Consider the following 48,457-nt stretch of genomic DNA (forward strand, 5'->3'; position numbering starts at 1 on the left):
GGCTGCCGACCACCGCGTTGGCGGCGGCGCTGGCGGTCACCACCGTCGTGAAACTCGATGAGACCTTCACCCCCTGGAAAAAGTCCAGGCTGGACAACTTGGCGGCGGCCGTCTGGACGGCGCCGACCGAGCTTTGCAACTTGCCGTAAGCGGAGAGCTTGGTCGTGTAGCTGGCAGCCCTGGCGTTCAGCGCCAACAGCGGCTGCTTTTCCGCGGTGGCCAACTGGTCGAGCAGGCCGGTCAGATCGAGCTTGGAGCCTACGCCTAGGCTTGAAATTGATGCCATGAAAGTGATTCCTTAAATTCTGGGCTATATCTTCTGACTGACCAGCAAGCCCTGCAATTTGCCGAGCGCCCTGGAAATCCGCACCACCTCTTCGTTGGGCATCTGCCGGATCATTTCGCCGCTTTCCACGTCCACCACTTTGGTGATCATGGTGTTGGCTTCCTTGTCGAACTCAAAACGCACGCCGATAAACGCGATCTTCAGGCTCTCGTTGATCTCAGTCAGTGCTTCGCTCTCTTCGGCCGTCGAAGTTCCGGCGGCCTCCCGGGCACCGTCAAGCCCGACCGGGGCCTCACGCGCCGGAGCGGTATTTTTCTCTGCCGATGGTGCGGGCAACACGGGCGCAAGCTGCGGACTGGCCGACAGGCTGCCGATGGAAATCGTCATGGCTATACCTCCGAAGAATCGCTAAGGACTCCCGCCTGAAGGCTTCCAGGCGGGAGTGCTTAACGCAGGCGCCGGAAGCGCCTGAGTGAAATACCGAAAGCGCGCCCCCGGGGGAGCGCGCTTTTTCCCGTTTAACGCAGCAGCGACAACACGTTCTGGGTCGTCTGGTTGGCCTGGGCCAACACGGAGGTACCAGCTTGTTGCAGAATGTTCGCGCGCGTCATGTTGGACACTTCAACCGCGTAATCCGCATCTTCAATGCGCGAGCGCGAAGAAGACAGGTTGGTGATGGTGGTGCCCAGGTTGGCGATCGCGGAGTCAAAACGGTTTTGCACCGCACCCAGCGAACCGCGCAGGTTGTCCACCTTGGACAAAGCAGCGTCGATCGATGCCAGCGGGTCCGGGGTGAGTTCGTCGCCCAGGGTCACAACACCGGCCGAGTCGACAACCGCTTTGTAGTACACGTCGCTGCCATTCGCCTGGCCCTTGACCACGTAGTCGGCGCTGTTCGTCATCTTGTGCAGGGTTGCCGAGCTTCCGACCTTGGCCGTGTCCAGACCGGACAGGTCAGCCGTGACCGCGGGAACCGCGACCGGTGGAATTTCGTACTTGGTCAGCGAGCTGGACAGGGCGCCGGCCGGTGCGGTTGCGGTGGCAAAGTCGGCGCTGTCGTACGTGACTTCGCCCGTGGTGTCGTCAAAAGTAGCGGAAATGACGTTCGCACCGCCGTCTTTCGACACGAAGAACGCGCCGGCTTCGTCCACATAGATATCGATGCCGGCAGCGGCGTTGGTATCCGAGAACTGGAAGTTGTCGACGTTCACGGTTGCGCCGGTAGCGCCGCCTTCGCCTTCAACGGAGATTTCCTGGCCGGCGGTAGCCAGCGTAGCGCCAGCCGCCGAGACAGCGGAAGCGGTAGCCGTGCTGAACTCGAGCTTGCCGGTGGCGCTGTTGTAGCCGGTCACGTCATACAGCGTGGTGCCGCCGTCGTCGGACACGTACAGCACGTCGGCATCGGCGTTGTCGACATAGACCGTGTAGGAGCTGGTAGCCGCGCTGTCCACAGCCGTCAGGGCGATGGACGTGGTGGTGCCGCTGGAAGCGGGAACCACAGTGGTCGTGGCGCCGGAAGTGACTTTGGACAGGTCCAGGGTCTTGTTCGTGAGGTCCAGGTTGCCCAGGCCCAGCGTCTTGGCGCTGATTTCTTCCAGGTTGATGTCGATGGTCTGGCCGTCGTTGGCGCCGACCTGGATCGACAGCTTGCCGGCTTCTGCGGACAGAACCTTCACGCCGTTGAACTGGGTTTGTTGCGAGACGCGGTTGATTTCGTCCAGGCGCTGGGTAACTTCAGCCTGGATCGAGGCCAGGTCGCTGGTGGAGTTGCTGCCGTTGGCGGCTTGCACGGACAGTTCACGAACGCGCTGCAGATTGTTGTTGATTTCGGTCAATGCGCCTTCAGTCGTCTGGGCGATCGAGATGGCGTCGTTGGCATTGCGCTGGGCTTGCGTCAGACCCTTGATGTTGGCGGTGAAGCGGTTGGCAATTGCCTGGCCGGCGGCGTCGTCTTTGGCGCTGTTGATGCGCAGGCCGGAAGACAGGCGTTCGATAGCCGTATTCAGCGCACCTTGCGATTTGCTGAGGTTGTTCTGCGTGAGCAGCGAGAGTGAGTTGGTATTGATGACTTGGGCCATGAGGGACTCCTGAATTACATGAGGTTGTGGACTCCGGCTAACTTGCCGTCACGCTGGCCTTGCCTGCCTGGACAGTTTGCAAGCCACCGTTGTTCAGGTTATCGGCCGGGCCCGTTCAAACCTTTAGCGCGGTGCGGAAAATAAATCCCGCCGGCCGCGCCCATACCTCGTCAGGCCGGCATGTTCATGATTTCCTGGTAGGCGGAAACCACGCGGTTTCGCACCTGCAGGCCCATCTGGAAGCCGATGCCGGCCTTCTGGATGTCGACCATCACGTCGTTCAGCGCCACACCGGGTTTGCCGAGTTCAAAGGCCTCGGCCTGGCTGGAGGCGTTCTGCTGCGCATCGCTGATGCGGTCCAGCGACTTCTTCAGCTCGCCGGCGAAGCCCCCGGATGCGGCCTCGGGGCCGGCCGGTGCCGACATGCCGGAAGACTGCGCAAGCACGCGCATTTGCTGGAGCACGGATTCAATGGAAGTAATCGACATGGTGTTTTCCCGGCGCATGCGCGCCCCTTGCTTGATGAACGGATTGAGCGTACCAAGCGGGCCGTCAGGCGCATCAGGCCAAAAGACGGCAAAACCCCCGGCTATTCAGCCCATCAAGCGCCTTGCCGCGGCAAGGCGCGGGTCATCGGCGGTCGCCGTTCAAGCCCGCGCCAGCTTCCCGGCCAGCGGCGCCGACAATTGCAGGAACAAGGCGCTGCCCATCACAAAAGCGGCATCGATCCTGTTCTGGTGTTCGGCCATGAATTCATCGCCGGCCCGTTGCGGGCCGTCGCCGTAGGGCCAGATATAGTCGTCCACGACAATCCAGCCGCCCGCGGGCACAAAGCAGCTCCAGGCGGCGATGTCGGCCTTTGCCGCGGCATAGCTGTGGTTGCCGTCAATGTGCAGGATGGCGATACGGCCGTCATACCGCGTGGTGCCGAACGATGCCGTCGTGACATCCCCCCAGGACTGGTAGTGCCGCGCGCCGTCGGTGGAGGGCATGCGCAGGTAGTTGACGTGGTTGGCGTTGTAAGGCAGCAGGTTCATTTCAAAAATCGCCAGCGCCTCCTCGGCATCGACCTGCGCGGAGACCTTGTCCACCATGCTGGTTCCATCGTTCTGCACCAGGTGGGCGTTCGACCAGGGATCGACGCAGAGCAGCTTGCCGATGCCATAACAGCGCGCCAGCCTGGCCAGGATAAAGGCCGACTTTCCCCACCAGCTGCCGATCTCGACGATGTCGCCGGCCGGACTGCGGCGGGCGATTTCACACAGGACGCGGAATTTTTCGTGGTCGCACATGCCGGGGATGATGTCGGCGTGCCGGAACAGGGCCGCCATCTCCATCGCCGGCATCACGGGTTTGGCCGCCACATTCGAAGCCAGCTCCAGCGGGCTGTCAAGCCAGCCGCGGGCCTGGCCGAGCGCGGCGCGATAGCCGCTCAACTCCACACTGACCGGTGAGGCGTTGACCAGCGCAACGCCCGGGGCAAGCTCTTTCAGGCTGCGGTTCAGGTAATCCCAGATCACGGGGTTGGGCGAATAAATCCCCCCGATATCGGCTTGCGAAATGGCTTGTTTCAAGGCCTCGCCAAATTCGGGCTCCGTGACAAACGGGAGGAACAGCCACGCCGGATACTTTTCACGCGAAACATCATGAACGAGCGACGAGGCGCCGATCACGGATCGCCCGTCGCGCAGGCTGTTCTCCAGGTATTCCAGCGAACGCGGCATGCCGCCCGGAAAAATCAGGACGGATTTTCCGCCGCCGCTTTTTTGATCGACGTGATTCAAGGGGGGTGCCTCAACGGCGTATTCAGCGGGTTTCATTCAGGGTGCTTTTCTGGAGACGCCGCCCCGTTCACACATCAGGAAAATGCTCGCACACAAGTCCGGGTATTGCTGCCCCAGCTGGTAGCAGCCCTCCAGGTATTCCGGGGAGATGATGTCCGTCTGCAGCAACCGGTCCCACTGGAAATTGGCCAGGGCCTTGAAGAAGATTCCCGAACGATGGACCACCTTCAGCCCGGCGGCCACGGCATCCCGCTCCAGGGTATCCAGGGTGTAGGTGCAGCGGTGCCCGTGCTCGGCTTCGGCCGGTGTGACGGCGGTGTTGTGGGAGATCAGGCCCATCTTGACCGCGATCTGCCGGGAAGGCGCGTTGGCGTTGGGACACACCAGGAAAAACCGTCCGCCTTCCGACAGCCACTCGTCATTGATGCGCTTGAGCACCAGCACGGGATCGTCCAGGTGCTCCAGCACATGGGTCAGCACGATGTTGTCATAGCGCCTGGGCAGCTTCGCTTCCTCGAACAGCGCATGGACGAACTGCACCCTGCCGCCCAGGTCTTTCCGGGCTTCGCCGATGGCGACGTCCGACGCTTCCACACAGGTCACGTCATCGAAATACGGCAGAAATCTTTTGGTGAAATTTCCCTTGTAGCTTCCCAGTTCCAGCAGGCTTCCCTTGTTGAAGAAAGGCTCGAAGGACTTGAGCATGCAGGGATGCAGCACGTCGAAATCGAAGCTGTAGGCATATTTCTCGTTGCCCGAATTCTTCGCGTCGTCCAGCTCATGGTTGTAATTGCGTCCCGTAGCCATTTTTCATCTTTCCTTGTATCGCCAATCCGATGGCATTCACGATTCGTCCAGCACCGCCAGGCCGAATCCCGCGCGTCCAAATTCATTGCCGTTGTAGAGCATGTAAATCCGGCAGTCCAACTCGAAGGTGTGCGGATAACACTGCATCTGCGAGTCCCAGCCTTCGCCGGAAACATCGATCCCGGCCTTGCCGTCGTCCCGCTCCCAATTGACCAGGTCATGGGAACAGGCGTAGCCCAGCCTGTAGGCGCTGTCGCTGCGCTGCCGGAAGCCATGCGCTTGCCGGTAGCAGAAATACATGTGCCAAGCGCCGTCGCGCTGGAAAATCGTCGGCAGCGCCTGGCATTCATCCGCGTTCAATTTGTCGGCGATGATGAGCCGGCCTTCCCGCTGCCAGTTGATTCCGTCATCAGACGTGGCGTGCGCAATCTTGTAGACGCGGTCCGGCGGATCGGCCTCCGAGAATTTCTTCCATTTCGTGCCGTGGATGTACCACATGTGATACCGCCCCTCCAGCAAGGCAACGAAGGCGTCACCGATCAGGAAGGGCTCATGGAGCGAGGCCGAAAGCACCGGCCCCTTGCCGTGTTTCTGGAAGGTGAGGCCGTCGTCGTGGCTGATGGCCAGGCCGATGGACGCATCGGCGGAAACGGACACTTTCCGGTTCCACCCGGTCGTGTAGGCAAGCACCCTGTCCCCGTCCCTCACCACGTTGACCGGAAATATCCCGTGCTCGTCAAAGCAGCCCAGGCCGCCCAGCTCAATGACGGTGTGGTTCGAAACGCCGATGATGTCCTGCATGTTCCTGTCGAAATCGACAAAGGCGACGTGGCTCAAATATTTGCCGACGCTGTCCCTCTGCCGGGTCGAAAAATACACACGCACCCGGTCGGCCATGACCAGGGTCTGCGGAGACTGTGCAAACTCAAGGCAGTCGTTCGGCAAGGCATGGTTGGTCGGGTCGAAGACCTTCCCCAGTTTTGTCCACTTCATACGCCGCTCCAGCGCTGGGGACCGAGCAGCTTTGCCAGCCCCATCCCCGAGCGTCCCATTTCGTTGCCCTGGTAGAGCATGTAGGTCTCGCCGTCGAGCGTGAACACATGCGGATAGTTGACCATCTCCGAATCCCATCCACTTTCAGAAACGCGCATTCCCGCCATTTCGTCGCGCCGGCTCCAGTGGAGCATGTCGGGCGAACTCGCGTAGCCGATCCGGTAGCCGCCCTCTTTGCCCTTGTAGTTGTGGCTGTGGCGATAGGAAAAGAACATGTGGTACTGGCCGTCCCGAAACATCACGTCCGCGCAGGCCTGGCACTCATGTTCCCCCAGGGTGTCGGCGATCAAGTCCCGCCCCTGCTTGACCCAGTTGATGCCGTCGTCCGACGAGGCCATGCGAATCTTGTACACGGGTTCGGGCTTGCCTTCGCCTGCCAGCCACTCCTTCCCGGAGACATACCAGAGATGCCATTTCGCGCCGAATTTCCGGATGCGCGGGCTTCCCAAGAGAAAGGGTTCGTCCGGGCTGTAGGAAAGCACCGGCCCTTCGCCCAGCCGGACAAAGGATTCGCCGTCGTCATGGCTGACGGCCATCCCGATGGCGCCGTTGAATGGAACCGACTCGCAGCGCGTCCAGCCGGCGTAGTAGACCCTCACTTCATCGCCGTCGCGGATCACCGAGATCGGGTTGGTGCCAAATTCGTCGAAGGTTCCATACCCGCCCAAAGCCAGGACGGGCCGGCTGCACACCTTCAGGACCTGCAGCAGGTTTTTCCTGTCCAGGTCGATGTAGGACAGGTAACTCTGGAACTGGCCGTCCGGGGACGGCGCGGGCCGGGAACAGAAATACACCCTGACGTGCGTGTCATAGACCAGCACCGACGGAGATTGCGCAAACGCCTTCATCCAGCTTTCGCCCTGCAAATCCGCCGGACTGAACAGCTTTCCCAGTTTTTCCCACTTGAACATTTCCGCCACCCTAATGAAGCAGGCATTCAATGCCGTCGACATCGAACACCGGAATACCCAGCTTGTCTTTCACGGCGCGCCGGTCAAACCAGTAGTTGTCGATAAAAATCGCCCCGTCCGGATTGATCCGCGTCCACTTGTCCACGGAGTCCGGGATCTGGATGATTTCCTCGAAGAGATGCTCCGATATGCCGCAGCCGCGCAAGGTGTCCGCAAGGGTGTAGCGGTGTTTGGTCAGCAGCACCAGCGATACGCCCCGGTTGCGGCATTGGTACACAAAGGCCATGGCCAGCTCATGCACCTGGCGGCCGGTCACCAGGGTTTCGTCGAAGTCGATGTACACGCGGCTGAATGTGAGATCCGCCTTGAAGCGGTTGCGCAGGCATCGATCGAGCTGGACGGCGTAGCCATTCTGCAAAATATCGACCGGTGTCCCCATGGCGTTGAAAAGCGTCAGCAAGGCGAAGTTCACGCCGGCGTGCCGGTACAGGCCCATGGTGCTGGACTGGCGCGGGGCAAACTCCATGAGCTTGAACCGGCCCTGGCCATCCTTCTTCACCTGGAAAAACCAGGATCCGTTCAATGACACCGTGTCATTGATGCTCTGCGCGATATGCCGTATCTCCTCCGTCACCTCCACCGTGGTCGAACGGAAGGAGATGCCCATCTGGATCCGTTCCCGCGTCCTGGGGCCTATGAATCGCAGTGCGCCATGAAGATCGGTAAAACAATCCACGCTGAGCTCTTCGCCCGGCAGGAATTCCGTCGCCAGCAGCTCCGGGTCCTTGGCCAGGTAAAACGCCAGGTCTTCCGCCGATTCGGCCACATACGTACCCTTCCCGCCCTGGCCGGCGTCCGGCTTCAGGAACACGGGGAAGGCCGGCTCATCGCGTGGACAGTCAAAAACCTCCGGGCAGAAATCAAACTTCCCGAATGCTTCGTAGGTCTGTCTTTTCGACCGGGCGATACGGTTTGTATCAGCGCATGAGGTCAGCACCTTGGCGTCGATTTCATGCTGATGCTCCGCCAGAAAGCAGGCGATGGTGTCGTGCGTCGGATAGACGAATTCGATTTTCAGCTTGCGCAGCAAACCGTTGAAGCGCGCGATGAAGCCGGGCTGGTCCACGTAGAAGTCGTCTTCCGTGTAGTGGTCTTCGTCATAGATGAAAGAGGCGTGGTCGCTCTTGCCTGAAGCGCCGAACAGCTCCACATGGTGGCTGTATTTCAGGGATGAGTGGATTTCCAGCCCTATCTCGGAGCCGGCCGGAAAAATCAGCACGCGGCGTTTTGCATTCATGGCGATCAATGACCGGGCAATGCCAGCTCCGCCAGGATGCCGCAGGACAGCTCCGGATAATCGATCCCCGCCAGGCAAAGCGCCTGGATCACTTTCTCGTCCAGCTTGAGCGACATCATCTGGCTGGTGGTGAACGGCTTGAGGTAGATGCCCTCCAGGCGCCGGACCTCATAACCGGCCTCCCGGATATCCTGCTGCAGCGACTCCACGGTGTAGTAACGCTTGTGCCCCAGCAACAGGTCGTGCTCCGACAGCAGCTGCATGTCCGGCAGCAGCCCGGCCAGGTGGCCCAGCTTGCGGTTCAGCACTTCGGCATTGGGAACGGTGAGGAACATCCGCCCGCCGGGAGCCAGAAAACGCCGGAAGTGCTTCATGATCGCCACCGGGTCATCGACATGCTCCAGGATGTAGCCGAAGACGACCACGTCGAAGCGCTCCGGTGTATCGAATGTCTCAAAATACGACTCGGCGATTTCGACTTTCGAGCGCGGGAATTTCCGGCGGAAATTTTCAATCACGGCGGGCGATGCGTCCACCACCACATGGCGTTTGAAGTGCTGTTCAAAAACGCCCGTGGTGATTCCATGCCCAAGCCCCAGCTCAAGCAGGGAACCCGCGCCTCCTGAAAATTGCACGATTCTTTTCGGATACCACTCGAGCTGGATGGTGTTGTCGAAGTCGTAGATGCTCAGGCCTTGATAGGCTTGCACATGGTTGTCGAGGGTGTTTTCCATCATTTCTCCGTCACTTCATCTCTGGGAATATTTTCAATACAGTCAAAATTGCCCGTGACGGCCGCCCGCGTTTCTTTCGCGGAGTTGAACATCATCACGTCGACGATGGACAGCCAGGGCAGGAAGGGGTCGCCAAACTGGGGGTACTCAAACGCCCGCGATTTGAGGTATTTCAGCTGGACGCCCCTCTCCTCAAAACGCGCGTTGGAATACAGCGCCATTCCACCGATCGCATTGACATAAGTGCTCGCGCCGGCCGCTTTACACAGGGCCAGCACCTTGTCCTGGTTCTTCAGGCCATGGTCGATGGCGAGGTCCGAAGACTTCCTGATCTCCGTGGCAATGCCCAGGTGCGCGCAGGTCCTGGCGATGGAGTGGTGCAGGAAGCCGAACAGGTTGTCGTCTTCGTGCCGCACGATCTGCTCGAGCAGCGGGTAGGTCTGCGCGAAATACGGCGCCTTGCGGTACGCACCCTGGAACTGGGCCAGCAGTTTGCCGCGGCTGAAATCGGGCGCCAGCGTTCTTTCACGCACGTCCAGAAAATCCGAATCGCTTTTCAGCGGCAAGGAGAACATCACGTCCCGGCCGTTTTGCAGCAGGCGGTTGCGGTTGATCCAGCCCTTTTTTGTGTACTTGATGTTGTCGTAGACGACGAACAGGTCCACCGCCGCGATCAGCTGGAAGTAGCCGATGTAGGGGAAAAAGTAGGGCTGCATGACCGCCAGCCTGCTCATGCCGCAGGCCGACCCGCAATGATGCGCAGGACAAAATCGACCTGCTCCGGCGCAAGCGTCGGATAGATCGGCAGGCATATCACCTCGCTCGCGGCCTTGGTCGCCACCGGAAGATTCGACTGCGCCGCCGACGGCAGGCCCCGGTACATGGGGAACTCGGTGATCAGCGGGTGGAAGTAGCGCCGCGCATACACGCCGCAGTCGCGCAGTTTCAGCACCAGCGCATCGCGGCTGAGCGGGTAGTCGGGCCGTACCAGGATGGGGAAATAGGCGTAGTTGGGAACCTGCTCGCCCGCGTCCGGCAGGCAATGGATACCGGCCACCGCCTGCAGGCCCGCGCGATAGCGCGCATCGATGTCCTTGCGTTGTTGCCGCGCGCCGTCGATGCCCTTGAGCTGCAGCAGGCCGAAGGCGGCATTGATTTCGCTCATCTTGCCGTTGATGCCGGACGCCACGACGGTGACTTCATCCACGATGCCGAAATTCTTCAGGTTGTCGATGCGCTGTTTGGTCTTGAGATCGTGGCAGATGATCGCGCCGCCCTCAAAAGTGTTGAATACCTTGGTCGCGTGGAAACTCAGCACGGACAGGTCGCCGTGGTTGAGCACGCTGACGCCGCCCGACTGCACGCCGAAGGCATGCGCCGCGTCATAGATCACCTTCAGGTTATGGTCGTCGGCGATTTTCTGGATACGCGCCACGTCGCACGGGTGGCCATAACAATGCACCGGCATGATCGCGGTGGTTTGCGGGGTGATCGCGGCCTCTATCCTGGCCGGGTCCAGGTTCAGCGTGACCGGGTCGATATCGGCGAACACCGGCCGTATCCCGTTCCACAGCAGGGAATGGCTGGTGGCGACGAAGGAATACGGCGTGGTGATCACTTCACCCGAGATGCGCAAGGCCTGCAGGGCGGTGATCAGGGCCAGTGTGGCGTTGGTAAACAGGCAGATGTGCTTGACGCCCAGGTACTCGCACAAGGCGCTTTCCAGTTGCTGGTGAAACGGGCCGTTGTTGGTCAGCCACCTGTTTTCCCAGATCTTCTCCAGATAGGGGATGAACTCCGCCAGCGGCGGCAGGTAGGGCCGCGTCACATAGATGGGCGGTATTTCGTGGGGTGCGGTCATGGTTTCACCTCTGCGTCAGGTCATGCCTGGGTCACGTCGAAGGATTCAGGCGGCAAATCCAGGCACCAGCGCCGCCACATGGCGCGCAAGGCGCGCTCCAGGCCGGCGGCAATCAGGGCCGGCTGGCCCGGCACCGACTGCGCAAACCGTTCGCGCAGCCCGGCGCGCAAGCCCGCCAGCATCGGGAGGTCGGCCGCCAGCGACAAGCCCTCCCGCACGAACTCCGCCGGGGCCTGCGCCACAAATTCGTTCAGGCCGACATGGCCGAGCACCCCGGCGCCGCTGCGTCCCGCCACCGTGCTCCCGGCCAGCGTCAGCGTCGGCACGCCCATCCACAGCGCATGCAGGGTGGTCGTTCCCCCGTTGTAGGGAAAGGTATCCAGGCACATGTCCACCTGGTGGTGCAGCGCCAGGTAGTCCGTCATGCTGGTGCGCGGATGAAAGTCGAGGCGCTCGCGCGCGATGCCTTCCTCGGCAAACCAGGCTATGAGCGCGTCGTACTGGCCGTCCGGCGGCATCGCGCCCAGCACCATGCGCGAGGTCGGCATGGCACGCAGCACTTGCGACCACAGCGCGATCACGGCGCGGCTGATTTTGCTCGGGCGGTTGAAGCTGCCAAACGTCAGGTAGCCCTTGCCGAGCGCCGGCAGTTCGTTCACCGCAGGCGCGCCCGCGGTCGGCAGAAACGGCGCATTGGCCGGCAAATGCACCAGCTTTTCCGTGAACTGATCGTCGAACTGCCCGGGCGGCAGCAAAAAGCGGTCGCTCAGGTAGTAGTCCATGCTGCTCATCCCGGTGGTGCCGGGATAGCCCATCCAGCTGACCTGCACCGGCGCGGGCTTGCGGGCAAAGCTCAGCAGGCGATGCCTGGCGGTGTGGCCCGACAGGTCGATCAGGATGTCTATGCCGTCGGCGCGGATTTTTTCCGCCAGGGCGGCGTCGCTGAGGCCGGTCACCGGATTCCAGCGCTTGACATGGCTGCGCAGGCGCTGCGAAACGCCATCGTGCGTGGTGTGATTGGAGTAGGCGTGCAGCGACAAACCGGCGCTGGCGGCCAGGTTCGCCCATACCGGCTCGATAAAGGAGGCCACCGCATGGTGGTACAGATCGCCGGAGACAAAGCCGACCTGCAGGCGGCGCTCCGGCTCGCGCGAGTTGCCGTGCTGCAGCCGCTGCGCCCGCAAGGGCGCTTCAAAATGCGCGCCGAAACGGCGGTGCTCGGCAAACAGCACCGCCGCATCCACGGCGTCGTTCTGGCTCATGGAAAACAGCAGGCCGCTGTACAGCGAGACATCGTCGGGCCTGATTTCCAGCGCCCGCCTGAAACTCTCCTCCGCCTCGATCAGCCGGTTTTGTTCGCCCAGCAAGATGCCCAGGTTGTTGTGCCCGCTGAAATACGCCGGGTTGATCTCCAGCGCCCGGCGATAGCTTGCCTCGGCATCCGCAGGCCGCCCCAGTTTGGCGAGGACGATGCCCAGTTCGTTGTGGGCATCGATGAATTCCGGCTTGATCTCCAGGGCCTGCCGGCAGTGGATTTCGGCTTCAGCGTTCTTTTCCTGTCCCTTGAGTATGCCGGCCAGGACAAGATGCGCCTGCGCGTAGGCCGGCGCGAGTTCCAGTGCCCGCAAAAGGCATGGCTCCGCTTGCGCCGGGCGTCCCAGGGCGGCGATGACCATGCCCAGGTTGAAGTGGGCCGCGACGAATTCCGGCCTGGCCTTCAGCGCCTGCCGGAAGTGATCTTCCGCTTCAACAAGCCGGTCCTGCTTCTTGCAGAGGGCGCCCAGCTCGTTGTGCGCATCGGCGTGTTCCGGCGTGATCTCCAGCACCCGCTGAAAGCTCACCTCGGCCTCCGCCGGCTGATCCAGGGCTTTCAGGACCGCGCCCAGGTTGAGATGCGCTTCGGCATCGTTGGGCAACAGGTCCACGGCTTTGCGCATGGGCAGCACCGCATCCTGGGGGCCCCGCTGCACCTGAAGCATGGCGCCCAGCATTTTCCAGCCGAACCCATACGAAGGAAAGCGCTGGGTCAGCGAACGCGCCAGCGCCTCCGCTTCGGCAAAACGCTTTTGTTTGTAGCGGCTCACCAGTTTTTCGACCTCCGGGCGAGCAGGCAGCGCTTTCCTCAGAGGGTTTCCCGACGAGGCGGGCCGGGTTTTGACGGCTTTTGCGCCTTCGCGCGCGGCAGCTTGCTGCGGCGGCACCACGCGAGCGCGTTCTTGCAGTCGTTCTTCCAGCCGCTCCGTCTGCGCGTCCACAGCCGCGCCCTGCAAGCCGTGCTCCCGGCCCAGCGCCAGCAGGTGCCGCGCCGTCTCGATCTCATCGGCCTGGATCAGCGCATCGGTATAAGCCAGCCAATAACGCTCCTGCTCCGGACGGCCTTGCAGCGCCACGGCAAAGTGAGGCAAGCCCTCTTTCGCCAGGTTCATCCCCGCAGCCATCCGGCCCAGCTGGAAGTTCGCCTCCGGGTGCTCCGGCTGGACGTCCAGGATTCCCCGATAGAGGGTTTCGGCATTTTCGACCTGGCCGCACTGGTGGTACTTCAGGGCCAGCTCAAGGGATTTCTCCAGGGCCTGCTCGAGGGCGCCCCGCACCGGCTCCGGCATCGGGGCGGCAGCTTGTTGCGGTGCGAGCGAGACAGTCATGGTGCGCGGGGAAAGTATCGGAAAAGGCGGTCAGGCAATGGATTCAGAGGCGGCGGTGCGGGGCGGCGTATGGTGGCCAAGGGCCCGTCAGGCCGGCATGTTCATGATTTCCTGGTAGGCGGAAACCACGCGGTTGCGCACCTGCAGGCCCATCTGGAAACCGATGTTGGCCTTCTGCATGTCGACCATCACATCGTTCAATGCCACGCCGGGCTTGCCGAGCTCAAAGGCCTCGGCCTGGCTGGAGGCGTTCTGCTGCGCATCGCTGATGCGGTCCAGCGACTTCTTCAGCTCGCCGGCGAAGCCGCCGGAGGCGGCCTCGGGGCCGGCCGGCGCCGACATGCCGGAAGACTGCGCAAGCACGCGCATTTGCTGGAGCACGGATTCAATGGAAGAGATCGACATGGTGGTTTCCCGGCGCATGGGCGCCCGTTGCTAGATGAACGGGTTGAAGCGTACCAAGCGGGCCGTCAGGCGCATCAGGCCAAAAGACGGCAAAACCCACGGCTATTCGGCGGATCGGGAAGCGGGGCGGGCTCTGACAATTATTCACGGGGACAGGCCCAGGCACCCTCCCCTGTCCACATGCCAGTCGACCCCTTCGCCTTTGAGCCTTTGAATAAGACCTGTTGTATGCCAACTGTTGTTTCAGTCCCCACGCCGGGCTTCGCATGCCGGCTCCCCCACCTCCACCACGCCGCTGCCGCAGATTCCTTCGGCACCATGGCGGTAGCCGGGTGAGCGCGTGAGCACCGCCGCACTGGGCGCCGAGGCGGCCCTGCCCAAGATGCCGCCCTGGCTGGAGCAGTTGCGCGCCAACCCGCGCCTGCCGCTGATGATAGGCGCGTCCGCCGCGGTCGCCGCCATCGCGGCGCTGTGGCTGTGGAGCCGCGCGCCCGACTACGGCGTCCTCTACAGCAACCTGTCCGACCGCGACGGCGGCGCCATCATCGCGTCGCTGCAGCAGATGAACATCCCCTACAAGTTCACCGAAGGCGGCGGCGCGCTGCTGGTCGCGTCCAACAAGGTTCCCGAGGCGCGGCTGCGGCTGGCCGCCCAGGGCCTGCCCAAGGGCGGCACCGTCGGCTTCGAGCTGATGGACGCCCAGAAGTTCGGCACCAGCCAGTTCGCCGAGCAGGTCAACTACCAGCGCGCGCTCGAAGGCGAACTCGCGCGCTCCATCAATTCCATTTCCGCCGTCGAATCGGCGCGCGTGCACCTGGCGCTGCCCAAGCCCTCGCTCTTCGTGCGCGACCAGAAAAAGCCCAGCGCCTCCGTGGTGCTGAGCCTGCACCGCGGCCGCAGCATCGACGAAGGCCAGGTCAGCGCCATCGTGCACCTGATCTCCAGCAGCGTGCCCGAGCTTTCGGCCAAAAGCATCACCGTGGTCGACCAGGCCGGAAACCTGCTGTCGGCGGCCAACGCCGGCACGCGCGGCCTGGACGTCACCCAGCTCAAGTACACCCAGGAAATAGAGCAGGGCTACATCCGCCGGATCGAAGCCATCCTGCAGCCCATACTCGGCGCCGGCAACGTGCACGCCCAGGTCGCGGCCGACATTGATTTTTCAGTCGTCGAAAACACCGACGAGAAATACCGCCCCAACCAGGAACCCGGCAGCGCGGCCATCCGCAGCCAGCAGTCCAGCGAGTCCGGCCAGTCCGGCGGGCCCGCCAGCGGCGTGCCCGGCGCGCTGACCAACCAGCCGCCGCCCGACCCGGTGGCGCCCATCACCACGCCGGCACCCGCAGCCGCGCGGCCAGGCGCACCCGGCGCGACCGCCCCGGGCCAGCTCAAGATGAGCGCCGAGCTCGGCTCCGCCGGCGCCTCGCCGCGCAGCGCGTCGGCCACCGGCAACTCGCGCAAGGACGTCACCACCAACTACGAAGTGGACCGTTCCATACGCCACACGCAGCAGGGCGCGGGCGGCATCAAGCGCCTGTCGGTCGCCGTGGTCGTCAACTACCGCGGCAGCGCGGGCGCCGCCGGCAAGCGCGCGGCCCTGACGGCCGCCGAACTCGAGCAGATCCGCAACCTGGCGCGCCAGGCCATGGGCTTCAGCGCCGAGCGCGGCGACTCGCTCAACGTGGTCAACAGCCTCTTCGCCTCGGACGCCGAAACGCCCGAACTGCCGGTGTGGCGCCAGCCGGAAAACATCGAGATCGCCAAGTCTTCCGGCAAGTACCTGCTGCTGGGCCTGCTCGCCCTCTACCTGTGGCTGGCCGTGCTGCGGCCGCTGCTGCGCAAACACCTGCAGCCCGCCTCGGCCGTGGAAGCGGGCGGCGCGGGAGCCAGCGCCGAAGCGGCCGAACAGGTGCCGCCGGCCCGCACCCAGGCCGAACGCGACCAAAGACACCAGGCCAACATCCAGTATGCGCAGGAACTGGCGGCCAAAGAGCCTGCCATGGTGGCCATGCTGATCAAACACTGGACGGAAAAAAATGCTGGATGAAGGCACCCGCAAAAGCGCGATTTTGTTGATGTCGCTCGGTGAAGCCGGCGCCGGCAACGTGCTGCAACACCTTCCGCAGAACATCGTGCATGCGCTCGGCAGGGCCATGGCCGCGCTGACGCAGGTCAAGCGCGACGAGGTCGACGGCGTGCTGGAGGAATTCCGCCATGAGACCGAGCAGTACTCGGCCAACCACGTGGATTCCGGCGCCTACCTGCGCGCCGTGCTCAACAAGGCGCTGGGCAACACCCGCGCGGCCGACCTGCTCGAAAGCATCTTCCTGCCCGACAGCGAAACCACCGGCATGGAGCGCCTGAACCAGCTCGAGGCGACCGAAGTCGTCGAGCTGATCCGCGACGAACACCCGCAGATCATCGCCACCCTACTGGTGCACCTGGACCGCAACAAGGCCGCCGACGTGCTCGAGCAATTGCCCGAGCGCGTGCGCCACGACGCCGTGCTGCGCGTGGCCACCTTCGGCGGCGTGCAGCCGGCCGCCCTCAAGGAACTGACTGAGGTGCTGACCGACATGCTGTCGGGCGAAGGCGTCAAGCGCAGCCGCCTGGGCGGCATACGCGCGGCCGCCGAGATCGTCAACATGATGGGCAGCGCGCAGGAAGAAAGCGTCATCAAGCACGTGCGCGAACACGACGAAACGCTGGCGCAGAAGATGATCGACGAGATGTTCCTGTTCGAGAACCTGCTGGACCTCGAAGACCGCAGCGTGCAGCTGCTGCTCAAGGAAGTGGAGTCCGAGTCGCTCATCATCGCGCTCAAGGGCGCGCCGGTGGAGCTGCGCGAGAAGTTCCTCAAGAACATGTCGCAGCGCGCCGCCGAGATGCTGCGCGAGGACATCGAGATGCGCGGCCCGGTGCGCGTCTCGCAGGTCGAGACCGAACAGAAGGGCATCCTGCAGATCGTGCGCCGCCTGGCGGACGCCGGCGAGATCGTGCTCGGCGGCCAGGGGAACGACTCTTATGTATAGCAAGCCCGTACTCACGCCGCGCACCGGCGCGGACAGGCCGGCATCCGCGCCGGGTCCGGCCGGTTCGCCGCCCTACCCGCGCCGCGCCAACGGAACGAAGGAAGCGCTCACCGCCTGGGAGCGCTGGGAGATGACGGCCATCGCCGAGGATGCCGGCCCCCTCGCGCTTGCGCCCGAACCCAAGCCGGCGCCCGTGGTGGCGCCGCTCAAGCCCGAGGTGCTGATCAACGACGTCGAGCTGGCCCAGCTGCGCCTGCAGGCGCTGCAGGCCGGCGAGGCCGAAGGTTTCCGCCAGGGTTATGCGCAGGGGCACACGCGGGGCCGCGACGACGCCATGGCCGAAGTCCACGCCGAAGCCGAACAGCTGCGCGCGCTGGCGCTGGCGCTGCCGGAGGCGCTGCGCGGCGCCGAACACGAAATTTCCGAAAGCCTGCTGGCCCTGGCGCTGGACATCGCGCGCCAGGTGCTGGGCCAGGCCCTGGCGCTGGACGCCGGCGCCATCCTGCCCGTGGTGCGCGAACTGCTGCAGGCCGAGCCGGCCCTCAGCGGCGCGCCGCAGCTGGTGCTGCACCCCGACGATGCGGCGCTGGTGCGCCAGCACCTGGCCGAAGACCTGCAGGCCGCCGGCTGGCGCATCCGCACCGACGCCGCCTGCCAGCGCGGCGGCTGCCGTGTGCTGGCCGCCAACGGCGAGCAGGACGCGAGCCTGCCCAGCCGCTGGGAACGCGTCACCGCGGCGCTGGTGAAAACCGCCATGCACACCCCGGCCCCCTTCAATCCCCTCGCGCCGCTGACGCCGCTGACGCCACTGACGCCTGTTGAGCCGGCGGCAAGCCATGTCTGAACTGCCCGGCGCCACCGCCGTCCCCGCCCCACCCGCCGCCGCGCCGCTGCGCGCCTGGCGCGGCGTGCTGGACGACGCGCGCTCCTCGGTGGCCCAGAGCGTGCCGGTGCGCAGCTACGGCCGGCTCACGCGCGCCGTCGGCCTGGTGCTCGAAGCCGTCGGGCTGCGCCTGCCGGTCGGCAGCGACTGCCTGATTGAACTGCCGCCCGGCTACCCGCAAAAAACCGCCGAGGCCGAAGTCGTCGGCTTCGCCGGCGACCGCATTTTCCTGATGCCGCAAAGCGAGGTCGACGGCCTGCTGCCCGGCGCGCGCGTCTATGCGCTCGACTCACCTGCCGGCCACGCCGGCGGCCTGGGCCCGCGCACCAAGCGCCTGCCGGTGGGCGCCGGCATGCTGGGCCGCGTGGTCGACGCCGCCGGCCGCCCGCTGGACGGCCGCGGCCCGCTGGATTTTTCGCGCGAAGTGCCGCTGGCCGCCGCGCCCATCAACCCGCTGACGCGCGCCCCCATCGACAGCGTGCTGGACGTCGGCGTGCGCGCCATCAATGCGCTGCTGACCGTCGGTCGCGGCCAGCGCATGGGCCTGTTCGCCGGCTCCGGCGTCGGCAAGAGCGTGCTGCTGGGCATGATGGCGCGCTACACCAGCGCCGACGTCATCGTCGTCGGCCTGATCGGCGAGCGCGGCCGCGAGGTCAAGGACTTCATCGAAAACACCCTGGGCGAGGAAGGCATGGCGCGCGCCGTGCTGGTCGCCGCGCCCGCCGACACCTCGCCGCTGCTGCGCCTGCAGGGCGCGGCCTACGCCACCTGTCTGGCCGAATACTTTCGCGACGAAGGCAAGAACGTGCTGCTGATCATGGACTCGCTGACGCGCTATGCGATGGCGCAGCGCGAGATCGCGCTGGCCGTGGGCGAGCCGCCCGCCACCAAAGGCTACCCGCCCTCGGTGTTCGCCAAGCTGCCGGCGCTGGTCGAGCGCGCGGGCAACGGCGCGCGCGACGCCGAAGGGCGCGGCGGCTCCATCACCGCCTTTTACACCGTGCTGACCGAAGGCGACGACCAGCAGGACCCGATCGCCGACTCGGCGCGCGCCATCCTGGACGGCCACGTGGTGCTGTCGCGCAGCCTGGCCGAGTCCGGCCACTACCCGGCCATCGACATCGAGGCCTCCATCAGCCGCGCCATGACCGCCCTCATCACGCCCGAACAGTTCCAGGCCGTGCGCGGCTTCAAGCAGGCCCTCTCGCGCTACCAGCGCAACCGCGACCTGATCAGCGTGGGCGCCTACGCGCCCGGCCACGACGCGCAGCTGGACCACGCCATCGCCCTGTACCCGCGCATAGAAGCCTTTTTACAGCAGGCCATGGAAGAGCGCGTCAGCCACGGCGCCGCCACCGAACAGCTGAACGCCATCTTCCAGGCCTGAGCCGTAACCCGATTTTTCCAACCGCCACACCAACCCCAGGAATCCCGTCATGCCCAACAAGCTTCCGCTCGCCACGCTGATTGAACTGGCCCAGAACAAGACCGACGAGGCTACGCGCCGCCTCGGCCAGCTGCAGACCGCGCGCACCAGCGCGGCCGACAAACTGGAAATGCTGCTGCAGTACCGCCAGGAATACCTGGACCAGCTGCAGGTGCAGATGGGCGCCGGCGTGCCCTCGGCGCAGCTGCGCAACTACCGCAACTTCATCGCCACGCTGGACGCCGCCATCGAGCAGCAGCGCGCCGTGACGGCGCAGGCCGACACGCGGCTGGCGACCGGCCGCGGCGACTGGCAGAGCAGCCAGCGCCGCCTCAATTCCTTCGACACCCTGGCCGGCCGCGTGCGCCAGCAGGAAATGCTGGTGCTGCACAAGCGCGAGCAGCGCGACAACGACGAGCGCAGCGCGCGGCAGTTTTACATGCGCGCCAGCGTGCTGGGCAATTAAGTTCATCGAGAAAAAGCCATGTCACTCCTCCCTCCGTCCCTCTCCGCCCCAGCCCCGGCGCCAAGCGGCACAACGTCTTCGGCATCTTCCGCGGCATCCAGCCGGGGCGATGAATCCGGCAACGGCGACGCGCCAAGTTTCGGCGACGTGCTGTCGCGCTCGCTCGCCGCTTCCGGCGAAGCCTCCACGGCATCCTCCGCCAAAGCCGGCGGCAAGCCCGGCGCGGCCGTGCCCGTCAAGCGCGGCGCGGACGAGAAAAAAGCCGACGCACCCGAGCCCGTCAACACCGCCGCGCTGCTGTTCATCCCGCTGGAAACCCGCATCGCCAAAACGGCTGCAACAACAGCCGGTGGCACCGCAGCCGCAGCGGGTGGCAACAGCGCTTCGCCCATCGCCGCCGCGCCGTCATCGGACCTGCCCGCGGACGCCACCGCACCGGCAGCGAAAGACGCCGCTGCAGCCGCATCAGGCGCCGCAAACGATGCGGGCTTCACGGTAGACACCGAAGCGCAGGCGCCGCAAGCCCTGCTCGCATCGGGCCTGCCCGCCGCGCCCGGCAAGGACCGCGCCCTTGCATCGACAAGCACCGCGCCCGCTGCCGCCGGCGACGACCTCGCCGCCGCCCTGCCCGCGGACACATCAGCCATTCCGGCCAGCGCTTCCACCGGTGGCCAGACTCAACAATTTGCAGGCCGTGACGGACAGGCCGGCGGCGAAGCGCGCGAGATCCTGGGCACCGACACCCGCGTGGAACAAAAAACCGGTTCCGCCAAATCCTTCGCCACGGCGGCAAACGACGCGGGCGACAAGGCCGCCGACAAAACAGCCCTCAGCGCCGCCGTCGATGCCGCCCCGGCCGCCGCCGGCCAGCGCGCCGGCGCCGAAGCCACAGCCACCGGCCCGTCGCTCGCCGTCAACGCGGCGGCCGCCCCCGCGCATGCCAACGCCCCGGCTTCCAGCCCCGCGGCAGCGGCCGCCTCCAGTCAGGCAGCGCTCACCCCCGAAGTCGGCAGCGGCGAATGGGGCAAGGCCCTGGGCCAGCATATGGTGCACATGGGCAAGGCCGGCGAGCATGTGGCCGAGCTGCAGCTCAACCCGCCAGGCCTGGGCCCGCTCAAGGTCACGCTGAGCCTGAACGACAACCAGGTGCAGGCGCTGTTTGTGTCGGCGCACTCCTCGGTGCGCGCCGCCGTGGAAGCGGCCTTGCCGCAGCTGCGCAGCACGCTGGCCGACAGCGGCATCCACCTGGGCGAAGCCTCGGTCATTTCCGGCAACCAGCAGCAGGCGGCCTTTGCCCAGAACCTGAACGGCCAGGACGGCCTGCCGGGGCAGCCCGGCGCGCGCGGCCGGCCGGGCTACCCGGGTGCTGACACGGCCTCCCTGGCCGCGCCGGCCCCGGCGCTGCCGGCCCGCCGCGGCAGCGCCAGCGGCGTGGACACCTACGCCTGACGCGGCAGGGGCAGGCGCGCGGCACGGCAAATGCCGAAGTTGAAGCGTTTTCCCCTTGCTGCTCGGGCGATGCCCAGCCCCTGTTTTCACCAACAATCCATTGACCAACCCAATCCGTAAAAGCGTAAAAGCCATGGCTACCATCACACTCCCCGCGAAGACACCCACCACGTCACGCAAGCCCACGCTCAAAGTCATCCTGTTGCTGGTCCTCCTGGTGGCGCTGGCCGTCGGGGCTGCCGCGGGGGCGACCTGGTACCTCAGCAACCAGCACAACGCCGATGCGGCGCCGGCGCCCGTGCTGCCGGCCGCGCCGATTTTTGTGGCGGTGGAGCCGGTGACGGTCAACCTGCAGCCCAACGGCCGCGCCCGCTTCCTGCATGCCGGCGTCACGCTGAAGCTGCCCGACGCCAAGGCCCAGGCCCTGGTCACCGAATACCTGCCCGAAGTGCGCAGCCGCGTGCTCACGGTGCTGTCCAACCGCTCGTCGGACGCGCTGATCACACCCGAAGACAAGGCCAAGCTGGCCGCCGAGATCATGGAATCACTGAACCAGCCGCTGGTGGCCAACCTGCCCTCGCTGAAGATTTCCAGCGTGATGTTCACCACCTTCATGCTGCAGTAAAGCCGCAACAAGCAGCACGCCGCAACACATCCGCGCCGCCCCCAACCGCCCCGATAAAAGCCGCCCTCAATGAAATTCGCCCATGGCTTATGAACAGCAGCTCTCGCAGGACGAGGTAGATGCACTGCTGCAGGGCGTCACCGGTGACGCCGGCGCGGAGAGCGCAGCGCCGCCCGTCCCCCAAGGCCCGCCGGCCTACAACCTCGGCACGGACGAGCGCATCGTGCGCGGCCGCATGCACACGCTGGAGGTCATCAACGAGCGTTTCGCGCGCCACCTGCGCGGCGCCCTGCTGACCTTCATGCGCCGCAGCGCCGACATCTCGGTCGGCTCGGTGCAGATCCAGAAATACGGCGACTTCATACGCCACCTGCCGGTGCCGGCCAACATCAACCTGATGCACCTCAAGCCCCTGCGCGGCACGGCGCTGTTCGTGTTCGACCCCAAGCTGGTGTTCCTGGTCGTCGACAACCTGTTCGGCAGCGACGGCCGCTACCACGTGCGCATCGAGGGCCGCGACTTCACGCAGACCGAGCAGCGCATCATCAAGCGCCTGCTGAGCCTGACGCTGGACAGCTACGGCAGCGCCTGGCAGCCGGTCTACCCCATCGAGTTCGAATACGTGCGCTCCGAGATGCATGCCAAGCTGGCCAACATCGTCGCGCCCAACGAGGTGGTGATCAACACCACCTTCCAGATCGAGTTCGGCCCCATAGGCGGGGCGCTCAACGTCTGCATCCCCTATTCCATGATCGAGCCCATCCGCGACCTGCTGTCGAACCCGCTGCAGGACGAGATCGAGGTCGACAAGCGCTGGGTCAAGCAGCTGTCGCAACAGGTGCAAAGCGCCGAAGTCGAGCTGCGCGCGCATTTCCTGACCCTGCAGTCGAGCATAGGCCAGCTGCTGCGGCTGCAGGCCGGCGACGTGCTGCCCGTCGACATCCCCGAAACCATCATCGGCAAGGTCAACGGCGTGCCCGTCATGGAATGCGGCTACGGCACCTCCAACAACCACTATGCCCTGCGCGTGGAAAAAATGATCCACCACCAGGACAGCGACTCCAGCAAGGGAAAAGACCATGAGTGAAGACAACAAAGACCAGCCGGCGGCCGACACCGACGACTGGGGCAGCGCGCTCGCCGAACAGGCGCAGTCCACCGCGCCCGCCGCCGCGCCCGCGCCACCGCCTGTGGCAGCGCCTCCCGCCCCTGCCTCCACCGTCGCCGGCGAGCGTGTGTTCCAGCCGCTGCAAGGCAACGCCGCTTTTGAAATCGCCCGCGGCGACATAGACCGCGTGCTCGACGTGCCCGTGCAGCTGACCACCGAGCTCGGCCGCACCCGCATCACCATCAAAAGCCTGCTGCAGCTGTCCCAGGGCTCCGTCGTTGAACTCGACGGCCTGGCCGGCCAGCCCATGGACGTCTTCATCAACGGCTACCTGATCGCACAGGGCGAGGTCGTCGTCGTCAACGACAAGTTCGGCATACGCCTGACCGACATCATCACGCCGTCCGAGCGCATGCAGAAACTGAACCGATGAGCCGTGCCTTGTTTCGCGGGCTGGGCGCCCTGCTGCTCGCCGGCGTGTGCCTGTCGGCCGCCGCGGTGCTGCCCACCGTGCCCACGGCCGCGGCCGAACCGGCGCGCGCCTCCTCTTTCGGCGCCGCCGGCCTGCTGCAGGCCGGCCTGGGCCTGGCCTTTGTCGTCGCGATGATTTTCGGCTGCGCGTGGGTGGCGCGGCGCTTCGGCCTGCAGCAGACCGGCAGCGGCCGCCTGCTCAAGGTCGTCTCCAGCGCCATGGTCGGCCAGCGCGAACGCGTCGTGGTCGTCGAGATCGGCGGCCAGTGGCTGGTGGTCGGCGTGGCCGCCGGCCAGGTGCGCGCGCTGCACACCATGCCCGCGCAAAGCCTGCCCGGCAACCTTCCCGACAGCGACGCGGCGCCCGCGCCCCAGCGCTTCACCGGCCCCGGCAGCGCTTTCTCGAACAAGCTGCTCGAATCGCTGAACAAGCTCAACAAGCTCAAGAAGAGCGCCTGATGAAGATCAAGCTTCCCGGCCTGCGCGCCAGCGTGGCCCTGCTGCTGGTGCCCGCCTTCATCGTGGCCGTGCTGATGCTGCTGCCCGGGGCCGCCTCGGCCCAGGGCCTGCCCGGCATCACCAGCAGCAAAGGGCCGGGCGGCAGCCAGACCTGGTCGCTCAGCGTGCAGACGCTGGTGCTGCTGACCTCGCTGTCTTTTTTGCCCGCGCTGCTGCTGTCCATGACCAGCTTCACGCGCATCCTCATCGTGCTGGGCCTGCTGCGCACCGCCATCGGCACCCAGTCGTCACCGCCCAACCAGGTGCTGGTCGGGCTGTCGCTGTTCCTGACCTTCTTCGTCATGTCGCCGGTCTTCGACAAGGTGCACGCCACCGCCTACAAACCCTTCTCTGAAAACAAGATCAGCGCCGAGCAGGCGCTGGAACGCGGCGTCGAGCCCTTCAAGCAGTTCATGCTCAAGCAGACCCGCGAAGCCGACCTGGCCCTGTTCGCCAGGCTGGCCAACGTCGAAAAACTCGACGGCCCCGAAGACGTCAGCCTGCGCATCCTGCTGCCCTCCTTTGTCATCAGCGAACTCAAGACCGCCTTCCAGATCGGCTTCACCATCTTCATCCCCTTCCTCATCGTCGACCTGGTGGTGGCCAGCGTACTGATGTCCATGGGCATGATGATGGTGCCGCCCGCGACCATCTCGCTGCCCTTCAAGCTCATGCTCTTTGTGCTGGTCGACGGCTGGCAGCTGCTGATAGGCGCGCTGGCGCAGAGCTTTTACATCTAGCGAACGCAAAGACACCACATGACACCCGAATCCGTCATGGCCATGGGCTATGAAGCCATGAAGCTCTCATTGCTGCTGGGCGCCCCGCTGCTGCTGGTGGCCCTGGTCACCGGTTTGCTCATCAGCCTGTTCCAGGCCGCCACGCAGATCAATGAAATGACGCTGTCCTTCATCCCCAAGCTGCTGGCCGTCTTTGCCACGCTGGTGATCGCCGGGCCGTGGATGCTCAACACCGTGCTGGACTACATGCGCACCCTGTTTTCCTCCATCCCGCAAATCGTCGGCTGATGCCGCCTGATACAGGCAGCTGATGCCCCCGGTTTTTTCGGTCACCTCCGACCAGCTCAACGTCTGGATGGTGGCCTTTCTGTGGCCTTTCGTGCGCATGCTGTCCCTGCTCATCACCGCGCCCATCTTCAGCGAAGCCGCCGTTCCGCGCAGGACAAAAGTCGGCCTGGCCATGCTGCTGGCCATCGTGGTCGCGCCCACGCTGGGCCCCATGCCCAACGTGCCCGTGGCGTCCGCCGCCGGCTTCTGGATATTGATCCAGCAGGTCCTGATAGGCGCGGCCATGGGCTTTTCCATGCGCCTGGTCTTCGCGGCCGTGCAAGCCGCCGGTGAATACGCCGGCCTGCAGATGGGCCTGTCCTTCGCGTCCTTCTTCGACCCCACCAGCGGCGGCAACACCATGGTCATCGCCCGCCTGCTCAACACCATGGCCATGCTGGTGTTTCTCGCCGTCGACGGCCACCTGATGCTGGTCATGACTCTGGCCGACAGTTTTCACGTCCTGCCGATTTCCGATGCGCCGCTGACGGCCGGCGGCTGGTTCCTGCTCGCCAACGCCGGCGGTGACATCTTCGCCAGCGGCCTCATGCTGGCCCTGCCCCTGATCGCCACCCTGCTCACCCTCAACCTCGCCATGGGCATCCTGAACCGCGTGTCACCACAGTTCAGCATCTTTGCCGTCGGCTTCCCGATCACGCTGCTCGCCGGCATGGCCATGCTGCAGCTGCTGATGCAATACCTGGCGCCTTTCCTGGAGCCGCGCTTCGCGGCGGGCTTCACGGGCACGTTGGGGTTCTTGCAGGGTTTGCGGCAATAGGGCGTCTCCGCCCGTTCGCTCTCCCCGTTCGCCCTGAGCCGCCCCACCCGTTCACCCTGAGCCTGTCGAAGGGCCTGTCCTGAGCTTGCCGAAGGACTTCCTGCACGAACGGCGCATGCCCCTCGCCCATCAAGGTGTGAAGGCGCCCACAAGCCCAGGCCTGAAACAGCACCCCGCTGAAAAATTTCAATAAGCCCGACAAAGATTGACCGCGCCCGGACAATCCACCCGCCTCTATCCCTCGAACTCGAATACCGTTCAGCGTCTAAAAAACAGCCCGGCAACGCACATGACGCCGGGCGTCACCGCCGGGAGCCCTTCTCCGCAGGCCATCAACGACGCTATTCGAGGAGGCGGAAACCATGCAAAGAATCACGGCCGGAACAAAAGCCATGGCCACACGGCGAACATGGCTGGCAAACGCCGCCTGCTTCGGCATCGCACTCACCCAGCCACACATCAGCCACGCGGTAGAGCCGAACAGGAAAAAAATCGCCCCCAAGGCCGCACCCAAAACCCACTACCTGGTCTCCGCCATCCTGCGTGAGGGCGTCAAGGACTTCACCTTCAGGCTGGTCCATTCCGCGCAAGCGGCCGGCAGCGTGGACGAAGCCATCGGCATCTTCACCCGCCTGGTGATGGAAAAATACCCGGGCTACGCAATCGCACAAACCACGGTCACCGACATCACCTGGCCGCCGGACATATGCGCCACCAACAAGGCCACCGCCCCCAGAAGGCCTGAGAAGACTTTTTACGCCGTCTCCGCCGTGCTCGGCAACACCAGCAACGACCTCGACACCCTGCTCGTCAACGGCTGGCTGCCCGGCAACAGCGCCGAAGAAGTCCTGAACCGCGTCCTGCGCGACATCACCGCGAAATACCCCGACTTCACGCCCGTCAGCAAGCTGGTGACGCAGCTGGACCCTTCGCTGGCCGGCTGCCCGGCGGCCAGTCCGATGCGTATCCACGGGGAGCGCGCCTGATGAAGCTGCGCAACACCCAGGCAAGCCGCACGGTGCGCGCCGCCGCGCAGGTTTGCATGACGGTGGTCTTGGCCGGGTGCGCCACCGCCCCACCCGCACCTGCGCCATCCAACGACCAGGCCGGCCCGCCCAACTGTCAAACAGCCGAAAGCACGCTTTCGGTGCCGCCCGGACATCGCCTGGAAAAATTCGTGCTGCACTACGAAGAACGCCGCCTTTCGACGAGGGGTTTCGAAGGCCCCATCAAGCGCTTTGACATCGACGTCAGCCTGCTGGTGCCGCGGGACGACTGCCTGCAGCTGGACGCCAACGGCTGGCTCAGTGTGGTGCCCGGTCAGTGCAGCCGAGCGCCGACCAAAACCCCTTGCGAAGAGAAGCCGTGAACGCCATTGCCATGAACTGGCGCCGCGCGCTTCTCCTTTTGCTGCCCGCCGGCTGCATCGCCTTGCTGCAAGCCTGCGCGATGAAACCGCAAACCCAGTACAAGGTCTCCTTCTGCAACATGGAGGCCACGCCGGTTTCGGAGATCCGCGCCAACTACGGCGGCACCCTGTGGGAATTACCGACACTCCCTGCCCGCCCCAAAGACGGCGATGAGCGTTGCCTGGGCGGCTACTCAGTCACCACCATGCAGGCGCTGCCTGAAGCCATGGCACTCAAATGGGCCCTGGCCGGCCGCCGGTACGAAACGGCCATACCCATCAAGTCCAGGCTCAACGGGATTTACCCCACCAGCGGCCTCCAGGTGATTTTCCAGAACAGCCGGGTGGAGGTGTTTGAGTACGTTTATCCCAGCAACAACCACCTGGTGCGGCTCAGGGTTTATCCGCCGGCTGCACCCAAACCAAAGCCCGGGCCTAAAAGTCCCATTCGAGTGACGGGCATTGGCTCCGGCGAAGGCCCAAACCACGTCTTTCCTTACCTCCCCGTCAAAGCTGGCAGCACTGAACGGGCCTTCTCCAATCGACTCGCTGCTGAATCAACTTTTATTTTTGGATGAACAAAACCATGAAAACCTCCACCCCAAAACTGATCCTGGCCCTCATGGGCCTGTGCTGGCTGGCCGGCACCTGTACGGCACAGGCGCAACCGGCGCCGCCATCCGCCGCAGTCTCCGGAGCACTCAGCGAAGCCGAAATCAAAGCCAGATACCAGAACTGCTCGAATGGCCACTACAACGGCCCCCAACCTGGAAAAACCCACTACATCAAGGAAAGCTGGGTATGGGCAGTGACACCAGAATTCGCCACCAAGTTCTGCATGCCTCCTGAATATGTGAGCACGGAATTGAAAGGCGCCGAAGCAGTTGCCTACAAGTTATTAAAACCCCAAGACGAGGAAAACTGCGGCGAACAAGGCAATCCCAAAATTTGCGAGACGCGTACCGAGCACCGATTCGAAATTTATTACCGCAATGGAATGATTCCCAAAGAGTTGGAACTCTCTTATTACCACTTGCCTTATCTGCCTTCCGCCATTTTTATTAGCAGTACAAGAAAGGATTTGGAGCACTCCATCAAGGCCCGTCAGGCCAAACCAAAGTACGGCGCGTTGGATCCATTTTTCCGCGACCAGTTTGGCTTGCAGAGCATCAAGGGCGACAAGATTACCTGGCCTCTGGCAACACTGATTCCCTGGATTTACGGCGAGGAACTCTTCCAAGGCATCGACTACCTTGCTCTGGAAGGGGATCCCGGCTTCTCCCGCACGGTGAGCTGGGCTGGATCGGGGACACGCAAGATGGCAATTACTGTGCGCAAGCCCGGTACCACGCACGAACCCCTTGGGATGCTATTGAGCGATTTCGCCTTGACGATCGAACTGCCCCAATCGATGGCCGACCGCATTGTTGCCAATGACCGGGGGCCGGGCTCGCATCCCAAGGGGTTCAAGTCGGGTGCCAAGAATAAACCGTGATGGCCATTCGTAGTTTTTAACCTATACAAGGAGGACGCCCATGCGAGGCATTAAGCGATATCACGCCAAAAATTATTATTTATGTCTTGCAGGCCTTGCGTCTGGACACAGACGAAATTTTGTTCACGCCTATTTTGAAAGGTAAGACGGCAATGTCAAAACCAACTTTTCAGGCTCAAAGAATGAAACCATTTTTACTGCCATTTTTTACGGCATTTCTAGCAACAGTGTGTTTTCTTGAAGCGCTCTGTCCGCTAACCGACCTGAATCAAGTCGCGGCGGGCACTCCGCTTTACATGCCCGAGAGACTCACCGATGGCTCCATCACCGACCACTATGCCAATGACGTCGCCCTCAACAGCAACGCCGCTGGCGGTGCCGGTGATTGGACAAATAGTAAATGGAGAATCGCAGCATGAATGAACCCGTCAAATTAATACCAAGTTTTTTTGTAATCAGGCCACAGCTGGTGTCTGGAGGATGCCTTGCACTTGTCGTTTTTATCACGGTACTTCTATTTGTTAATTTTCTTCTCAATGGCATTCTTTTCTCTAGATTTTGGCCTTCTTTCGGATTGGCTTTGGCAACGCTTGCGTTAGGCATCGTGACAGTAAGGCGTGGGTTTGTAAAAACTCAAAAAAAGCGCCAGCTTGTTTTCGCCTCAATTGTCTTAAGCATTGGGGCGCTGACGATGGCACCGATTTTCTTCACGCAAGGAATTCAGCACGCATTGACTTATGCCAATTTCTATTTTGTTAAAGATGCTTATTTGCAGAAGGTCGCCATGGTAGAGCGAGCAGAGGCCCCACGATTCATCACGTTTAGGTGGGATAGCTTCCATGAAGAGTTTCTAATCTTTGATGAAAGTGATGGCCTTGACAACGGAGATGGTGTTAAGTCCAGAGATTGGTGGTTGCGCGCTAAAGAACAACAGTACAGGCTCGCCGTTTGCGATTGGTCGAGTATGAAGGTCGCGGAGCATTTTTACAGAGTGAGCTTTAACTGCGAATATCCCTACTCTGGAAGTTCTATCCCGCTGCTCTAGGTACATCAACATCTTTTCGGTTTCTCGACACAGCACGGTGACCACTTTCGCGTCTTGCGTAATTGGATTCGATCTTTCACACAACATTTTTCTAAAACAATGCCTACTTCTACAACATTTGGTATCACACCACCGGCCACTGACAGAAATGGAAACACTGTCTCCGCAAAATGGCTTCAGGATGACCTTGGAAACTACATACTCAATCCTGCAACGATGAAGCCATACGTCGTTCCCTATACGTTTGACCTTGGTTCATTCATCAATAAATATGCGGCGATGAATGTCGTGAAAAACCCGCTGGCTACGGCACAAACACTGTCCGCTTTCGTTGATAATTTTCAGGCGGGGCGGCCTGATGACCTGCAGCGTTCCTATAACGGGCATATTGGCATGCCTTTTGTTGACGATTTCAGGCCGGCGGCGTCATTCATTCTGGGGGTTGCCAGCAAAGCGGCTGGATTACCAGACTTAGCCCCGGTTCTTGGTGGCGGTGCCTACAACACCATCCAATATGGAATTGATCTTGTAAAGAAAGGCAGCTCCACCATCAATATCAACGGAGAGCTCGGCAATAACCCCCCTAATGACGCCAATATCCGCGAGGGCGAGCGTTTCTTTGATTACCTCTCGCAGGGTATTCATATTGGAATCCCACCCGTTGCCGTGAATTCGGTAACGCAGGCCGTCGCCAAAAAGTCCTACGACCTTATCCAATCCCAGACTACCGGCTTCGCCCCACTCAATACCCCAATCAGCAGCCAGACGGGAAACACCCAGACCGACGTCTACTGGGTCAAGGACAGTAGCGGAAACTACGTCAAGAATGAAAGCATCACGATACGAGACAGCGATCGTCAAATCACCGGCATTACTGCGACGCAGTACAAGTACAACAGCGACGGAACTCCCCTCAGCGCCAACAGCTATCGGTACGACAATAACGGTAACCTGCAGAACAGCCAGCCCCTGGTACCTACGTCCAACGGTCAGTCATGGACCAACGCCCCGTCAGGCACAGCAGCACCCAATGTCAAAGCACTGCAAAACTATTTCATCGACAACGGTGCCAATAGTCACAGCGTCACGCTGAAAGAGGGAGCCACACTCGACCGCATCGTTATGGCCCAGAAGAATGCCGGCAACAACATTTCGCTGACAGATCTGCAGGCCAGCAACCCCGGCATCACCGATCTCAATGGCGTTATCCCAGGCCAAGTTATCTACATCCCGCAAAAAATGGCCGACGGGTCCATTACGTACAACTATGAAGGTGGCACAGCCATCAACAGCAACGCCGCTACGGGCGAGTACCACATAGTCGTCCCCAATGCTGAAGGGGGGAACACTGTGTATAGCCGAACCTCCGACGGCAATGCCCTGGGTGGCGAAGGCTACACAGTCAAGCAAAGCAACACTGATGGCCAGGGAAACACTACCTATGCCTTCACGGGCCGGCAACTCAGTCCGACGGCCGAAATCTCTCCCGTCTCGGTGATAGAACAACTGAACGGCGTAGAGACCAGCAGCTTCTATGGAAGCGACGGAACCCTCACAGGACGCAGCAAGACACTGGATAACGCAGACGGCGCCCCCACCAGCGACACCCTGGCCAACATGCTGCAAAGCCTGCGCAATGCCACGGGCGACATGGATGACCTGGTGTTGGATGCCGCGGAGCTGCGCACACTGAGCGGTTCCCAGGCCGAAGGCGAAGCCTGGGGCGGCGCCCGCCTGCTGATGCTGGGTGACAGCGCGCTGGGCGACTACTACCGCCATCACCACGATCTCCAGACCGGCGCCGCGATTCCCCTGCAGCTCGACGACCCGGAAACCCAGGGCCTGGGCTTGCTGGATGGGTTTGACCTTGGCAATGGTGCCAGCGTGCTGGACAGCGGCAATGACACCTCCACCCTATGGAACTACCAGGCCCCCGCCGCCGGGGGCCTGGATTACTTTGACTGGGGCTATGACAGCAGTGTGGTCGACTATGCCGGCTACAGCTACGACGCCAACACCTATAGCTACAACACCTATACCTACGACAGTTATGACTACAGCGCCTATCACTACGGCAGCTACGACTATGGCGGCTACAACAACTATGACAGCTATGACTATGACAGCTACGACTATGGCTGGAGCAGTTGGTGGCCCGTCGCGCTGGACATGGACAACGATGGTATTGAACTGGTGGCCCAGGAAGACAGCCATGCCTGGTACGACATCCAGGGCGACGGCTACCGGCGCAATATCGGCTGGTTAGGGAGTGACGATGCATTCCTGGCGATTGATGAAAACCACGACGGCAAGATCACCGATGCCCGGGAACTGTCTTTTGCGATGTGGACGGCTGACACTGGCGACACCGATTTACAGGCCCTTCAAACCGCCTTCGACACCAACCATGACCAGAAATTCGATGCCCAGGATTCCCGCTTTGCCGACCTGAGGGTGTGGCAGGACAAAAACGGCGATGGCGTGAGTGACGCAGGAGAGCTCAAAACCCTGGCCGAAGCCGGTATCAAAAGCATAAGCCTCAGCGTGGCCCAAACCGACTGGAGCAACGGCGGCAACCATGTGGCCGGCTTTGCCACGTATGAAAAAACCAACGGCACGCGAGGCTGGGCCGCCGACGTAGGCTTGGGCTACGACACCCAGGGGTGGAAGGCCAGCGTGGAGAGCAACCTGGTACGCATGACCGAAAGCGGCGGTCTCGTCTACGGGATTGCACGCACCAGCGCGCTGAACCTGGACCTGGGCGCGCAGGGCCTGGATGGGGCCATAGGCGGCGCCGGCCGCGACTTGCTGGCGGCCGGAAGCAAAAAGGCCGTGCTGCTCGAAGGCGGCGCGGGCGACGACAGACTCGTAGGTGGTGCCGGCGACGACTGGCTGGCGGGCGACGCCGGTTCAGACATGCTGTTGGGTGGCGACGGCGACGATACCCTGGTGATCGATGCGCAGGATGGGCAAGGCAACCTCGATGGAGGGGCGGGCTTTGACATGGCGGTAGTGACCGGCAATGCGGCCGTATCGCTGGACCTTGGGGCGGCGGGCATTGAGGCTGCGGTAGGCGGCGTCCGCAATGACAACCTGCGCACCAGCGGCACAAGCCGGGTGATTCTGGCCGGCGGCGCAGGTAACGACGTGCTGGCCGGCAGCGCTGCCGGCGACCTGCTGTATGGCGGCACGGGCGACGACACGCTGCAAGGCGGACGCGGCAACGACGTCTATGTTTTCAACCGGGACGATGGCACCGACGACATTAGCGATGCGGCCACGGCAATAGCCACAACGATCACCACACGGGTTGAGTATTACCTGGTGGCCGTATTGGCAGGACCGGCGATTGGTAATGCACTCTACCAGCGGACTCTTGACATCGTTGCCAACTCGTTGAAGGAAACAAATACGCCTGCCGGCCATCCGGGCTACTCCCAACTTCTCACCATGGCTATGGGCTCGAGCAGGTATTGGCAATACACCACAGCCAGCCGGAGCATAGATTCAACAAGCACGACGGAAGTTGAGGTCGACGCAGGCCAGGACACCCTGCGCTTTGGCGTGGACATTGGCCGGGAAGACCTGGTATTGACGGTCAACGGCGCCGACTGGATGTTCAGCGTCGCCCACAACGGGGTAGCAATCAGCGATCGGATCACGCTGAGAAAGCAAACCAACAGCAAGGCACGCATCGAGTTTGTGGAGTTCGCCGATGGGCAAAAGTACGCCATGGAAGATCTGGTCTTTGGCACCACAGGCGCGGATGTGCTGGCGGGGACTGCGGCGGCCAATGTCATCAGCGGCGGCACCGGGGCCGATGCGATGCGCGGCGGCGCAGGTAATGACGTCTACGTGGTCGACAGCACTGGCGACAGCGTTGTGGAGAACACCAATGAGGGCACGGACACGGTGCTTTCAAGCGTCAGCTACAGCCTGGGCGCCAATGTCGAGAACCTGGCTCTCACCGGCGCGGCCTCAGTCAACGGCACCGGTAACGCCTTGAATAACACCCTCAGCGGCAACGCGGGCAACAACGTACTCGACGGAGGGCTGGGCGACGACACGCTGGACGGCGGCCAGGGCAGCGACGTGATGCAGGGTGGCGCGGGCAACGACACCTATGTGATAGAAAGCACGGGGGACGTGGTGACCGAGACGTCCTCCCTGGCCAGTGAAATTGACACCGTGTTGGCCAGCGTCAGCTACGCACTCGGCGCCAATGTGGAAAACCTGACCCTGACCGGTGCGGCGGCGATCAATGGCGCCGGCAACGCACTGAGCAACGTAATGACCGGCAACGGCGCGGCCAATGTATTGGACGGCGGCCAGGGTGACGACACGCTGGACGGTGGCGCCGGCGCGGACACACTCAATGGCGGCACTGGCGACGACCGCTATCGCTTCGGCTTGGGTGGAGGCCGGGACACCATCATTGACACCGGCGGAAACGACCGCATCGTGTTCGGCGCGGGCATCAGCGCGGCGCAGATCACCGCCAGCATGGCCAACGGACAGGTCACATTGTCTGTGGCATCCGGCGACAGCGTGAGCTTTGCCGCGCCGGCCATCAACAACTATGCGGTTGAAAAATTCGAGTTTGCCGCTGGCAGCATGAAGGATGCTGCATGGCTTAACGCCCTGCTGAACATTGCCCCCACCGGGGCAAACAAAACCCTCACGCTCAATGAAGACGGCAGCTATGCGATCACCGCCGCCGATCTGGGTTTTGCCGACGCCAATCCCGGCGACAGCCTGAGCGCCGTGCGCATCGACAGCTTGCCGGCGGCCGGCAGCCTGAAACTGAACGGCGCAGCCGTCACCGCCGCGCAAGTCATCAGCGCCGCCGACCTGGCTGCCGGCCGCCTCGTGTTCACTCCAGCAGCCAACGCCAACGGCAATAGCTATGCCGGCCTGTCGTTCTCGGTCAAGGACCAGTACGGTGCGTTTGATACCGCGCCCAACACCTTGACCTTCAACGTCACGGCAATCAATGACGCGCCCACCGGCGCGATCAGTTTGCTGCGATCAGGTATGGCTGTGACCTCTGCTACCACCGTCCAGCAAGGCGATGTGCTGAACGTCTCCAGTACCTTGGCCGATGTCGATGGCTTGGGAGCCTTCAGCTACCAATGGCAAAGCTCGGTGGATGGCAGCAACTGGAATGCCATCAGCGGCGCAACCGCCAGCAGCTTGGCCCTGGCCCTTACTCTGGCCGGTCAAACGCTGCGGGTGGCCGTCAGCTATACCGACGGCTTCGGAACCGTAGAGAGGGTGACCACGGCGGCCACCGCAGCAGTCAACCGAATGGTTGGCACGTCCGGCGCCGACACACTTGCAGGTACCGCAGGTGTGGACCGGCTCGAAGGCCTGGCCGGCAATGACAGCTATACGATCAACAACGCAGGTGACGTGGTGTTGGAGAACTCCAACGAGGGTATCGACAACGTCACCACGTCCATCGACTACACCCTCACGACCAATGTGGAGAACCTTAGCCTGACGGGGATGGCGGCCATCAGTGGCTTTGGCAATGCGTTTGACAACATGGTCACGGGTAACGGCGGCATCAACACACTCCGTGGCGGTTGGGGCAACGACACCTTGGGCGGAGGCGCTGGCGACGATGTGATGGACCAGGCCACCTTGGAGCCGATCCGGCTATTCGCTTATGCAGCGAGCGCGCGGCCCTTTGTCGGCGACCAGTCTATGGTGGATGTGGCCATCTCAGGCGGCTGGATGCCTTCGGCCCATGTAGGCCAGACTTTGCAGATTTTTGGCTTATCCACGGTGGACAAGGTCTATGTGACGGCCGGCAGCAGCGTGGATGCCACGAATATGGGTGGAGGCGTTGACGACATCTACCTGACGGGCCGCCTGGGCGACTATGCGACGGCTTACGCAGGCAACACGATCACGCTGACACGTCAAACCGGCTTGCCCGCCGGTCAAGCGGAGGTGGTGAAGATATCCGGTGGATCAGCAGTCTTGACGGACAACGTGTATTTCAGCGACGGCTATATCAAAACCAATGCCTTGCTCAATTCCTTGAAAGCGGGTACTGCGGTGGTGCTGGACCCTAGCCAGCGCACGGATGCGTCCATCGCCCCGCCGGTATTCAGCGAAGGCGCGGACAGCATGGCCGGCGGCCTGGGTAACGACACCTTTATGGTCGACGACGCGGGCGACGTGGTGACCGAACTGGCGGGCGAAGGCACGGACACGGTGCAAAGCTACCTGGGCAATTACACCCTGGCGGCCAATGTCGAAAACCTCACACTGATGAGCAGCTTGAATGCCGGCGGCACCGGCAATGCACTGAACAACATCATCACAGGCAACAGCGGCAACAATGTTTTGCAAGGCGGCTGGGGTAACGACATGCTCTCAGGCGGCGCGGGCGACGATGTGATGGACACGGCGACGCCACAGCCGATCAAGTTGGCAATCCTCACGGGCAGCTTGACGGCCAAGCTCGTTACCGGTGACCAGGTGATCAATGAAATCGCCATGTCGGGCAGCTGGGCGCCTTCGGGCCACGTGGGCCAGACCCTGCAGATTTTGGGATCATCTGCTGTGGACAAAGTCTACGTGACAGCCGGCAGCAGCGTGGATGCTTCGGGCCTGGGTGGAGGCATTGATGAAATCTACCTAACGGGCCGCCTGGGCGATTATGCGGCCGCGCACGCGGGAAACACGATCACGCTGACACGCCAAAGCGGATTGCCCGCCGGACAAGTGGAAGTGGTCAAGTTCAGCGGCGGTACTGCAGTGCAACTCGACAATGTGTATTTCAGCGACGGTTTTATCCAGAACTATGCGCTGTCCAATGCCATCAAAGCAGGCACGGCTGCGATGCTGGATGGCAGCCGGCGCACGGATGCTTCCATCGCCCCGGCGGTATTTAGCGAAGGCGCGGACAGTATGGCGGGCGGCATGGGTAACGATACCTTTATGGTCGACGACGCGGGCGACGTGGTGACCGAGCTGGCCGGCGAAGGCACGGACACGGTGCAAAGCTACCTGGGCAATTACACCCTGGCGGCCAATGTCGAAAACCTCACACTGGTGGGAAGCCTGAACGCCAACGGAACAGGCAATGCGCTGGACAACGAGTTGACCGGCAATGCGAGTAACAACACCCTGGCAGGCGGCGCCGGCAGCGACACCTACCAAGCCTATCGAGGCATGGCCCAGGACCGCATCGTCGAGAACGACGCCACGGTCGGCAACACCGACGTACTGTCTTTCATCACCGGCGTGTCGAATAACCAGCTGTGGTTCAGCCACACGGGCAACGACCTGGCGATCAACATCATCGGCACGGCCGACAGGATGACGGTGCAGAACTGGTACTTGGGCAACCAGTACCACGTCGAACAGATCAAGACCAGCGACAACAAGGTACTGCTCGACACCCAGGTCGAGGCCCTCGTGCAAGCGATGGCCGGCTTTGTGCCGCCGAGCATGGGCCAGACGACGTTGACAGCCGCGCAGCAAACAGCGCTCGCGCCTGTGCTGGCCGCCAACTGGCACTAAGCCATCTCTTTCCGGCCGGGCGAAGCCGCCCGGCCACCCCACTTACAGATAGTTAAACAACGAAATCTGCTGGATCTGTACAAAGGTCTGCTGGCTCGCCTTCAGCGCCGTCTCGCGCTGGTAGAACTCGGAGATGGCGCTGGCGTAGTCCAGGTCTTGCAGGTCCGACAGGTAGCTCTTGTCGTACAGGGTGCGGCTGTCGCCGGTGTCGCCCAGGGCGTCGAGTTCCTGCAACCGGGTGCCGACGGAGGCGCGCACGGTGATCACGTTGTCGTGGGCGTTGGTGATCTTGCGGTTGGCGGTGCTCAGGGCGTTGAGCAGGGCGGCGCGGCCGGGCTGGCCGGCGTTGTCGACGGGGGTGCGCAGCGCCTTGATGGCGTCGCTTATGGTGGCGAAGACGTCGGTGCCGGCGTTTTTGGCGGTGGCGACGTGAAAGCTGTCGCCGGCCGCGGGGGCGCCGGTGATGTTGAGCTGCAGGCCGCCGAACTGGATGGGGCTGCCGGCGGTGAAGGTGGTGGACGGCACGATGGCCACCGGCGGCACCGTGTTGGTGTCGACCTGGTAGGTCGTGGGCGTGGTGAAGGTGATGACGAAGTCTTTGCCGTAGTTGGCATCACCCATATCGACCACCGAGGTCGTGCCGAACACGCCGCTGCCGGTGTTGCCGGCCTGCTGCTGGCTGACGTAACCCGCGCCGCCCTGCACACTCTGGAAGATGCTGCGGCCGTCGTCGGTGCCGGCCATCTGCCGCGACACGTCGACCTGCATCAGGCGCTGGCCCTGGTCGCCGGCATACAAAATGCTGCCGTCGGGCTGCTTCACGAACGGCGGGCTGCCGCTCTTGAAGCCGGCGAACAGGTACTGGCCGTTGCCGTCGTCGGCGTTGGCGATGCCCTGCAGCTGGTCGTAAGCGCTTTGCAGCGTGGTGGCCAGGGTGGCGCGGTCGGCGTCGGTCAGGGTGCCGTTGCCGGCCTCGACCAGCAGGCTTTTGATGCCCTGCAGCACGGTGGTCGCGCTTTGCAGGTTGTTCTCCTCAAGCGACAAAGTCTGCGTGGCCTGGGCGCGGCTGGTCGCGTACTGCGAATTCAGCGCGATCGACTGCGAGACCGCCAGCGCGCGCGTGGCGCCCAGCGGGTCGTCCGAGGGCGCGAGGATTCTGGTCATGGCGCCGATTTGCTGCTGCACGCGCAGCAGGCTGCTTTGCTGCGAGGCCATGCCGGCGCGGCTCTGATCGTAAAAAGACTGGGTGCTGACGCGCATGGTGAACTCCTGGTGGCCTTGCTGGCTGCTTGTGTATTTGCTTGTGCTCGTAAGTGAGCGCTTAGTTGATGGCCAGGACCGCGTCGAACATCTCCGACGCCGTCTGGATCACCTTGGCATTGGCCTGGTACATCTGCTGGTACATCAGCAGGTTCATGGCTTCCTCGTCCTTGTTCACGCCCGACACCGACTGCTGCGCGGCGCTGATCTGCACGGCCAGGCTGGTCTGCGCGCTGCCGGCGATCTGGATCTGGCGTGCCTTGTTGCCGACGGTGCTCACCAGCTGGGCATAGGCGTCGTTGAAGCTGGCGGTGCCGTTGCCGATGGTTTTCTTGTTCTGCAAGCCGCCCAGCAACAGGGCATTGCTGCCGTCGGAGACGCCGCCGCTGTTCTTCGCGATGGTGAAGGTGTCGCCGTTGGCGGGCGCGCCGCTCAGGGTGACGCTGATGCCGTTGAAGCTCATGGTCGCGCCGGGCGTGTAGTTGACGGATGCGCCGGGCGCGTAGGGGCTGGCGGGGTCGGGCGTGCCGTCGGCGCGCGTCACGGTGACGGCGGCGCCGGCCGGGAAGCCCGAAAGCTGGCTGGTGGCGGCGTCGTAAGTGAGCGTCACCTTCGCGGCCAGCGGCGCGCCGGGGTAGGCCGCGTCGACCGTGCCGGCGCTGATCTTGCCGCTGCCCTGGTTGGCGGCCGTGTTGCCGGTCACGATGGGCGAGGCCGCCGCGATCTTGGCCGGGTCGGTCACCAGCACCGCCAGGTCGCGCGCGCCGCTGCGCGTGGGCTGGATCAAAAAGGAATCGCCCGGCGCGCCGGCGCCGCTGGCCAGCGTCAGGGTGACGCCGTCAAACGTCGTGGTGTTGGCGGGCGCGGCGCCGGGGAAGCCGGCGGCCAGCGGAATGGACTTGTTGTCGGACAGCCGGGTCAGCGTGTAGGAGGGGCCTGCGCCCACGTCCAGGCGGTAGTCGCTGATGGTCAGCTGGTTGCTGTCGGAGAACGACGGCGTCATCACCAGGTTGCCGGTGTTGCGGCTGTTCGCCAGCAGGTTGGGGGTGGACTGCGAGAAGAAGTCGGTGCCCAGCGCGCCGTTCAGGTCGATACCGAGCTTGTGCTGGTCGTTGAAGGCATCCGACATGGCGATCGCCATGCGGCCCAGCGAGTTTTGCGCGGGGATCAAGGTCTCGTTGCGGAACTGCAGCAAGCCGCCCATCATGCCGCCGCCGCTGAGCATGCTGTCGGGCAGTTCCACGGCACGGCCGGCGGCGTTCACGGCCGCAACGGCGATGCGGCTGGGGTCGGCCGCGGAACGCACGGCCGAGAGCTTGGTGGCGCTGTCGCCCAGCACCAGGGTCTGGCCGCTGCCGATGGTGATGTTGTACTGGCCGCCGTCCTGCACCACAAGCTTGGTGCCGACCAGCAGGCCCAGCTGGCTGACCAGCAGGTCGCGCTGGTCCAGCAGGTCGTTGGGCGCTTGCCCGCCCGTGCCGTTGCTGTACACGGCGACCTGCTTGTTCAGGTTGGCGATCTGCTCGGCGTAGGTGTTGATCTGGTCGACGGTGCCGGATATCTGGTCGTTGGTGGTGCTGTTCAGGCCGGTCAGGTACTGGTCCATGGAGCGGAACTGGTTGGCCGTGGCTTGCGCGGAGCTGATCATCTGCTGGCGCGCCGCCGTGTCGGCCGGTGTGTTGGCCACGGCCTGGATGTTGGTGAACAGCGACTGCAGCTGGGGCGCCAGGCCGGCTTTCTGGTTGGCCAGCAGGTTGTCGATCTGGCTGATCTGCGTGTAGTAGGTCGACAGCGACTGGTTCAGCGACACCGCGCTGTTGAGCTGCGAGACCAGGTAGGCGTCGTAGCTGCGGGTCACGTCCACCACCTTGGCGCCGTTGCCGAAGAAACCGACGCTGGCGCGGTAGCTGCCGCCGGCGGTCGCGATCTGCGCGGACTGGCGGTTGTAGCCGACGGTGTTGACGTTGGCGGTGTTGTGGCCGGTGGTGACCAGCGCGGCCTGTGCGGCGTTCAGGCCGCTCAGGCCCGTGTAAAACATGCTATTGGACATAAATCGGGTCTTTCACGGCGACGGTTCGCGCCTGGGAGTGCTGATGACGCTCACGGGATAGATACATACATAACGGCCGGGGCCTGGGAAAACTTGAGGTGTATTCCTGATCAAATTACTTCCGGCTCCCATTCCTTCTTCATTCCCTCTCCCTCCGGGAGAGGGTTAGGGTGAGGCCTCCCCCGATTTGGATGGGTTGTGTTTGACAGGCCGTCGGCCCTCACCCCCCGCCCTCTCCCAGGGGGGAGAGGGAGCAAGACAGAAATACGCTGCTTACGCGGCCAGAGATTTCTGCCATCTTTTTGCCCGCTCTTCAAATTCACGCTGCCGGTCTTCATCGGCCATGCCGGCTTTGTAGACCGAGTCGCCGATCATTCCCTTGATTTCCTTGACGGCCGCCGCGCTGCGTTGCGCCAGGCTTTTCACCTCGGCGGCCACCAGCGCAAAACCACGGCCCTGCTCGCCGGCGCGCGCTGCCTCGGCGGCCGCGCTCTGCGCCACGCTGCGGGTCTGCAGCGCGATCTCGTCGATCACGCCGATGATGTCGACGATCTTGTGGGAAGGAACATAACCGGCCTCGCCGCCGGCCGGGGGCGCGGGCTGCGCCGCTTGGCCCAGCGTGGAGGCCAGCGCCAGGTCGGCGGCGTTCGGTACGGGGTAACGGGTTGTCGCGTTCATGCGCATTCCTTGGAAATCATTGCTGCGGCCTGCAAGGGATATCCTGGCACGCCTTGCTTTTGTTTATCGGCTGGTTGCGGTGGAAACTTGAGCCGGAACTGCGTTCGTTCCGGGCTTTTTTTCATCCGTTTTTTAGAAGGTTTCCCAATCGCCGCCGGCTGCCGCCAGCTCGCGCGGCGCGGCGATGGCCTGCTGCGCCTGGGGTGGTTGTTTGGGCTTGGCGGCCGGGCGCGCGGCGGCCTTGGGGCGCTGCGCCGTGGGCGGCAGTTCATGGCCGTCCTCCAGCTGGAACACACTGACGACCTGTGAGAGCTCACCGGCCTGCTCCTGCAGCGACGATGCGGCAGCGGCCGCTTCCTCCACCAGCGCGGCGTTCTGCTGCGTGACCTGGTCCATCTGCGTGATGGCCTGGTTGACCTGTTCGATGCCGGCCGTCTGCTCCTGGCTCGCGGCCGTGATCTCGGCCATGATGTCGGTCACGCGCTTGACGCTGTCGACGATCTCGTCCATGGTGCGGCCGGCTTCGGCGACCTGCTTGCTGCCCTCTTCGACCTTGTCGACCGAGTCACCGATCAGGGTCTTGATTTCCTTGGCGGCTGCGGCGCTGCGTTGCGCGAGGTTGCGAACTTCAGCGGCCACCACGGCAAAGCCACGGCCTTGTTCACCGGCACGCGCCGCTTCCACAGCCGCATTCAAAGCCAGGATGTTGGTCTGGAAGGCAATGCCGTCGATGACACCGATGATGTCGACGATCTTGCGCGAGGACGCATTGATCGCGCCCATGGTGCCGACCACTTCAGCGACCACGCTGCCGCCCTTGACGGCGACGCTGGAGGCCGACACGGCCAGCTGGTTGGCCTGGCGCGCATTGTCGGCATTCTGTTTCACGGTCGACGTGAGTTCTTCCATCGAAGCGGCGGTTTCTTCCAGCGAACTCGCCTGCTCTTCAGTGCGTGACGACAGGTCATGGTTGCCGGCGGCAATTTCGCTGCTGGCCGTGGCGATGGTGCCGCTGGCCTGGCGGATCTGGCTGATCACGCGGGTCAGTTCCTGCTGCATCTTGTGGATGGCATACAGCAGGCTGCGGCTGTCGCCCTTGCGCAGGTCCACGTGCACCGTCAGGTCGCCCGCGGCCACACGGTCGACGATGCCCGCGGCATAGGCCGGCTCGCCGCCGATCTGCAGGCCCAGCATGCGCGCCATCGCCACGCCCAGGCCTATGCTGGCGGCGATGCCGGCCAGCACCAGCACCAGCATCATCAAACGCGAGGCCTTGTAGGTGCCGGCCACGTTCTCCATGCTGGCCTTGGCCTGCTCGTCGCTGTAGGCGACCATTTTCTGCAGGATTTCCTCGACCACGCGCGAGTCCTTCACCAGCACCGCGCTGTCGTCGAACACCTTGCCGTCGTACTGCGAGGAGTCCAGCGACTGCTTCATGAGCAGCGCCACAAAATCCGTCATCTGCTGCTTGAGCGCCGGCATTTTGGCGGCGTACTGCTGGTACAGCGCCGCGCCCGAGGCCTCGTCTTCCAGCAAGGGCTTGACCTCGGCCATCAGCTCGTCAACCTCCTTCAAGGCCGCCGTGATGTCTTTTTTGCCGGTGTTGCGCTCGCCGATGGACGAGGCCGACAACAGCGTCATCTGCGCCCGGCTGGCGTACAGCAGGTGGATGTTCGCCTCCTGCACGCCCTTGAGGCCGCGCACCTCCTCGTTGTAGAGGGTCTCGGTGGCGGCGCTGATGCGGCCCATGTGAAAAATGCCCAGGCCGCCAATGACGGCGCCTATGGCCGCGACGACGAGGAAACTGCCGACCAGCTTGGTCATGACGCGAAGTTGATGAAACCACTGCATATTTTTATTCCTTGGATGGCCGCGGATGCGAACGTTGAACTCAACAGATAACAAACACAAAAACTAGACAGGCTCCCAATGCCCGGCGGTCGCCGATGACGTGCCCGATGGGGGGATGCGCGCCAGGCGCCGCGATGCGGGGTGGGCCTCTTCAAGCCGGAACACGCCGACCACCTGCGACAGCCCGGCGGCCTGCTCCTGCAGCGACGACGCCGCGGCGGCGGCTTGCTCGACCAGCGCGGCGTTCTGCTGTGTGACCTGGTCCATCTGCGTGATGGCCCGGTTGACTTGCTCGATGCCGGCCGTCTGCTCCTGGCTGGCGGCGGTGATCTCGGCCATGATGTCGGTCACGCGCTTGACGCTGGCGACGATTTCGTCCATGGTCTTTCCGGCCTCGGCGACTTGTTGGCTGCCCTCTTCGACTTTGTCGACAGAGTCGCCGATCAGGGTCTTGATTTCTTTCGCGGCGGCGGCGCTGCGCTGGGCCAGGGTCCGCACCTCGGCGGCCACGACCGCAAAGCCCCGGCCCTGCTCACCGGCGCGCGCGGCTTCCACGGCGGCATTCAAGGCCAGGATGTTGGTCTGGAAGGCAATGCCGTCGATCACGCCGATGATGTCGACGATCTTTCTGGACGAGGCATTGATGGCATCCATGGTGCCGACGACCTCGGCCACCACGCTGCCGCCCTTGACGGCCACGCTGGAGGCCGTCACGGCCAGCTGATTGGCCTGCCGGGCGTTGTCGGCATTCTGCTTGACGGTGCCCGTCAACTCTTCCATCGAGGCCGCGGTTTCTTCGAGCGAGCTGGCCTGCTGCCCGGTGCGCGCGGACAAATCATGGTTGCCGGCCGCGATCTGGCTGGAGGCGGTCGCGATGGTGTCGGTGCCGGCGCGGACCTCGCCCACCACCTTGAGCAACCTGTCGCGCATGCCGCGCATCGCATGCAGCAGGCTGGCCTGGTCCCCGTCCTTCAGCGAAATGGCAACCGTCAGGTCGCCCGCCGCGATCTGGTGGGCGATGCGGGTCGCCAGCGCGGGCTCGCCGCCCAGCTGGCGCAGCAGGCTGCGGATGATGGCGGCGGCCACGGCGATGCTGGAGGCCAGGCCCGCGAGCAGCACCGCCAGCATCAGCCAGTTCGCCGAGGCAATGTCGCCTTTCGCGGCGGCTTCATCCGCCGAAAACCGCCGGGTCGCCATGTCCACAACCTGGTCGACGGCCTTGCGGTGCGCTTCATAGTGCTGCGTCAAACGGGCCATGGCGGCCGCGGCGGCGGCAGGGTCCTGCCTGTCCATCGCGGGGATGAATTCATTGGCGGCGACCGCGTAAAACGCCAGGGCGGGTGTGTGGCCCTGTTCGAGGAAGACCTGGCGCAGGTCTTTTTCCAGCGGCTGCGTTTGCCAGAAGGCATGGCGCGTGTCGTACTCGCCCTTCAGGGCTGCCAGGCGCGCCACCAGCTGTTTGCGCACGCCCGCATCGGGCGCATCCTGGATCTGCATGCAGACCAGGTAGGACTCGATGATGTATTCCGGCGGCGGCAGGATGTCGGCAATCAGGTCCTTGCTCTGGACGATGCGCTCATACAGCGGCCCGTTCACCTTGACCTCGTGAAGCGTCTTGAAAGACCAGGCGCCGCAGGCGATAAAACCGCACGCGAAACATCCCATCAAGACGACAAAACGGGTTTTGATGTTGAGCTGGCTGAGCATCATGTCTGCGTCAAAGGCCCAAGGCCTGGCGCTCCCGGCTTTCGGCCGCTACAACGGCCTCCTTGATCGGCGCCGCGATGGCCTGCCGCGCGCGGGGCGGTTGGCGGGGCGCCGGCCTGCTGGCGTAGGCCGGGACCGCATACTGGATGTCGCGGTCATGGCCGCCTTCCAGCTTGAACACACTGACCACCTGCGAGAGGTTCCCGGCCTGTTCCTGCATGGAAGATGCAGCTGCGGCAGCCTCTTCGACCAGCGCGGCATTCTGCTGCGTGACCTGGTCCATTTGTGTAATCGCCTGGTTGACCTGTTCGATGCCGGCCGTCTGTTCGTGGCTGGCAGCCGTGATCTCGGCCATGATGTCGGTGACGCGTTTTACGCTGCTGACGATCTCGTCCATGGTGCGGCCGGCCTCGGCGACCTGCTTGCTGCCTTCCTCGACCTTGCCGACCGAGTCGCCGATCAGGGCCTTGATTTCTTTCGCGGCGGCGGCGCTGCGTTGGGCCAGGCTTCGAACCTCGGCGGCAACCACCGCAAAGCCCCGGCCCTGCTCACCGGCACGCGCGGCTTCCACCGCGGCATTCAAGGCCAGGATGTTGGTCTGGAAGGCAATGCCGTCGATCACGCTGATGATGTCGACGATTTTTTTCGAGGAGGCATTGATGGCGCCCATGGTGCCGACCACGTCGGCCACCACGCTGCCGCCCTTGACGGCAATGCTGGAGGCCGAGACCGCGAGCTGGTTGGCCTGCTTCGCGTTGTCGGCGTTCTGCTTGACGGTGGAGGTGATCTGCTCCATCGAAGCGGCCGTCTCTTCCAGCGCGCTGGCCTGCTGTTCGGTGCGCGACGACAGGTCATGGTTGCCGGCGGCGATCTGGCTGGAAGCGGTGGCGATGGTGTCGGTGCCGCTGCGCACGTTGCCGACGATGCCCACCAGGTTGTCGTTCATGTTCTTCAGGGCCTGCATCAGCTGGCCGGTCTCGTCCTGGCTGCCGACCACGATGCGGCTGGTCAGGTCGCCGGCGGCCACGGTCTCGGCCACCTGCAGGGCGCGGCTCAGCGGGCGCGTGATGCCCAGCGTGAGCCACCACGACAGCAGGCCGCCCAGCGCCAGCGCCGCCAGCGCCATGGCGCCCAGGCTCATGCGGCTGGAGCGGTAGAGCACGTCGATGGCGCTCACCGTCTGGTCGATGTGGTTTTTCTGGAAAGACAGCATGGCCTTGATGCTGGCGTCGTAGGCTTCCAGCGCCGGCACCAGCTTGGTGTCCACCAGTTCCACCGCCTGCGCGGACTGGCCTTCGGCCTTGAGCTTGAGGGCCGCCGTGCGCAAGCCGATGTAGGCCGTGCGTTTTTTCATGCTGTCTTCGTACAGGCTTTTTTCTTCCGGCGTGTCCAGCATGGCCAGCAGCTTTCCCGAGGTCTCGGTGATGGCCAGGCTGGTTTTGGCGATGTTCTTCTGGAAATATTCCTGGTCGTGCGGGTCGTCGGTTTTCACCAGCGCGAAGGTGCGCACGCTGTTGGTGCTGGTCGCGACCAGCCAGTCGGCCGCGAGCCGCTCCTTGACCAGCGCCTGGCTGGCCATGTCGCTGGTGGCATGGCCCACGCCCTGCAGGCGCCAGATGCCCAGCACCGCGATGGCCGTGAGGAACACCAGCACCAGCGCGAAGCCCAGGCCCAGGCGGGTGCCGATCTTGAAATTACGGATAAGCATGAAACTCTTTGTAGAAGGTGACGTGTGTGTGCATAGCCGGCGCAACGCGTCAGGTCATCTGCTTCATGATGCGGACCAGTTTTCCGCCGTACTCGGGATCCGTCGCATAACCGGCGCGCTGCAGGCCGTGCGCCGCCTCGGCCGGGTCGCGCGTGGCGACCACGCCGGAATAGCGCGGGTTGTTCGACAGGAATTTCGCGTAGTCGGCAAAGGCCTCGTCGTACGAGCCGTAGGCGCGGAAAGCGGCGCGGGTCTTCTGCGGCGCGCCGTTGACAAATTCGGTGGTGGCGCTTTCGGCCACCGGGCCTTTCCAGCTGCGGTCGGCCTTGATGCCGAAGACGTTGAAGCTGGTGCTGCCGTCTTCCATGCGGATTTCGCGCTTGCCCCAGCCGGACTCCAGCGCGGCCTGCGCCATGATCAGTTGCGCCGGCACGCCGCTGGCTTCGCTGGCGCGCTGCGCGGCCGGCAGCATGCGCGAGACAAAGGCCTCGACGTGCGCCTGCGGCAGCGCGCTGCGGCTCAGCGTCGCCTGCGCGGTGGCTTCCTCATACACCGAGAGGTCCACCCGGCCGGCGGCGGGCGCATAGGCCTGCGGCATGGGGAGTGACCTGGGCGCCACCGCGCCGGCCCCGCCGGGGAACATGGGCTGCATGGGAAGGCCGCCGGCTTGCGGCGCGGCGTCCCCGCCCGTCATGCGGCTCAACTGCGCATACATCGCATCGGCCAGGCCCAGGCCGCGGCCCGAGAGGTTTTGCGACAGCTGCTGGTCCAGCATCGAGGTGTACATTTTTTCCGACTGGCTGCTGAACATGCCGTCCTGGGGCGTGGCGTCGCGCATGCTTTTGAGCACCATGTTCATGAACATGACCTCGAACTGCTTGGAGGCCTGCTTCATGCCCTCCTGCGGCGAGCTGCGCGCCGTGCGCCGGAGTTCGTCGACGCCCTGGATGTCCAGCGACAGGCGCTGGTCGAGGACGCCGGAGGCCGGTGTGTTCAGGCCGCTGGTGCCGGCGATGGAGGTATTGCTCATGCTGCTTAGATGATTTCGAGTTCGGCGCGCAGCGCGCCCGCGGCCTTCATGGCCTGCAGGATGGACACCAGGTCCTGCGGGTTCGCGCCCAGGGCGTTCAGGCCCTTGATCACGTCGGCCAGCGATGCGCCGCCCTTGACGACCTGCAGCGCGCCGCCGCCCTGGCTCAGTTCGATCTGCGAGCGCTGGGTGGCCACGGTGTTGCCGCCCGACAAGGGGCCGGGCTGGCTGATGACGGGGTCGGTGTTGATGACCACCGACAGGCTGCCGTGCGCGACGGCGCAGTCGTTGATGCGCACCGTCTGGTTCATCACGACCGAGCCGGTGCGCGCGTTGATCACCACCTTGGCCACGGCCTGCGCCGGGTTCACGTCGATGTCCTCGATGCGGGCCAGGAAACCGACGCGCTCTTCGGGGCGGGCCGGCGCGCTGACCTGGATCATGCGGGCGTCCAGCGCCTGCGCCGTGCCGGGGCCGAAGCTGCGGTTGATCGCGTCCACGGCTTTTTGCGCGGTGCCGAAATCGCTTTTGTTGAGTTCAATCACCAGCGTGCCGTCGCCGCCCAGCGGGGACTCCACCGCGCGCTCGACGATGGCGCCGGCCGGGATGCGGCCCGAACTGAGCTGGTTGACCTTGACCTGGCTGCCGCTGGCCGACGCGCCGGCGCCGCCCACCACCATATTGCCCTGCGCCAGCGCATAGACCTGGCCGTCCGCGCCCTTGAGCGGCGTCATCAGCAAGGTGCCGCCGCGCAGGCTCTTGGCATTGCCCAGCGAAGACACCGTGATGTCGATGGCCTGGCCCGGCCGCACAAAGGGCGGCAGCACGGCGGTCACCATCACGGCGGCCACGTTTTTGAGCTGCATGTTGGTGCCGGGCGGCACCGTCACGCCGAGCTGGCCCAGCATGTTGTTCAGGCTTTGCGTGGTGAAAGGCGTCTGCATGGTCTGGTCGCCGCTGCCGTCCAGGCCCACCATCAGGCCGTAGCCGATCAGCGGGTTGTCGCGCACGCCCTGGATGCTGGC

42 protein-coding genes and 1 pseudogene are annotated in these 48,457 nt (G+C 63.8%); 20 read left to right on the forward strand and 23 right to left on the reverse strand.

Annotation, left to right across the window (positions count from 1 at the left end; translation table 11 throughout):
• The 14 genes from ACLV8F_RS19250 to fliE (ACLV8F_RS19315) form a co-directional block, all read right to left on the reverse strand.
• Positions 1-286 (reverse strand): flagellar cap protein FliD N-terminal domain-containing protein (locus ACLV8F_RS19250; protein ID WP_411885811.1); only part of this gene is annotated, 286 nt, incomplete at its 3' end.
• 24 nt (positions 287-310) lie between these two features.
• Entirely contained in the window at positions 311-673 is a 363-nt protein-coding gene (locus ACLV8F_RS19255; RefSeq protein WP_411885812.1) for a flagellar protein FlaG, read from the reverse strand.
• A 131-nt stretch (positions 674-804) separates the two neighbouring features.
• Positions 805-2,364, reverse strand: a complete 1,560-nt coding sequence (locus ACLV8F_RS19260) for a flagellin (protein ID WP_411885813.1) — start codon at positions 2,362-2,364, stop codon at positions 805-807.
• A gap of 170 nt (positions 2,365-2,534) precedes the next feature.
• Positions 2,535-2,852 (reverse strand): flagellar hook-basal body complex protein FliE, encoded by a 318-nt coding sequence (fliE, locus tag ACLV8F_RS19265; protein ID WP_411885814.1) that lies wholly within the window; start codon positions 2,850-2,852, stop codon positions 2,535-2,537.
• 159 nt (positions 2,853-3,011) lie between these two features.
• Positions 3,012-4,148 (reverse strand): class I SAM-dependent methyltransferase, encoded by a 1,137-nt coding sequence (locus ACLV8F_RS19270; RefSeq protein ID WP_411885815.1) that lies wholly within the window; start codon positions 4,146-4,148, stop codon positions 3,012-3,014.
• Positions 4,149-4,184: 36 nt separating this feature from the next.
• Positions 4,185-4,955, reverse strand: coding sequence for a class I SAM-dependent methyltransferase (locus tag ACLV8F_RS19275; protein WP_411885816.1), 771 nt, complete (start codon positions 4,953-4,955; stop codon positions 4,185-4,187).
• 36 nt (positions 4,956-4,991) lie between these two features.
• The gene (locus tag ACLV8F_RS19280) at positions 4,992-5,948 is read right to left on the reverse strand and encodes a hypothetical protein (protein WP_411885817.1); all 957 of its coding nucleotides are present in this window, start codon (positions 5,946-5,948) and stop codon (positions 4,992-4,994) included.
• Positions 5,945-6,919: a hypothetical protein gene (locus ACLV8F_RS19285; protein WP_411885818.1), complete on the reverse strand. Its 975-nt coding sequence runs from the start codon at positions 6,917-6,919 to the stop codon at positions 5,945-5,947. Before ACLV8F_RS19285 ends, ACLV8F_RS19280 begins: the two co-directional genes overlap by 4 nt.
• A 10-nt stretch (positions 6,920-6,929) precedes the next feature.
• Positions 6,930-8,216 carry an ATP-grasp domain-containing protein gene (locus ACLV8F_RS19290; RefSeq protein WP_411885819.1) on the reverse strand — a complete coding sequence of 429 codons (1,287 nt, stop codon included), beginning with the start codon at positions 8,214-8,216 and terminating at the stop codon, positions 6,930-6,932.
• Positions 8,217-8,221: 5 nt separating this feature from the next.
• Entirely contained in the window at positions 8,222-8,950 is a 729-nt protein-coding gene (locus ACLV8F_RS19295; protein ID WP_411885820.1) for a class I SAM-dependent methyltransferase, read from the reverse strand.
• Entirely contained in the window at positions 8,950-9,666 is a 717-nt protein-coding gene (locus ACLV8F_RS19300; RefSeq protein ID WP_411885821.1) for a WbqC family protein, read from the reverse strand. Before ACLV8F_RS19300 ends, ACLV8F_RS19295 begins: the two co-directional genes overlap by 1 nt.
• Positions 9,667-9,680: 14 nt before the next feature.
• Positions 9,681-10,811: a DegT/DnrJ/EryC1/StrS family aminotransferase gene (locus tag ACLV8F_RS19305; protein ID WP_411885822.1), complete on the reverse strand. Its 1,131-nt coding sequence runs from the start codon at positions 10,809-10,811 to the stop codon at positions 9,681-9,683.
• 20 nt (positions 10,812-10,831) lie between these two features.
• Positions 10,832-13,453, reverse strand: coding sequence for a tetratricopeptide repeat protein (locus ACLV8F_RS19310; RefSeq protein WP_411885823.1), 2,622 nt, complete (start codon positions 13,451-13,453; stop codon positions 10,832-10,834).
• 87 nt (positions 13,454-13,540) lie between these two features.
• Entirely contained in the window at positions 13,541-13,858 is a 318-nt protein-coding gene (gene fliE, locus ACLV8F_RS19315) for a flagellar hook-basal body complex protein FliE (protein ID WP_411885824.1), read from the reverse strand.
• Between the two features lie 382 nt (positions 13,859-14,240).
• Between fliE (ACLV8F_RS19315) and fliF the strand changes: the two genes are divergently transcribed.
• The 19 genes from fliF (at position 14,241) to ACLV8F_RS19410 (ending at position 29,609) form a co-directional block, all read left to right on the forward strand.
• A complete protein-coding gene (gene fliF, locus ACLV8F_RS19320; RefSeq protein WP_411885851.1) occupies positions 14,241-15,905 on the forward strand; it encodes a flagellar basal-body MS-ring/collar protein FliF in 1,665 nt (554 codons plus the stop codon).
• The gene (fliG, locus tag ACLV8F_RS19325) at positions 15,895-16,890 is read left to right on the forward strand and encodes a flagellar motor switch protein FliG (RefSeq protein ID WP_411885825.1); all 996 of its coding nucleotides are present in this window, start codon (positions 15,895-15,897) and stop codon (positions 16,888-16,890) included. Before fliF ends, fliG begins: the two co-directional genes overlap by 11 nt.
• Complete coding sequence (locus ACLV8F_RS19330; RefSeq protein WP_411885826.1) at positions 16,883-17,734, forward strand: flagellar assembly protein FliH; 852 nt, start codon at positions 16,883-16,885, stop codon at positions 17,732-17,734. Before fliG ends, ACLV8F_RS19330 begins: the two co-directional genes overlap by 8 nt.
• Positions 17,727-19,160: a flagellar protein export ATPase FliI gene (fliI, locus tag ACLV8F_RS19335; protein ID WP_411885827.1), complete on the forward strand. Its 1,434-nt coding sequence runs from the start codon at positions 17,727-17,729 to the stop codon at positions 19,158-19,160. Before ACLV8F_RS19330 ends, fliI begins: the two co-directional genes overlap by 8 nt.
• A 49-nt stretch (positions 19,161-19,209) precedes the next feature.
• Complete coding sequence (gene fliJ / locus ACLV8F_RS19340; RefSeq protein WP_411885828.1) at positions 19,210-19,665, forward strand: flagellar export protein FliJ; 456 nt, start codon at positions 19,210-19,212, stop codon at positions 19,663-19,665.
• Positions 19,666-19,683: 18 nt separating this feature from the next.
• The gene (locus tag ACLV8F_RS19345) at positions 19,684-21,114 is read left to right on the forward strand and encodes a flagellar hook-length control protein FliK (RefSeq protein ID WP_411885829.1); all 1,431 of its coding nucleotides are present in this window, start codon (positions 19,684-19,686) and stop codon (positions 21,112-21,114) included.
• 133 nt (positions 21,115-21,247) lie between these two features.
• Complete coding sequence (fliL, locus tag ACLV8F_RS19350) at positions 21,248-21,739, forward strand: flagellar basal body-associated protein FliL (RefSeq protein WP_411885830.1); 492 nt, start codon at positions 21,248-21,250, stop codon at positions 21,737-21,739.
• A gap of 82 nt (positions 21,740-21,821) precedes the next feature.
• A complete protein-coding gene (gene fliM / locus ACLV8F_RS19355) occupies positions 21,822-22,826 on the forward strand; it encodes a flagellar motor switch protein FliM (protein ID WP_411885831.1) in 1,005 nt (334 codons plus the stop codon).
• A complete protein-coding gene (gene fliN, locus ACLV8F_RS19360) occupies positions 22,819-23,280 on the forward strand; it encodes a flagellar motor switch protein FliN (protein ID WP_411885832.1) in 462 nt (153 codons plus the stop codon). The genes fliM and fliN overlap by 8 nt, the downstream gene beginning before the upstream one ends.
• Complete coding sequence (gene fliO / locus ACLV8F_RS19365; protein WP_411885833.1) at positions 23,277-23,777, forward strand: flagellar biosynthetic protein FliO; 501 nt, start codon at positions 23,277-23,279, stop codon at positions 23,775-23,777. The genes fliN and fliO overlap by 4 nt, the downstream gene beginning before the upstream one ends.
• 74 nt (positions 23,778-23,851) lie before the next feature.
• A complete protein-coding gene (fliP, locus tag ACLV8F_RS19370; RefSeq protein ID WP_411885852.1) occupies positions 23,852-24,556 on the forward strand; it encodes a flagellar type III secretion system pore protein FliP in 705 nt (234 codons plus the stop codon).
• Positions 24,557-24,574: 18 nt separating this feature from the next.
• The gene (gene fliQ / locus ACLV8F_RS19375) at positions 24,575-24,844 is read left to right on the forward strand and encodes a flagellar biosynthesis protein FliQ (RefSeq protein WP_411885834.1); all 270 of its coding nucleotides are present in this window, start codon (positions 24,575-24,577) and stop codon (positions 24,842-24,844) included.
• 22 nt (positions 24,845-24,866) lie between these two features.
• Entirely contained in the window at positions 24,867-25,661 is a 795-nt protein-coding gene (fliR, locus tag ACLV8F_RS19380; protein ID WP_411885835.1) for a flagellar biosynthetic protein FliR, read from the forward strand.
• A 362-nt stretch (positions 25,662-26,023) separates the two neighbouring features.
• On the forward strand, positions 26,024-26,647 hold the full coding sequence (locus ACLV8F_RS19385) for a hypothetical protein (protein ID WP_411885836.1): 624 nt from the start codon (positions 26,024-26,026) through the stop codon (positions 26,645-26,647).
• A complete protein-coding gene (locus ACLV8F_RS19390; RefSeq protein WP_411885837.1) occupies positions 26,647-27,030 on the forward strand; it encodes a hypothetical protein in 384 nt (127 codons plus the stop codon). The genes ACLV8F_RS19385 and ACLV8F_RS19390 overlap by 1 nt, the downstream gene beginning before the upstream one ends.
• The gene (locus ACLV8F_RS19395; RefSeq protein ID WP_411885838.1) at positions 27,027-27,647 is read left to right on the forward strand and encodes a hypothetical protein; all 621 of its coding nucleotides are present in this window, start codon (positions 27,027-27,029) and stop codon (positions 27,645-27,647) included. The genes ACLV8F_RS19390 and ACLV8F_RS19395 overlap by 4 nt, the downstream gene beginning before the upstream one ends.
• Positions 27,648-27,655: 8 nt before the next feature.
• Complete coding sequence (locus ACLV8F_RS19400) at positions 27,656-28,564, forward strand: hypothetical protein (protein ID WP_411885839.1); 909 nt, start codon at positions 27,656-27,658, stop codon at positions 28,562-28,564.
• A gap of 95 nt (positions 28,565-28,659) precedes the next feature.
• Positions 28,660-28,983, forward strand: a complete 324-nt coding sequence (locus tag ACLV8F_RS19405) for a hypothetical protein (RefSeq protein ID WP_411885840.1) — start codon at positions 28,660-28,662, stop codon at positions 28,981-28,983.
• Positions 28,980-29,609 carry a hypothetical protein gene (locus ACLV8F_RS19410; protein WP_411885841.1) on the forward strand — a complete coding sequence of 210 codons (630 nt, stop codon included), beginning with the start codon at positions 28,980-28,982 and terminating at the stop codon, positions 29,607-29,609. Before ACLV8F_RS19405 ends, ACLV8F_RS19410 begins: the two co-directional genes overlap by 4 nt.
• Before the next feature lie 471 nt (positions 29,610-30,080).
• On the opposite strand, the gene ACLV8F_RS19415 is transcribed toward ACLV8F_RS19410, so the two are convergent.
• Entirely contained in the window at positions 30,081-30,254 is a 174-nt protein-coding gene (locus ACLV8F_RS19415; RefSeq protein ID WP_411885842.1) for a hypothetical protein, read from the reverse strand.
• 21 nt (positions 30,255-30,275) lie between these two features.
• Here ACLV8F_RS19415 and ACLV8F_RS19420 point away from each other — a divergent pair, with 21 nt between their 5' ends.
• Positions 30,276-37,148 carry a calcium-binding protein gene (locus ACLV8F_RS19420; RefSeq protein ID WP_411885843.1) on the forward strand — a complete coding sequence of 2,291 codons (6,873 nt, stop codon included), beginning with the start codon at positions 30,276-30,278 and terminating at the stop codon, positions 37,146-37,148.
• A gap of 42 nt (positions 37,149-37,190) precedes the next feature.
• Here ACLV8F_RS19420 and flgL read toward each other — a convergent pair whose 3' ends face one another.
• The 8 genes and pseudogenes from flgL to ACLV8F_RS19460 all read right to left on the reverse strand — a co-directional run.
• On the reverse strand, positions 37,191-38,408 hold the full coding sequence (gene flgL / locus ACLV8F_RS19425) for a flagellar hook-associated protein FlgL (protein ID WP_411885844.1): 1,218 nt from the start codon (positions 38,406-38,408) through the stop codon (positions 37,191-37,193).
• 61 nt (positions 38,409-38,469) lie between these two features.
• Complete coding sequence (flgK, locus tag ACLV8F_RS19430; RefSeq protein WP_411885845.1) at positions 38,470-40,458, reverse strand: flagellar hook-associated protein FlgK; 1,989 nt, start codon at positions 40,456-40,458, stop codon at positions 38,470-38,472.
• Between the two features lie 351 nt (positions 40,459-40,809).
• Positions 40,810-41,019: pseudogene (locus tag ACLV8F_RS19435) on the reverse strand (methyl-accepting chemotaxis protein); the annotation flags it as partial.
• Between the two features lie 249 nt (positions 41,020-41,268).
• On the reverse strand, positions 41,269-42,987 hold the full coding sequence (locus tag ACLV8F_RS19440; RefSeq protein WP_411885846.1) for a methyl-accepting chemotaxis protein: 1,719 nt from the start codon (positions 42,985-42,987) through the stop codon (positions 41,269-41,271).
• 63 nt (positions 42,988-43,050) lie between these two features.
• Positions 43,051-44,697 carry a methyl-accepting chemotaxis protein gene (locus tag ACLV8F_RS19445; protein WP_411885847.1) on the reverse strand — a complete coding sequence of 549 codons (1,647 nt, stop codon included), beginning with the start codon at positions 44,695-44,697 and terminating at the stop codon, positions 43,051-43,053.
• 7 nt (positions 44,698-44,704) lie between these two features.
• Positions 44,705-46,402, reverse strand: a complete 1,698-nt coding sequence (locus ACLV8F_RS19450) for a methyl-accepting chemotaxis protein (protein WP_411885848.1) — start codon at positions 46,400-46,402, stop codon at positions 44,705-44,707.
• Positions 46,403-46,451: 49 nt separating this feature from the next.
• Positions 46,452-47,432, reverse strand: a complete 981-nt coding sequence (flgJ, locus tag ACLV8F_RS19455) for a flagellar assembly peptidoglycan hydrolase FlgJ (protein WP_411885849.1) — start codon at positions 47,430-47,432, stop codon at positions 46,452-46,454.
• Between the two features lie 5 nt (positions 47,433-47,437).
• A partial coding sequence (locus tag ACLV8F_RS19460; protein ID WP_411885850.1) for a flagellar basal body P-ring protein FlgI occupies positions 47,438-48,457 on the reverse strand: 1,020 nt, incomplete at its 5' end.

The sequence above is a fragment of the Polaromonas sp. YR568 genome, from assembly GCF_943369675.1.
Classification (GTDB): domain Bacteria; phylum Pseudomonadota; class Gammaproteobacteria; order Burkholderiales; family Burkholderiaceae_C; genus Polaromonas.

Coding starts and splice junctions, on each gene's coding strand:
- ACLV8F_RS19415 (WP_411885842.1), bottom strand. CDS start 30,254: ATGAATACCCTGCGAGAGGTAATCAAAGAAACGCTCGCCCTCGCGGAT.
- ACLV8F_RS19305 (WP_411885822.1), bottom strand. CDS start 10,811: ATGACCGCACCCCACGAAATACCGCCCATCTATGTGACGCGGCCCTAC.
- fliP (WP_411885852.1), top strand. CDS start 23,852: ATGCTGCTGCCCGGGGCCGCCTCGGCCCAGGGCCTGCCCGGCATCACC.
- ACLV8F_RS19255 (WP_411885812.1), bottom strand. CDS start 673: ATGACGATTTCCATCGGCAGCCTGTCGGCCAGTCCGCAGCTTGCGCCC.
- fliO (WP_411885833.1), top strand. CDS start 23,277: ATGAGCCGTGCCTTGTTTCGCGGGCTGGGCGCCCTGCTGCTCGCCGGC.
- flgL (WP_411885844.1), bottom strand. CDS start 38,408: ATGCGCGTCAGCACCCAGTCTTTTTACGATCAGAGCCGCGCCGGCATG.
- fliN (WP_411885832.1), top strand. CDS start 22,819: ATGAGTGAAGACAACAAAGACCAGCCGGCGGCCGACACCGACGACTGG.
- fliG (WP_411885825.1), top strand. CDS start 15,895: ATGCTGGATGAAGGCACCCGCAAAAGCGCGATTTTGTTGATGTCGCTC.
- ACLV8F_RS19450 (WP_411885848.1), bottom strand. CDS start 46,402: ATGCTTATCCGTAATTTCAAGATCGGCACCCGCCTGGGCCTGGGCTTC.
- ACLV8F_RS19260 (WP_411885813.1), bottom strand. CDS start 2,364: ATGGCCCAAGTCATCAATACCAACTCACTCTCGCTGCTCACGCAGAAC.
- fliM (WP_411885831.1), top strand. CDS start 21,822: ATGGCTTATGAACAGCAGCTCTCGCAGGACGAGGTAGATGCACTGCTG.
- flgJ (WP_411885849.1), bottom strand. CDS start 47,432: ATGAGCAATACCTCCATCGCCGGCACCAGCGGCCTGAACACACCGGCC.
- fliI (WP_411885827.1), top strand. CDS start 17,727: ATGTCTGAACTGCCCGGCGCCACCGCCGTCCCCGCCCCACCCGCCGCC.
- ACLV8F_RS19410 (WP_411885841.1), top strand. CDS start 28,980: ATGAATGAACCCGTCAAATTAATACCAAGTTTTTTTGTAATCAGGCCA.
- fliF (WP_411885851.1), top strand. CDS start 14,241: ATGCCGCCCTGGCTGGAGCAGTTGCGCGCCAACCCGCGCCTGCCGCTG.
- flgK (WP_411885845.1), bottom strand. CDS start 40,458: ATGTCCAATAGCATGTTTTACACGGGCCTGAGCGGCCTGAACGCCGCA.
- ACLV8F_RS19275 (WP_411885816.1), bottom strand. CDS start 4,955: ATGGCTACGGGACGCAATTACAACCATGAGCTGGACGACGCGAAGAAT.
- ACLV8F_RS19445 (WP_411885847.1), bottom strand. CDS start 44,697: ATGATGCTCAGCCAGCTCAACATCAAAACCCGTTTTGTCGTCTTGATG.
- ACLV8F_RS19440 (WP_411885846.1), bottom strand. CDS start 42,987: ATGCAGTGGTTTCATCAACTTCGCGTCATGACCAAGCTGGTCGGCAGT.
- ACLV8F_RS19310 (WP_411885823.1), bottom strand. CDS start 13,453: ATGACTGTCTCGCTCGCACCGCAACAAGCTGCCGCCCCGATGCCGGAG.
- ACLV8F_RS19280 (WP_411885817.1), bottom strand. CDS start 5,948: ATGAAGTGGACAAAACTGGGGAAGGTCTTCGACCCGACCAACCATGCC.
- ACLV8F_RS19345 (WP_411885829.1), top strand. CDS start 19,684: ATGTCACTCCTCCCTCCGTCCCTCTCCGCCCCAGCCCCGGCGCCAAGC.
- fliJ (WP_411885828.1), top strand. CDS start 19,210: ATGCCCAACAAGCTTCCGCTCGCCACGCTGATTGAACTGGCCCAGAAC.
- ACLV8F_RS19400 (WP_411885839.1), top strand. CDS start 27,656: ATGAAAACCTCCACCCCAAAACTGATCCTGGCCCTCATGGGCCTGTGC.
- fliQ (WP_411885834.1), top strand. CDS start 24,575: ATGACACCCGAATCCGTCATGGCCATGGGCTATGAAGCCATGAAGCTC.
- ACLV8F_RS19290 (WP_411885819.1), bottom strand. CDS start 8,216: ATGAATGCAAAACGCCGCGTGCTGATTTTTCCGGCCGGCTCCGAGATA.
- ACLV8F_RS19385 (WP_411885836.1), top strand. CDS start 26,024: ATGCAAAGAATCACGGCCGGAACAAAAGCCATGGCCACACGGCGAACA.
- fliE (WP_411885824.1), bottom strand. CDS start 13,858: ATGTCGATCTCTTCCATTGAATCCGTGCTCCAGCAAATGCGCGTGCTT.
- fliR (WP_411885835.1), top strand. CDS start 24,867: ATGCCCCCGGTTTTTTCGGTCACCTCCGACCAGCTCAACGTCTGGATG.
- ACLV8F_RS19330 (WP_411885826.1), top strand. CDS start 16,883: ATGTATAGCAAGCCCGTACTCACGCCGCGCACCGGCGCGGACAGGCCG.
- ACLV8F_RS19300 (WP_411885821.1), bottom strand. CDS start 9,666: ATGCAGCCCTACTTTTTCCCCTACATCGGCTACTTCCAGCTGATCGCG.
- ACLV8F_RS19295 (WP_411885820.1), bottom strand. CDS start 8,950: ATGGAAAACACCCTCGACAACCATGTGCAAGCCTATCAAGGCCTGAGC.
- ACLV8F_RS19390 (WP_411885837.1), top strand. CDS start 26,647: ATGAAGCTGCGCAACACCCAGGCAAGCCGCACGGTGCGCGCCGCCGCG.
- fliL (WP_411885830.1), top strand. CDS start 21,248: ATGGCTACCATCACACTCCCCGCGAAGACACCCACCACGTCACGCAAG.
- ACLV8F_RS19285 (WP_411885818.1), bottom strand. CDS start 6,919: ATGTTCAAGTGGGAAAAACTGGGAAAGCTGTTCAGTCCGGCGGATTTG.
- fliE (WP_411885814.1), bottom strand. CDS start 2,852: ATGTCGATTACTTCCATTGAATCCGTGCTCCAGCAAATGCGCGTGCTT.